Origin of the sequence: Kitasatospora sp. NPDC051170 (assembly GCF_044455705.1) — a bacterium.
GTDB lineage: Bacteria > Actinomycetota > Actinomycetes > Streptomycetales > Streptomycetaceae > Kitasatospora.
Window position 1 is genome coordinate 1 of the sequence record NZ_JBITFA010000013.1, and the last position, 55262, is coordinate 55262.

The window sequence follows — 55262 nt, forward strand, 5'->3', positions numbered from 1 at the left end:
CCCGGGGGCCGCGCCGGGCCCCGGCGGCCCCCCCCCCCCCGGCCCCCGCCCCCCCCCCCCGCCCCCGGGGGGGGGGGCCCCCCCCCCCCGGGGGGGCGCGCCCCCCCGCCCCTCGGGCGTGCCCGCCGACGCCGCCGGGGTGTCCGCGTGCACGTGCCAGGGGCAAGCGCGCCGCTTCGGGGTAGAGGCAGGTAGCAACACTGTTCCGCGCAAGCCGAGTCGCATTACCATCCCGGCGCCCGTGCTGTCCCGCAGAAGTGGTTTTCCGACGATCTGTTCTACCCCGCTCCTGCGAATTCGCGGCACCGGACCGACCGAGGTGTCATGCTGCTCCGAGTCAGGGGGGTAGGTCCCATTGTCCGAAGTGTCCCGAGGGCTGCCGTTCCAACGTTCAGCAGAGGTACGGCCGGAGGTCGACGTGTCCGCGAACATCAACCCCACGGTGCGCCGCCGGCGCCTCGGCTCCGAACTGCGCAGGCTCCGCGAGAACCGGGGCATGACGGCCGAGGAGGTCGCCGGTCGCCTGATGGTCTCCCAGTCGAAGATCAGCCGGCTGGAGAACGGGCGCCGGAGCATCAGCCAGCGGGACGTGCGCGACCTCTGCGACGTGTACGAGGTCACCGACGAGCAGATGCGCACCAGCCTGATGGACATGGCCAAGGAGTCCCGCCAGCGCGGCTGGTGGCACGACTTCAACGACATGCCCACCCCGTACAGCGTCTACATCGGCCTGGAGGCCGAGGCGTCCTCGATCCGCGCGTACGAGTCCTCCTTCGTCCCGGGCCTGCTCCAGACCGAGCAGTACGCCCACGCCGTCGTCGAGGGCACCCAGCCGGACACCGACGCGCTCTCCGTGCAGCGCAGGGTGCAGGTGCGGATGAAGCGCCAGGAGCGCGTCAACGGCGAGAACCAGCTGGGAAGTCTGTGGACGGTCATCGACGAGGCGGTGCTGCGGCGCGTGGTCGGCAGCCACGAGGTGATGGCCCAGCAGCTCAAGCACATGCTGGAGCTGAGCCAGCGGTCGAACATCACCATCCAGGTGATCCCGTTCTCGCACGGCGCCCACCCCGGAATGACCGGGACATTCTCCCTGCTGGAGTTCCCCGAGTCAGCCGATTCGACAGTTGTCTACTTCGAAGGTGTGACGAGCGATCTCTACCTCGAGAAAGAGGCTGACGTGCGTCGTTATACCGGTCTCTACGACTACCTGAGGGCCGCCGCCCTCGGGGTCGCGGAGAGCCGGACGCTGATAGCCCGTATTGGAGAGGATTACCACCGATGAACACCACCCCCGAACACCCGTTGACGTGGCGCAAGAGCTCTTACAGCGGCGGTGCCGGTGCCTGTGTGGAGATGGCCGTCCCGACCTCGGGCGCGGTGGCCGTGCGCGACTCCAAGGACCCGTCCGGTCCGCAGCTGCGCTTCTCCGCCGAAGCCTGGCGGGCGTTCGCGTCGGCGGCGGCCGTGAACGGCTTCGAGGCGGCCTGAGCGGTCCCCCTCCCGGTAGGGGGCTGGGACCGGCCCTCCGGCCGGCTCAGCCCTCCACCGGGTAGCGCCGGGCCCACACCGCGCCCGCCGCCGTGCCCCTGTCGTGCAGTTCGCCGCCGTGCACGAGCTCCAGCACGAAGTCGTCGGCGAGTTCGAGGATCGCCCCGCGCCCCTCCAGCCCGGCCACCAGGCCCGGCGGCAGCGCGGTGTCCCCGTGCAGCACCCCGAGCAGGCCCCCGCAGAGGGCGCCGGTGGAGTCGCTGTCCCCGGAGTGGTTGACGGCGAGCAGCAGCCCCGAGGTCACGTCGTGGGCGACCAGCGCGCAGTACACCGCGATCGCGAGCGCCTCCTCGGCGACCCAGCCCTCCCCCAGCGCCTCCACCCGCTCGGCGGACGGCTCCCCGGCCCGTACGGCGTCCAGCGCGGCCCGCAGGGCGGCCGTGGTCTCCTCGTGCCCCACCCGCTCGGACAGCAGCGCCAGCGCCAGGTGCACGCCCTCCTCCAGGGTGCCGCCGCGCGCCACCGACTGGACGATCACCGCGTAGGCGCCCGCCGCGAGGTAGCCGGTGGGGTGGCCGTGGGTGAGGACGGAGCACTCCACCGCGAGCTGGAACACCAGGTTCGGCTCCCAGGTGGCGAGCAGCCCGAAGGGCGCCGCCCGCACGACCGTGCCGCAGCCCTTGGAGTGCGGGTTCTTGGGCCGCTCGAGCGTTCCGAGCCGCTCGCCGTCCGGGCCGCTGAGGCCCGTCAGGCAGCCCTGGCCGGGGGCGCGCTGGGCGTAGAGCCACTCCTCGCGGCCGAGCCAGCCGAGGTCGGGGCGGCGCTCGTCCGGGCCCCAGTCGCGCTGGGTGTCGGCCCAGCGCCGGTAGGCCAGGTGCAGGTCGGTGGGCGGGTGCCAGGCGCCGGACTCGCGCCGGATGTGGGCCCGTATGAGGCCGTCCACGGTGAAGAGGGTGAGCTGGGTGTCGTCGGTGATCGCGCCGCCCTCGGCGCGCCCGTACGCCGGGAGGTAGCCGGTGACGCCCTGGGGGCCGTGGCGGTCCCGGATCTTGTCCAGCGGCTCGAACTCGACGCCGGCGCCGAGCGCGTCGCCGATGGCTCCGCCGAGCAGACAGCCCCGCACCCTGCTGCGGAAGTCCTGCTGCTGCGCGCGGGACCACAGTGGCATCACGAGGGGGCGCCTTTCGTCGGGGGCGGGGGCGGCGCGCGACGCCTCGTCCGCGGCGCGCGCCCTCGCACTGTACTTCGAGGAGCCGAACGGATCGACGGTTCCCTCGCTGTCCCCTCGCAGTCCCCTCGCAGTCCTCCCGCCCCCGGCGACGCTCAGTCCAGGACGGGCAGCAGCTTGGGCAGGTGCCCGTCCGAGGCCAGCGCGGCGGCCAGCCGCTCGGGCGGCACCTCCCCGTACAGCGTGGTGCGCTGGCGGTGCGGGCGGCCCGCGGCCTCCGCTATCGCCTGGAGGTCGCGCACCGACTTGTAGCTGCCGTAGGAGGAGCCGGCCATCCGCGAGATGGTCTCCTCCATCAACGTGCCGCCCAGGTCGTTGGCGCCCGAGCGCAGCATCTCGGCGGCGCCCTCCGCGCCGAGCTTGACCCAGCTGGTCTGGATGTTGCGGATGTGCGGGTGCAGCAGCAGCCGGGCCATCGCGACCACCGCGCGGTTGTCCCGAGCGGTGGGGCCGGGGCGGGCGATGCCGGCCAGGTAGACCGGGGCGTTGGTGTGGATGAACGGCAGGGTCACGAACTCCGTGAAGCCACCCGTGCGTTGCTGGATCTCGGCGAGCAGGCGCAGGTGGCCGAGCCAGTGCCGCGGGGTGTCCACGTGCCCGTACATCATCGTGGAGGAGGAGCGCAGGCCCAGCTCGTGCGCGGTGCTGACGACCTCGACCCAGGTCGCGGCGGGCAGCTTGCCCTTGGTGAGCACCCAGCGGACGTCGTCGTCGAGGATCTCGGCGGCGGTGCCGGGGATGCTGTCCAGGCCCGCCTCCTTGGCCCGCTGCAGCCACTCGCGGATCGAAAGGCCCGTCCTGGTGGCGCCGTTGACGACCTCCATCGGGGAGAAGGCGTGCACGTGGATGCCGGGCACCCGCTCCTTCACCGCGCGGGCGATGTCGAAGTAGGCGGTGCCGGGCAGGTCCGGGTGGATGCCGCCCTGCATGCACACCTCGGTGGCGCCCACCTCCCACGCCTGCGCGGCCCGGTCGGCGACCTGCTCCAGGGAGAGGGTGTAGGCGTCGGCGTCGGTGCGGCGCTGGGCGAAGGCGCAGAAGCGGCAGCCGGTGTAGCAGACGTTGGTGAAGTTGATGTTCCGGGTGACGCAGTAGGTGACCTCGTCCCCGACCGCGTCGCGGCGCACGTCGTCGGCGATCCGGCACAGGGCGTCCAGGGCCGGGCCGTCGGCGTGGAAGAGGGCCAGCGCGTGGTCGTCGGTGAGCTTCTCCGGGTCGTCGGCGGCCACGGCCAGGGCCTCGCGCAGGTCCCCCGCCAGGCGCTCGGGGGCGCCCTGGGCGAGCACCTGCTCGCGCAGCACCTCCCAGTCCCCGTACACGTCCTCGAAATCGGCCCGGCGGTCGCCGGTGCGGCCCTCGGTGTCGACGGCCGTGTGCAGGTCGGTGCGGCCGTACGACTCGGGCAGGTCCTCGGGCTCCTGCCAGGGCAGTCCCCGCACCACCGCGTCCGGGTTCGCCAGGCCCGTCGCCGGGTCGGCCAGGGCCCGGACGTGCGGCAGCACCCGCGGGTCCAGCCAGGGCTCGCCGCGCAGCACGTACTCGGGGTAGACGGCCAGGCGCTCGCGCAGCTCGAAGCCGGCGGCGGCGGACTGCTCGGCGAGGCGGTCGATCTGGGGCCAGGGACGCTCGGGGTTGACGTGGTCGGGGGTGAGCGGCGAGACGCCGCCCCAGTCGTCGACACCCGCGGCGATCAGCCGCGCGTACTCGCCGTCCACCAGGTTCGGCGGGGCCTGGAGGCAGGCGGCGGGGCCCATCAGGTGCCGGGCGACGGCCACCGTGGCGACCAGCTCGTCCAGTTCGGCGTCCGGCATGCCGCGCATCGCCGTGTCCGGCTTGGCGCGGAAGTTCTGCAGGATCAGCTCCTGCACGCCGTGGTAGGTCCGGGAGACCTTGCGCAGCGCGAACAGCGACTCGGCGCGCTCCTCGTACGTCTCGCCGATGCCGATCAGCAGGCCGCTGGTGAACGGCACCGAGCTGCGGCCCGCGTCCTCCAGCACCCGCAGCCGGACGGCCGGTTCCTTGTCCGGGGAGCCGTAGTGGGGGCCGCCGGGCTCGCTCCACAGGCGGGTGGCGGTGGTCTCCAGCATCATGCCCATCGAGGCGGAGACGGGCTTGAGGCGCTGGAAGTCCGTCCAACCGAGCACCCCGGGGTTGAGGTGCGGCAGCAGCCCGGTCTCCTCCAGGATGCGGATGGACATCGCCCGCACGTACGCGACGGTGTCGTCGTAGCCGTGGGCGTCCAGCCACTCGCGGGCCTCGGGCCAGCGGTCCTCGGGCTTGTCGCCGAGGGTGATCAGGGCTTCCTTGCAGCCGAGTTCGGCCCCGCGCCGGGCCACCTCCAACACCTCGTCCGGGGACATGAACATCCCGTGGCCGGCCCGGCGCAGCTTGCCGGGCACGGTCGCGAAGGTGCAGTAGTGGCACTTGTCGCGGCAGAGCCGGGTGAGCGGGATGAACACGCTCTTGGAGTAGGTGATGACGCCGGGGCGCCCGGCCGCCTCCAGACCGGCGTCGCGCACCCGGGCGGCACTGGCGCACAGGTCGGCCAGGTCCTCGCCCCTGGCCTGGAGCAGCACGGACGCCTCGGTCAGGTCGAGGGCGACACCGTCCCGGGCGCGGCGCAGCGCGCGGCGCATCGCGTTCGCGGTCGGGGGGTTGCCTGCTGCGTCCATGGCGGTTGCGTCCATGGCGTGACCCTACGCCAGGGGTCGTACCCGGGGAGGGCCCAACCCTGAGACGCCTCAGGGTCGCAGTAGCCGAGAGGGCCACGCCGAAGTGGCCCCGTAGGGCGATGACGGACGCCGCGCGGCGGTCTCTAATGGTGTGACAGAGGCAATCGCTGGTTTGCGCAGAGGAGTTGAGGACGCCATGACGAACGAGACGACGGCGGTGGACGTGGACGGGGGCGCCCCGTACCGCTCGCGGCGCCGCACCCTGGTCCGGGCGGCGGTGCCCCTGGCCATCGCCGCGACGATCGCCGCCGGGGTCGGCCTGGTGCCCGCCCTGGCCGCCGACTCCCCGCCCGACCTGCCCTCGCTGACCGCCGAGCAGCTCGTCGCCAAGGTCCTCGGCTCCGACGCCCAGAGCGTCTCCGGCACCGTCAAGGTCTCCACCGACCTCGGCCTGCCCTCGGGCCTGCTGGGCGCCGCGGGCGGCCTCGGCGCGGCCGGCGGCCACGGCTCCGCCAAGGGCGGCGCCGACCCGCAGAGCAAGCTGCTCGGCGTCCTCGGCGGGGACCAGACGCTGCGCGTCGCGGTGGACGGGCCGGAGCACCAGCGGGTCGACCTGCTGGAGAACATGGCCGGCTACACCCTCGTCCACAACGGCGACCAGCACTGGGCCTGGGACAGCTCCACCAACACCGCCGTGCACCGCACCGGCCGGCCCGCCGGCGCCGAGCACCCCAAGGCGCCGCTGACCCAGGTGCCGACCACGCCGCAGGAGGCCGCCAAGCAGTTCCTGACCGCCGGCGCCGGCACCACCGAGGTGAGCGTCACCGGCACCACCAAGGTCGCCGGGCAGAACGCCTACAAGCTGAGCGTCAAGCCCACCCAGGAGGGCTCGACCATCTACGAGGTGCGCATCTCCGTCGCCGCCGAGAACGGCGTGCCGCTGGCGGTGCAGGTCCGCTCCACCGACGGCTCCACCGTGCTGGATGCCCACTTCACCGACGTGTCCTTCGCCAAGCCCGACGCCAAGACCTTCGACTTCACCGTGCCCAAGGGCGCCAAGGTGACGGAGGAGAAGGCAGGGGACAAGGCCGAGCACAAGGCCGAGGCCGCGCACCCGCAGGGCATCCTCGGCCAGGCGGCGGGCAAGCCCGAGGACCTCAACGTGATCGGCGAGGGCTGGACGACGGTCCTCACCGGCAAGCTGCCGGACCTCACCGCCCCCGCGCCCAAGGGCGACGAGGGCAAGGGCAAGGGCAAGCACGACGGCCCGGCCCTGAACCCGAAGGGCCTGATCAAGTCCCTCGGCAAGCCGGTCAAGGGCGGCACCCTGATCAGCACCAAGGTCGTCAACGTCCTGCTCACCGACGACGGCCGGGTCTTCGCCGGCGCCGTCACCTCCTCCGTCCTCCAGCACGCCGCCGGGGTGAACTGAGGCATGACCGAGGCACCCGTAACGGGGGACGTTACGGGCCCGGCCGGGGGTACGGGCGCCGCAGGGCGCCCGGCCCCCGTTCCCGTTCCTGTCACCTCCCCCTCCTCCCCCTCCTCTTCCGACGACGTCATCCGCACCCGGGGCCTGACCAAGCGCTTCCGGGGCGGCCAGCTCGCCGTCGACTCCCTGGACCTGAGCGTCCCGCGCGGCTCCGTCTTCGGCTTCCTCGGCCCCAACGGCTCCGGCAAGACCACCACCATCCGGATGCTGATGGGTCTGATCACCCCCACCTCCGGGGTCGCCACCGTGCTCGGCGCGCCCATGCCGCAGTCCGTCGCCGCCGTACTGCCGCGCGTCGGCGCGCTCATCGAGGGCCCCGCCCTGTACGGCTTCCTCACCGGCCGGGACAACCTCGTCCGCTTCGACGCCGCCGACCCCACCGCCGACCCGCGCACCCGCGCCCGGCGGGTCGAGGCCGCGCTGGAGCGCGTCGGCCTGGGCGCCGCCGCGGGCAAGAAGGCCCGCGCCTACTCGCTGGGCATGAAGCAGCGCCTGGGCCTGGCCTCGGCGCTGCTGCGCCCGCGCGAACTGCTCGTCCTGGACGAGCCCACCAACGGCCTGGACCCGCAGGGCATGCGGGAGATCCGGGCGCTGGTGCGGGAGGTCGCCGCCGAGGGCACCACCGTGTTCCTCTCCTCGCACCTGCTGGACGAGATCGAGCAGGTCTGCACCCACGCCGCCGTGATGTCCCGCGGCCGGCTCCTCGTGCAGGGCACCGTCGCCGAACTCGCCGCCCGGGCCCAGGACCGCCTCGTCGTGCGCACCCCCGACACGGCGCTGGCCGCCGAGGTGCTCACCGCGCACCGGGTCGGCACGCCCGTCCTCGATGACGGGCGCGTCACCGGCGAGGCCGGCGAGCTCGGGGAGGACGCGCTGCCCAAGCTGTGCGCCGCCCTGGTCGAGGCCGGGGTGCGGGTGCACGGATTCGGGCTGGAGCGCGGCACGTTGGAGGACGCCTTCGTGGCGCTGACCGGGGAGGGATTCGATGTCGCTGGCTGAACCGCTGCCGGCCGTGCGCGTGGGCGGTTTCCTCGCGCTGTTCCGCAACGAGCTGCACCTGACCTTCCGGCGGCTGCGCACCCAGGTGCTGCTGGGCATCCTCGCGCTGCTGCCCGTCCTGATCGGGGTGGTCGTCAAGCTCAACACCGACAGCCCCCACGACGGGGGCGGCGGCCCGAGCTTCATCGCCCAGACCACCCAGAACGGGATCTTCCTGATCTTCACCGCCCTCGCGGTGGCCCTGCCCGTCTTCCTGCCGATGACGGTCGGCGTCGTCGCCGGGGACGCCGTGGCCGGGGAGGCCGCCACCGGCACCCTGCGCTACCTGCTCGTCGCCCCCGCCGGGCGGACCAGGCTGCTGGCCGCCAAGTTCACCGCCGGGATGGCGTTCTGCCTGGCCGCGACCGCCGTCGTCACCGCCTCGGCCCTGGCCGCCGGGGCCGCGCTGTTCCCGCTCGGCGAGGTCACCCTGATCTCCGGGGACACCATCGGCCTCGCCGAGGCCCTGCCCCGGGCCCTGCTGGTCGCCGGGGTCGTCGCCCTCTCCCTGTCCGGGCTGGTGGCGATCGGCCTGTTCGTCTCCACCCTCACCGGCAGCGGCATCGCGGCCATGGCCGCCACCGTGAGCCTGGTGATCACCGTCCAGATCCTGGACGCCTTCCCGCAGTTGGACGCCGTGCGGCCGTTCCTCTTCCCGCACTACTGGATGAGCTTCTCGGACCTGCTGCGCGCCCCGATGTACTGGGACGGCGTGCTCAAGGACCTCGGGCTCCAGGCCGCCTACGTCGCCGTGTTCGGCTCGGCGGCCTGGGCGCGGTTCACCAGCCGGGACATCAGCGCGTGACGGCTTCTTCCTGCTGAGTCTGTGCGAGGACGGGCTGCGCCGCCGCCGTTGCTGCTGCGGCGGCCGCGGCCCGTCCGGCGCGGTCCGTGCGCACCTGGCGCAGCGCGTCCCAGGTGAGCGTGGCCAGCGCGAGCCAGACCAGGGCGAACCCGGCCCAGCGCGCCGAGGACATCGACTCGTGGAACACCGCGACGCCGATCAGGAACTGGAACACCGGCGCCAGGTACTGCAGCAGCCCCAGCACCGTCAGCGGCACCCGCACCGCCGCCGCCCCGAAGCACATCAGTGGGATCGCGGTGATCACACCGCTGAGCATCAGCAGCCCCGAGTGCCCCCAGCCGTAGCTGCCCTCCACGGTGTGCCCGAAGGTGCCGCGCCCGGCGACCTCCAGGTAGACCATGTAGGCGAGGGCGAAGGGGAACATGAAGGCGCTCTCCGCCGCGAGGCTCTCCAGCCCGCTCAGCCCGACCTTCTTCTTCAGCAGGCCGTACGTGGCGAAGGAGAACGCCAGCACCAGCGCGATCCAGGGCAGCCGCCCGTACGCCACGCTCAGCACCGCGACGGCGGCCGCGCCGACGCCCACCGCCGTCCACTGCGCGCGGCGCAGCCGCTCCTTGAGCACCAGGACGCCGAAGGCGATGGTGACCAGCGGGTTGATGAAGTACCCGAGACTGGTCTCGACGACGTGGCCGGCGTTGACGGCCCAGATGTAGACGCCCCAGTTGACGGATATCACCGCGGCGGCGCCGGCCAGCATCGCCAGGCGGCGCGGCTGGCGCAGCAGCGGGCGTATCCAGCCCCAGTGCCGCTGCGCCACCAGGAGCAGGACGACGGCGATCAGGGACCAGACCATCCGGTTGGCGAGGATGTCGTCGGCGGCGCCGGGCTCCAGCAGCGGCCAGAACAAGGGGAAGAGCCCCCAGATCCCGTAGGCCGCGATGCCGTACCAGAGGCCCCTGCCGTTGTCCTGGTCCGTCGTCTCTGGCATGGCCGGCCACCCTCCCGCGCGCGTGTGTCCAGGCGACGGTAGCGGGCGGGGAGGGAGGCTGTCACGTCCGTTTTCAGATTTTGGTCATGACATTGCTTGAATACCGGACATGCCTGGGTCCGTACGGATGGGCTCAGGCGCCGACGGCCGCGCGGACGGACTCGGCCAGCGGGACGGTCGGGCGGCCGATGAGCCGGGCCAGGTCGCCCGGGGTGCCCGCCAGCTCGCCGCGCGCGATGCCCGCGTCCACGTCCACCAGCGCGCCGGCGAAGCCCTCCGGCAGGCCCGCGCCGACCAGCGCGGCCAGGTGCTCGGCCGGGGCGACGTCCCGGTGCGCCACCGGGCGGCCGCTCGCCTGCGCCAGCTCGGCGGCCAGCTCGCCCAGGCTCCAGGCGGCGTCGCCGCTCAGCTCGTACGTCTCGTTCGACGCGTCGCCGGTCAGGGCGGCGACGGCCGCCTCCGCGTAGTCCCCGCGCGGGGCGGTGGCCACCCGGCCCTCGCCCGCGCTGCCCAGGACGACCCCGCGCTCCACCGTGCCGGCCACGTCGCCCAGGTAGTTCTCGGTGTACCAGCCGTTGCGCAGGAACACGTACGGGAGGCCGGAGTCGAGGATCATCGCCTCGGTGGCCTTGTGCTCGTCCGCCAGGGCGAAGGTCGCCGCGCCGAGGATGGACGTGTACGCGAGCAGCGCGACCCCGGCCGCCTTCGCCGCGTCCACCACCGCCCGGTGCTGCGGCAGGCGGCGGCCCACCTCGCTGCCCGAGATGAACAGCACCCGGTCACCGGCCGCGAAGGCGCCCGCGAGGGACTCCGGGCGGTCGTAGTCGACGACGCGCACGCTCACGCCGCGCGCGGCCAGGTCGGCCGCCTTCTCCGCCGAACGGACGGTGACGGCCACCTCGGCGGCCGGGACCTTGGCGAGCAGGCTCTCGACGGCGAGACGGCCGAGCTGGCCGGTGGCTCCGGTGACGACGTACATGGGGGTGCTCCTTCTGGATGGCTGTCCTTGTGACCTCGTCACTCACCCTACGGAGGGCACTAACCTTTCGAAAGTACGCACTTCAAAGTAGGGTACTGATATGAAGGTAAGTGAGCTGCCCCCGCCGAACGTCTTCGACCGGCTCTGCCCCTCGCGCGGCGTGCTGGAGCACGTCACCAGTCGCTGGGGCGTCCTCGTGCTCGGCGCGCTCCACGAGCGCGGCTACCGGTTCAGCGAACTGCGGCGCCGGGTCTCCGGCGTCAGCGAGAAGATGCTCGCCCAGACCCTCCAGACCCTGGAGCGCGACGGCTTCGTCCTGCGCGAGGCCCACCCCGTGATCCCGCCGCGCGTCGACTACAGCCTCACCCCGCTGGGGCGGGAGGCCGCCGAACTCGTCGCGGCGCTCGCCCACTGGTCGGAGCGGCGCGTCCCGGCCGTCGAGGCCGCGCGGGAGTCTTACGACGTCCGCACGGCAGGGGCCTCGGCATGACGACCCCCGACCCCCTCCCCGGCACCGACACCCCCGAGGTCCTGCGCCCCCACGTCACCTGCCGCCGCTGCCACCGGCCCCTCCACGACCCCGAGTCGCGCATGCTGCGCCTCGGCCCCGAGTGCCGCGACCCCTCCGACCGCACCCCGCGCTACGACGTCGCCCAGGACCCGCTCTTCCCGTAGAGCCACCAGGCGGACGCGAGATGCAGCACCGCGACGGCCCCCGCACCGAACGCCATCCCGGCGTTGCGCTGCTTGGCGCCGATCGCCGAGTCCCCCACCTGGGCGAACCCGGAGACGACCAGCAGGGGCCAGGCGGCAGCCCGCGGCCCCGCCAGCAGCACCCACGCGGTCACCAGCCCCAGCGGCACGGCGCGGACGGCGTAGGCCCGGGCGTACAGGTCCGTCCCCGCCGTGATCACCTCTCCGGCCGACAGGACCAGCCCCGGACGCAGCACCCCGGCGACGCTGGACCCCGCACTCCCGAGGACGGCCAGCGCGTTGGCGACGAGCAGAGCCTTCATTTCATCTCCCCCTGAATCATTCTCACTTAGAACGATATGCCGAAGCTACCATTCTCCTCGTGAGCGATGTCAAGGAAATCAGGGGAGCCGAAGCGCTCCGCGCAACCGTCGTCTTCAATCTGGGGACACTCGGCGCTCTGGCCGCCGACCACTTCGCGGAACGCGTCGAGGAACTGGGCCTCAAGCCCAAACACGCCGGAGTCCTCGCCTCCCTCGACGCCGGCGCCGCAGCCTCTCAACAGGAACTGGCCACCCGCCTCGGAGTCGCGCCCAGCCTGATCGTCGCCCTCGCCGACCAACTCGAGGAACTGGGCGCCGTCGAACGCGTCCGCGACCCCGAGGACCGCCGCCGCCAAGTCCTCACCCTCACCCCCGAAGGCCGCCGCCTCCTCGACCTCTGCGTCAACGCCGCCGAAGCCGCCGACGCCGACCTGACCGCCGCCCTCGCCGACCCCGAGCGCGCCACCCTCACCCACGCCCTCCACACCCTCGCCAGGCACCGCCTCCCCCACTGAGACCGCTCCTCGCTCCTCGGGGCGCACGAAAGACGCAACCGCCCGTAAACGCCCACCCCGTCCGGGCTGGTGTCCCGACTGCTGGGCGACGCAGGCCGGCCGTGAGGGGCCGATCAGGCAAGGGGCACGGCCCGCGCCCCACGGGGCGGCCGGTGCCCAGGGCAGCCCGCCCTGGGCACCGCCCACAACACCCGGCCCTCACCTGTCACCAGAGGCAGAGCGCGCGGCAGCCGGCCACCCCACCCCTCCGGGAGGCCGGCCGCGGCGCCCACCCCGGACACCACCTCCAACGCCCCGGCTCCCTCGCCGGCGCCGGTCGGCCACCCCGAGGGGCGGCGCAGGCGGGGCGGCGGGGGCGAGGTGGGAGCCAGGCGAAGGCTCGGGCGGCGCCGCGTTGCCGGTGGCGGCCGCAGAGCGTGCGATGGGGGCGGCCGCTCGGAACGCCGGTGTGTGCGCAGGAAGTCGGCTGGGCCGACTTCCTGCGCACGTTCCTGCGCGCGGGCGGTGTCAGGGGCGGCGGAAGAGGCGGCGCAGGAAGCCCGGGCGGGGCTGGGCGGCGGCGGCGGCGGGTGCGGCGGGGGCCGGGCGCAGGAGGGTGTGGGCGAGGGCGCGGTCGGTGGGGGGCAGCCAGGGGGCGGCGAGGGTGAGGGCGGCGAAGGAGCGCTCGATGGTGACCGTGCGGGTGCGGCGGGCGGTGGCGAGGTGGCGGAGGCGGCGGCCGAGGAGCCCGGCGACGTCGGGCCGGGTGTCGGGGTGGGTCCAGCCGATGGCGAGGAGGGCGAAGCCCGCCGCCTCGACGACCCAGTCCTCGGGCCCGAGGAGCAGGTCGCTCAGCAGCCGCCGCCGGTCGGAGTCGGCCCACGGCTGGTCGGTGCGGTGGTGCGCGAGCCCGAGGCAGGCGAAGGTCTGGACGGCGCGGACCCACAGTTCGGGCTGGTGGGAAAGGAGCGCCCGCCCGAGCTCGTCCTCGCGGGGCAGCGGCGGGTGGACGATCGCGCCGAGCAGGTCCTCGACCGGCAGGCCGGCGAGCCGGACCGCATGGTCGTACGCGGCGGGGACGGTCGGCCAGACGATCTCCGCCGTGGCCCGCACCAGTTCGGCGCCGTCCGCGGAGGGCGGCGCGACGGCCGGGCGCGGGTCCGTCCCGTCCCAGGTCCACAGGCTGGTGCCGGGGGCGAGCGGCACCCGGGGGTCCGGTTCGCCGACCGCCTGGTAGGAGACGCTGGAGCGTGGCAGGGCGAGGTGCAACGCCAGTACGGTGCTGGGCGGTTCGAGCGCGGAGGCGCTGCAGTCGAGCGGGGTGTCGCGGGTGGTGGTCTCCTCGGCGAGGACCTGGCGCATGAGGTTGACGGTGGCCTCGGTGGCGCCGGCGACCATGCCGAGCCAGGTCTCGCGGCGGCTGAGGCGCTCGAGCAGCTCGTGGGCGTACTCGTGCTCGGGGTGGGCGCGGTGATGGTCGGCGAGGGCCAGCAGGTGGGCCGGGTCGCCGTCGACGGCGTGCCGCAGGGCGTGCCGGGCGGGGCCGGCCTTGGGGTGGCCGGGTTCGGCGGCGAGCACCCGGTCGAGCCAGGGCAGGCCCTCGGCGGGGCGGCCGAGGGCGCCGTACAGTTCGGCGACGTCGACGGCGAGGTAGCCGCTGGAGTCGTCTCGCTCGGGCGGGGTGCGGCCGAGCTCGGCCTCCCAGACGGCGAGGGCCTGTTCGGGGCGGCCGTCCGCGCGCAGGGCGTTGCCGAGCATGACGGACGGCAGGTAGCCGGGGGCGAGGCGGTGGGCGCGTTCGGCGAGTTCGACGGCGCGGGTGGTGGCGCCGAGGCGGCGGGTGAGGCCGGAGGCCATGGCGAGCAGCAGCGGGTGGTCCGCGTGGCGATCGAGGACGGCCTGCACGAAGGTGTGGAACGGCCGTACGGTGTCGGCGAGTTCGCCGGGCAGGGGGTCCGGCAGCGGCCCGGCCGCGCGGGCGACGGCCTGGGCGACGGCGTCGGGGTCGACGAGGGAGGGCAGGTCCTCGCGGGCGAGCCAGGCGGCGTGGGCCCAGGGCTGGGCGGGCTCGTACTGGATGGCGGAGGCGAGCAGCCCGACGGCACTGTCCCAGTCCCCGGCGGCCGCCTCGACGTGGGCGCGGCAGACGACGGTCCCCAGGTACACCTGCCCCTCGAGCGGGAACAGCTCGCGGGCGGCGGCCGGCCCACCCGCCGCCGCGCACAACTCGGCCAGCGCCTCGTGCAGTTCGGGCAGCTGCGGGTCCGCGACGATGGCGTCCGCGAGGTGGTCGGCAGCGTGCGTCAGATCCCCGGAGTCGATGGCCAGCCGGGCGATGGCCACCTCCCCCTCGGCCGCCAGTCTCGGATCGTCCTCATCCTCGGCATGCCCCATGCTGTGCCCCCGTCCCCGTCGTGTTACGCGCGTCATGCGCGGACGAGGCTATCCCGCGCGGGTTGCCGACAGATGATCACCCTCGCCGCCACGACGGTGGGCGCACCGACGCGGCCCCGGGCCGGGGAGCGGCTGTCCTGCGGGATCTGCCTCCGACCGGCGTGCCCGGGAAGTCGGCCGGACCGACTTCCCGTGCACGGCGTGCCCGGTTCAGCCGCCGAGCGGCGCGGCGCCCGTCGCGGCCTGCGACAGCTCCCAGAGGCGCTCGGCCGAACCGGGGTCGACGGCGTGGGCCCGGACCCCGCCCGCGTCCATCGGGCTGTCGGGGGCGGCCGTGCGCGCGACCTCACAGTCCTCCAGGTAGAGGCCGCCGAGGCCGTCCAGCAGTGGGGAGGTCGCGGCCCACAGGCCCGTGGCGGCGCCCTGGGAGGGGGACTTGAAACCGGCGCCGACGACGTCGCCCCGCTCGTCGATCCACCCCCGGTCGATCTGTTCGGCCCGCGTCATCTCCCGCTGCAGCCCCGTGATGATCTTGCCCGGGTGCAGACTGAACGCCCGGACGCCGTCGGCCCGGCCGAGCGCGTCGAGGTGCACGGCGAACAGCGCGTTCGCCGTCTTCGACTGCCCGTAGGCGAGCCACTTGTCGTACCCCGTGCGGAAGTGCGGGTCCTGCCAGCGGATGCCGGTGAGCATGTGCCCGGCGGAGCTGTACGCGACCACCCGCGCCCCGCCCGAGGCACCGGCGGCCCGCAGCAGCGGGTACAGCTCGCAGGCCAGCAGGTGGTGCCCGAGGTGGTTGGCCGCCAACTGCGCCTCCCAGCCCGGCCCGACGTACCGCCGCGGCGTGGCCATCACCCCGGCGGCGGCGATCAGCAGGTCCACCCGGTCGACGGCCTGCCCGATCCGTGCGGCGGCGGCGCGTACGGAGGCCGGGTCGGTGAGGTCCAGGGGCAGCGTCTCGACGCCGTCGAGCGCGGACGGGGCCGTACGGACGGGCGCGAGGACGCGGGCCCCGGCCTCCACCAGGGCGCGGACGGTCTCCAGCCCGAGGCCGGAGGAGCCGCCGGTCACGACGGCCGTGCGGCCGGAGAGGTCGTGGCCGGCCAGGACGTCCCGGGCGGTGCTGGCGGCGGAGAAGGGCGAGCCGAGAGGGTGCTGAGCGGTAGCGGTCATGCCGGGGAGGCTAGGAGCTGGAGTGCGGTCCAGCTCAAGCGTTTAGCTCGGGCGCTCGACTCAAGCGTTCGGCTCGACGTTCGGCTCAAGCCCCGCCGTACGCTGGCCGCGTGGCGGGAATCGAAATCGGAATCGGAATCGGCGAGGTTGCCCGGAGCACCGGGCTGAGTGTGGACGCGCTGCGCTTCTACGAGCGTGAGGGCCTGCTCGTCGGCCCCGTCGAGCGCGACGCGGCCGGGCGGCGGAGCTACCGGCCGCTCGACGTCGAGTGGCTCGCGATCTGCGTCCGGCTGCGCGAGTCGGGCATGCCGCTGGCCGACCTGCGCCGCTTCGCCGAACTCGTCCGCCAGGGCCCGGGCAACGAGGCCGACCGCCTGCGCCTGCTCGATGACCACCGCCGCCGCGTCGACGAGCAGATCCGCGCGCTGGAGGCGTGCCGCTCGCTGATCGCCTGGAAGACGGCCGTCTACGCCGAACACCTCGACCGCGGCGAGGCCGCCGGACTCTGGGACCCGACGGCCCGCGAGGGCGCACCGGAGCTCTGACGCCCCGCCCGAGGGCGGTGACCCGCCCGCAGCGGCCGTCGCGCATTGAGCGTGGAGCGTGGAGCGAGATGGCCTGTCACCCACGAGGGTGGCGGGCCACGGTCGCCATATGCCCTTCCTCCCCGGCCGGTTCGCTCCGACACGTGCCCCGGCCCCCTCAGCGCCGGGTCGCCGCAAAGGCCGCCCCCGCGAGCACGGCCAGCAGCAGCCACACCGCCGCGAACCCGCCCGTCGCGTCCCGCAACCACCCCAGCGCGGGCGGCGCCAGCACGACGACCACCTGGTTCGCCGCCATCGCCAGTCCCAGCGCCGAGCCCGTCCGCCCCGCCGGCGCCGACTCCGCGACGTGCGCGACCCACGGCCCGTACCAGCCGATCCCCACGAACCCGAGCAGGACGAACAGCGGGCAGGCCGTCACCGGATGCTCCCCGAGCGGCGTGGCGAGGGCCGCCGTGCAGGCCGCGACGCCCGCGAGGCAGGCCCGTACGGTGGTGTGGCGGCCGGAGCGCGCCCGGTCGCTCCACGCCGCCAGGCCGATCCGGCCCGCGATGCCCGCCGCCTGAGCGGCCATCAGCGCCAGCGCGGCGGAGGCGACGCTCAGACCGGCCGCGTCGCGCAGGTGCAGGACGGTGAGCATCAGGACGCCGGTCTGCGCCGCGACCAGCCCGGCGCCGGAGAGCACGATCGGCAGCATCGCGGGCTCGCGCAGCAGCGTGGGCCCGCCCGTCCGGAGAGCGGCCACCGGCTGCCGCTCCCCCGGCGAGCGCCGGTAGAGGCCGACGAAGACCGCCGCCCCCGCCGCCGCGACCAGCGCCCCGCACACCAGCGTCGCCCGCCAGCCGAACTCCCGCGCCAGCCAAGGCTGTACAGCCGCCGCCAGCGCCCCGCCCAGCGGCAGACCGGCCTGCCGGATGCCCATCGCCAGCCCGCGCTGCGAGCCGTCGAACCAGGAGGCCACCGACTTGCTGCCGCCCGGCTGCGCGCTGCTGTACCCGGCGCCGACGACCAGCAGCGCGAGCAGCAGCGCCCCGTACCCCGGCGCGGCGGCGCCCAGGGCCAGCCCGATGGCGACGATCAGCGCGCCGGCGCCGACGATCCAGCGCTCGTCGTAGCGGTCGAGCAGCCGCCCGACCACCAACAGCCCCATCAGCGGCACGAATTGGGCGGCGGAGAGCAGTAGCCCCAGCTGCCCGGTGGAGAGGTCGAGCCCGCTCTGCAGGGCGGGCCCGAGCGAGCCCACGCCCTGGACGAAGAAGCAGCTCGCGGCCTGGGTGAAGGTGGCGATTCCGAGGACGGCCCAGCGGTAGCGCGGGCGGTCGACGACGACGGGCATGGCGAACTCCGCCTCCGTAAGGGGTGATCGGTGGAAGACCACGCTGCTGTAATGCCCTTGTGCACCTCAACCCTTACGGCGCCGACGCCGTCGACCTCGCCGCCTCCCTCGCCAACCACCGACCGACCGATGCCGCCGACCTTGCCGAGCGCTGCCGCACTGCGGGGCTTCTACTCGAACACCCGGTGCTCGATGGGGACTTGGTGAAGGTGCTGGCGGTCCTCGACGCCTGGGAGGGGGTGGTGGACGCCCCGGACGAGGCCATCCGCGCCGCCCGCCTCAATGCGATGCTCGCCGCCTCCACCGCGCACCCGCGCCTGACCGACCACGGCGGCGACGGCTGGCACCTGCACTACCGGGAGGAGGGGACGGCCGTGGGGCTGATGCTCTCCGCGCTGATCGCCACCGGCACGGCGCTGCACCTGGTCGGGCGCGGCATGCACCGGCTCGGGCGCTGCGCGGTCGCCGAGTGCCGTACGGCCTTCGCCGACACCAGCCGTACGGGGCGGCAGCGTTACTGCTCGCAGCGGTGCGCGAACCGGGACGCCGTGCGGCGTCACCGGCAACGGACGGGGGCGTCCTGAGGTTCAGTCGGTCGGCATTTGACCAAAACATGACAGTGGTCTTTGCTCGAACTGCCTACGTAGTGTCAGGCTCTGCGTACTGTCCGTACGAACCACTGGGAGAACCCCATGAGGATCCGTACCGCCCTGCCCGTCGCCCTGCTCGCCGTCGCCGGCCTGTTCGCCGGCCTCGCCGGTGCCACCGCCGCCACGGCGGCCGGCTACCCCGGCTACCAGTGCTTCAAGACCGCCGACCGCGACCAGTACTGCAGCGACTCCAAGGTCAAGAACCACGCCGCGGGCGACGCCTGGATCAAGACCTGTCCCTCCGACGTCCAGGCCCACATCTCCGGCAAGCCGTACATCCTGGCGAGCCGCCCCTCCTCCGCGCACAGCTGCTGAGGTGAGTGGAGCAGGAAGTCGGCCCGTCCGACTTCCTGCTCCACGGGGGGGGGAGGTCAGGCGGTGGGAATGCGGTGGGGCATCTTCCAGCCCTCGGCGAGCCGGGACGGGTGCACGTTCTCCGCGCCGCCGAAGAACTCGCAGAACTTCATGATCAGCGGGTCCCAGCCGAGCGGGTCCACGTAGTGCGTGCCCGGGATGACGAGCGACTCCTCCACGTGCGCCCGGAGGACTTCCACCTCGAAGGCGGTGGCGTGCCGCTTGGGGCCGCCGAAGGGATGCGCCTCCACGAGCCGGCACTCCAGCTGCACCGGGCACTCCGCCGCCCTGGGGGGCTTCACCAGGTCGCTCGGCTGCTCGGTCAGACCGGCGGCTCCGAACTTGTCCGGCTCGTAGCGGTAGCCCTGCTCCACCTTGTATTCCACCAGTGTCGGCTTCCCCGTGGTCAGCGCGATCCGGTCCACGGCGTCGACCATCTCCGACGAGGGCAGGTTGAGCACGCACTCGCCCTCGCGCAGCAGGTTCGCCGTCGTCTGCGCGTTGTTGCCCAGCCCGATCATGCAGTGCTGGCCCAGCCACCAGGCTGAGGAGATCGGCGCGAGGTTCGGGGTGCCGTCCTCGTTGAGGGTGCTGACCAGCACCACCGGGGTTCCGAAGTACAGGACCTTGAGCCCGGGGACGACGTGCATGAGCTGAACCTTTCGCGGGAGGGGAGGGAGGATCTTCGTCGACTCTCGCTGAGCGGGGTCCGGCGGGCTGGCGGAAAACCGACATCGCGTTCGACGGTGTACGACCACGGTCCGACCTCGGGTGGCGAGGCCATCGTTGGCGCGTGATCTCCTCCCCGAACACCTTCCCCGGGCGCTGGGTGGCCGGCGTCTCTCCTCACCTGGACATAACCCGCCAACCTCCCGTCTGGCCGCTCCCACTCGTTCCACACCACCCCAGGTAGGGCCTTGTGGCTGCGCGAGGCGAAGCCACGCCAACCGCCACCCCTCACATGGCAGGGACCGGCCGACCTTCCGTCCGACCGCTCCCGCCCATTTCACAGCGCCCTACCCCGGCAAGGGCTTTGCGGCTGCGCGGGGCGAAGCCACGCGCAGCCGCGCCTCCAACCCCAACTCACGCCAACCGCCGCCCCTCACCTACATGGCAAGGGCCAGCCAACTCCCCGCGCGGCCACTCCCCCAGAGCCACCCACGCCGCAGCGCCCCCGGGCAGGGCCTTGCGACTGCGCAGGGCGAAGCCTCGCGCAGCCGCGCCCACACCCGCACGGCAAGGACCAGCCAACTCCCCGTACGGCCGCCCCCACCCAGGCCACCACACCGCACCCCGGCACGGGCTTTGCGGCTGCGCGGGGCGAAGCCACGCGCAGCCGCGCCTCCAACCCCAACTCACGCCAACCGCCGCCTTCTTTACTACGCAGGGGGTCACCACTGGCGACGCTGCTGGCGAAGTCGTCGAGCCGACTTCCCGTGCGAGGCGATACTTGCGGCATGGGGTGGTTCGAGCAGGCCGAGGAAGCGGAGCAGGCCCAGGATTGGGATACGGCCATCGCGCTGGTGAGTGCTCGGGCCGAGTGCTTCTCCGTTGATCACTACGCCCACGACCACCATCTCCGGCACATGAGTCTGCTCGCTCGGGCGGGACGGTTCGTGGAGCTCGCGGAACTCGGGCGCACGGATGTGCATGCGCGGCGGAAGCTCAACGCCGAGCTTCGTGCGCGGGGGATGGACGCGGCGCTGCGCACGCGTGCTGAGGATGGCGACCGCAGCGCCCAGCTCAACCTTCTCCGGCTGCTACGCGAAACAGGCCGGGCTCAGGAGGCTGATCAGTTCTTGGCCGAGCACGGGGCCGAGGAGTAGGAAGTCGGCCGGGCCGACTTCCTACTCCTCGGGGGTCTCGCGCGGGTTGAGGCGGGTGGGGAGCCAGGGGGAGTTGCGGCCGGCGCCCTCGCGGTAGGCGATGCGGTGGACGGCGAAGAGCAGGCGGTAGAGGTGCTGGGCGGCGTCGGATTCGTCGGCGACGAAGCCCAGGTGGTGGACGAGGGTGTCGAGTTCGGGCCAGTCGAAGTCGTCGGGGACGACGGGCATCGCGGCAAGCGGGAAAACGGTGTTGATGGAGGCCGCGATGGCGTAGTGCGTGGCGGCGATCGCGTTGGCGAAGGGATCGGGGGCGATCACGGCTCGGGCTTCTCCTCGTCGGACTTTGCAACGTTGAGTGCGGTGATGACGCCGAGGGCGACGGTCGCGAAGGCGAGCGCGAGGAGGACGAGGAAGGCGGTCGCGATCAGGAATCGCACGGGTGCTCGCGGTCGACGTCGAGGAGGAGGGTGAGGAGGTTGAGGAGGGTCGAGACGGGGGCGGAGTTGAAGCAGACGAGCACGCGACCCTCGATCGTGCGATCGGTGGTGGAGGAGGGGAAGATCAGGCCGAACTTGCGTCCGCGTTCGTGCAGTTCGGCGAGAAGCGTGCGGATGTGGTCCTCGGAGTAGCCGTTGATCCGGGGATCGTTCGGTTTCATCGGGTAGCGGCGTTTCATGCTGCGGCCATCTCCAGTTCAAACCAGACGGCCTTGCCCTGCTTGCGCAGGTCAGCGCCGAAGCGGTGGGTGAGGGAGCGAACGAGGTGCAGGCCCCGCCCGGAGAGCGAGAACGGGTCCGAGGGGATTCGGGGCTCGGCGGGGAGGACCGGGCTGTCGTCGCAGACCGAGACGCGGAGGCGGTGATCGCGGAGGGAGACGATCACGAGCGGAGCCAGGCTCCCGGCGTGGCGCCAGGCATTGACGAAGAGCTCGTGAAGGGCGAGTTCGGCATCAGAGATGGCGGAGGGCGGCCACCCGGCAGAGGTGAGGAGTTCGCAGAGCTCGGCACGAGCCGGAGACCAGTCAGGAGGAGAGGGAAAGGCACACATGAGCAACCCCAGGGGAGACAGGAGGGGGCACTGACGAGCCGTCATGTGATCGGCGCAACACTGAGAGTAGGCTCACGAGTGTCACGCGTGCAACCAGAACGTGCGAGCGGCTCCCCGGTCTTGGCTAAGCTCACCCGTGTGGGTGGCGACTGGCCCGAAACGGAAGGAACCTCGCCTTGGCGCTCAGGACTCAAATCAGCGAACGACAGCGGCGATTCGGCGCCGAGCTGAGGCGTCTGCGCGAGGAGGCCGGCTTGGCCGTGAAGGATGCTGGCGCACTCATCGGCATGCTCGGCCCTCAACTCAGCCATATCGAAGCGGCTCGAACGAGCCTCGATTCGGAGCGTCTCTCGATCCTGCTCGACGGCTATGGGTGCACGGATAGCACCTATACCGCGCTTCTACAGCAGCTCGGCGCCAGCAACGGCAAGGGCTGGTGGAGCAAGTACAAGGGGAAGGTCCATGTGCTCGCACTGGACTTGGCGGAGGCAGAGGAAAGGACGGAGACCTTCTCCACCTTCGAATCTCTATACGTCCCCGGGATGTTGCAAGTCCCCGGTTACGTTGAGGCCATCTATAGGGATCTCAACAAGGATCGCCGCTGGGACATCGAGTTTCGCCTTCAGCGGCAGCGTATTCTGACCGACGAGAAGCGGCGACAGTTCCGGTTCGTCATCCATGAAGCGGCACTACGAATGCAGTTTGCCGGAAAATCAGTGATGCGGGAGCAACTCCTCCACCTCATCGACATGGCAGAGCTTCCAAACGTGACCATCCAAATTCTGCCGTTCGATACCGAGGAGGCGCACTACCCAGGTTCATTCATGATCTGCGATCCGGGGTGCGCTGCTCTCTCCACCATCATTTTGGACGGGCCACACCGTGCCATTCACCTTGGCGAGCCAGCGGACGTGACCGCGTACCATCTGATGTTCCAGGAGGCCGCGGGTTTTGCACTCCCTGCAGTCGATTCCATCAAGCCCCGCCATGACGCGCACTCCCGTGACTCCTGGGGGCTTCTTCAACACCTCCTCTACAAGCTCCAGGGATGAAAGGCGCGGCTAAGTGTTCCACCTAACCTGGCAGCGGTCATCGTTTACCAAGGCGAACGGAGGAAACACCTGCATTGAGCTGGCGGCTGACACAGAAGAGCTGCGTCACCTGCGGGAATCCGATGACCCATCGGCCGTTCTCACGATCACGGCCACCCAGCTCCGCAGCTTCCTCCTGAGTGCCAAGGCCGGCGACTTCGACCACCACGCCTAACCAAGGCCACGCCCCGCCCGCTCGCCGAATCGGCGAGCGGGCGGGAGACCAGGGTGCCGGAAAACGAAGTCCGTACTGTCCGCCCGCTGATCCACAGCCCGGGTCGCTCACCGTCTCCATCAGAGCCCGGGCGAGATCAAGGCCAGGAACGAAAGCGGCGGCAGATGTGTCCATGGCGTCCACTGTGCCCGCCCCCGCTCGGAGAAGGAACTGGGAAATGGCCCCGGTGACGGCAACGCGCCTGAGGGCAGGTAGGCGGGATGATGGGCATTCCCCTGCCCCGGCACGACTGGAGGACCCCATGAGCGGCACGATCCCGCCCGAGCGGCAGGGCAAGTGGCGCGCCCAGCGCCGACCCGCGTCGCGTGGGCCGAACCGGGTGCCCGCGCATCCGCCGATGCCGGTGCCGGACGAAGAACCGGAGCCCGAGTCCCGGTGGTCAGCCCCTGACGACGGTGTGGGTGATCAACGGACGTCCCCACAGGGCGAGTAGCTCGTTGGCCAGCTCCACGACCTCTACCGGGTGCTCGTGGCCGCGTACCTCGACGTTCGCAGCCAGCAGGCCCCGAGGCACTGCCCCGGCGTCGAGGAGGATGCGCCACTCGTCCAGGCCGATTGCCAGGTACTCCAGACCGCTCATGCCCGCGATCTCCAGCGGGTCGGCGAGCGTGCCGGGGTGCGCGACCAGGGTGCGCACGCGGGGCAGCCCAACTATGGGGGCGAGGCTGACCGGTGGCGTACCGCCGCGTCCGAAGATCCGCACGACCTCCAGGGCGGGATGGGCGGCGGACTCGAGATCGACCATGCCGCCGATCCGGGCCGCAACCGGCGGCCCCCACGCCTCGCCGCCGGCGGCCCGCTTCCTCCACTCGAAGCCGTTCAGGACCAGTTCCGTCAGCGATTCGCCGTACAGCTCCGCCCCGATGCTCTCCTCATGACTGATGAGGATGACCTGCCCGAGGTGCCCGCCCGGGCCGGGCGTCATGTCGACGGCGAAGAGGTCACCGCCGTTGCTGCCGAAGGCGATCCAGCCCGGCGAGCCGACGAGGTCCAGAACGGCGGCATCGTCCGAGGCGACCACCGCCTCCGTCTCCGTGCTCCGCCGCGAGTCGAGGCGAGTGGCCGCAGTGGCAGCGAACAGCCCGTCCAGGCCGAAGAGTTCGCAGCCGACCGCAAACGCGGCGGCCTCCCCCTCGGCGTAGTCGGCCTCCCAATCCCCTGATCCGTCCGCCTCCGGCGGGTACACCCTGGTCACGCGGAAGAGCGCCTTGAGCTCCTCGGAGAGGGCGACGCCGAGCTGCTCCTCCGCAGCGGCGATCTCCTCCTCCGTCGCGCCGACGGCGTCGGGGAGCCTCTCGCGCAGCGTCCGTTCCAGCAGGGCCGGGTCCGCGGACGGCGCCGGCACCACCCCGGACACGGGGCGGGGCAGGCGGCGCCAGAGTCCGGCGGCCGCGCCGTCGGCCAGGACGAGCGTGCCCGGGTTGGGGCCTGGGTAGCCGAACGCGGGCTCCACGGCGGGGCCGACCTCGAACAGGTGCAGCGTCGTCGGCTCGTCCGCCGCGAACATCACCTCCCGCACGCCCGCCTCCGCGAGCGCACGCCGCACAGGCGCGGCGGCCCTCGGATCACTGAGGGACACACCCCACCCCGTCGAGGAGAACCATCCCGACACACCGGGCTTACCCCGCAGCAGTGTCAGCATCTGCTCCCAGGTGGCGAACGCATAGAGCGCGGTCAACGGAATCCCTCCGAACAGGTAGGCGGCCCCACGGACCGTACCGGCCGCCGCCGACAGCCCTACACCACCGCCGCTTCCCGCAGGGAGGCCGAGAGGGCGCGGGCCTCGTGCTCCGTCATCCGGGGGGTCTCGTACGGCACGGCGTTGACCCAGCGCTGCGCCAGTCGGGCGATGCGCTCGCCGTAGCGCTCCGCCGTGATCAGGTCGCCGCGGGAGCCCGCCTGGTCGGCGTCGAGGTCGGCGTGGCTCTGGCTCATCAGGCCGAGCCACGATCCGAGCCGGTTGACGTCGTCGCGGCTGCCGCCGCTCCAGTTGTTGCCGGGCATGTCGCCCACGCCGATCCACTGCATGCCCATCTGCGCCCCGAAGACGGCGAGTTGCTCCAGCACCGTCAGCTTGTCGCCGCTCTGCGAGGCGGACATGGTGAAGGCGCCGGCCAGCTTGTCCTTCCAGCCCTGCTCGATGAACGGCGTGAACGCGGCCTCCATGAACGCCTTGAACACCGCCGACACGCTGCCCATCAGCGTCGGGCTGCCGAACACGATCGCGTCCGACCTGCCGAGCAGCGCCATCGTCTGCTCGTCGTGCCAGCGGCCCGCGTTGACGTCCTCGGCACGGATCTCGGCGAGGTGCACCTCCGCCCCCGGCACGCCCCGCGCGCCTGCCGCGAGGTGCTCGGCGAGGACCCGGGTGTGGCCGTGCACCGAGTGGTAGACCACCGTCACGGTGACGGTGGGGGCGTGCTCAACGTTCTTGACCGACATCTGTCTTCACTGCTTCCGATCGGGAGGGCTTCCTGCCCACCCATCCCATCCCTCCCGCCGCCCGCCATCAACGCCGAACTTCGACGCGCAGCGATCGGCCGCACCGATCGATCGCGCTAGCCTGACTCCCATGGACAGGATGGAACTGGAGGCGTTCGTCGCCGTGGCCGAGGAGCTGCACTTCGGCCGCGCCGCCGCCCGACTCCACCGGGGGCAGCCCACCGTCAGCGAAGCCGTACGGCGCCTCGAAGGCAGCCTCGGCGGGCGGCTGTTCCACCGCACCAGCCGCCGGGTGTCGCTCACCGGACTCGGCGAGGCGCTGCTGCCCGACGCCCACGCCGCCCTCACCCAGCTGCGCCGCTTCGAGCAGCGCGGACGCGCCCTCGCCGCCGGCGAGGACCACCTCACCACGCTCGTCGTCGCCCACGCCGAGTACACCAGCTACCACCTGCTGCTGCGCTGCCTGCCCCGGCTGCGCGAGCGCTTCCCCGAGGTGACGATCGTGCCCGAGCCGATGCCGACCACCGCCCAACTCACCGCCGTACGGGCGGAGACGATCGGTCTTGGCATCGGCTGGGCGACGGACGGAGTCACCGGCGTACGGACGCGGGTGCTGTCCACGGAACGGTTCATGGCGCTCGTCCCGGAGGCCCACCCCCTCGCCGGGCGTGAGGAGTTGAGCGCGGCCGAGCTGTCCACCACGGACCTGCTCACCTGGCCGCACCAGATCAACAGCGGCCTCTGCGACCGGCTGCTCTCCGCCTTCCGGATCGGCGGCGCGGACCTGCGGATCATCCGTACGGCCGACAGCGTCCACGGCATCGCCGCCCACGTCGCCGCGGGCGCGGGCATCGGCATCACCGTCGAGTCCGCCCTCGACCACCAGCCGCCCGGCCTGCGCATCATCCCGCTCACCGGCCCCTCCACCACCGCCGACCAGGTCATCCTCACCCCGCCCGACCCCTCCGAGACCGCCACCGCCCTACGCGACCTCCTCCTCGCCGCCTCCGCGGAGTAGCCCGGGCCCGGGCCCGGGGCCGTAGACGGCGCGGAGGTGCTCCAGGTAGCCGGCGCCGCCGCCGTACGCCCGGTCCTGTGCCCCGGCGCGGTGCAGGTCGAGCCGCCCGTCCGGGTGCAGGCGCAGCGTGGTGGTCGCGGCCCGGGCTGCGGCGCCACCGACCCCCGTCCCGGGCAGGGAGCCCGGCCCGAGCACGGGCACGCCCAGCGCCTCCGCCTCGGCGGCCGTCGCCGCCGGTGCCCGGCCGGTGCGGTTGGCGCTGCTCACGTACAGGACGGGGTGGCCCGCGAGGACGGGCAGCAGCGGGGACCAGCGGGCGCCGAAGAGCAGCGTCCAGCCGTCGCGCGTGGCCGGGGCCAGCCAGGCGGGCGGGTCGGCGTCGGGGCGCAGCGGGAGGAGGAGGGTCACCAGTTCCTCGGTGAGCAGCCTCCGGGCGAGGGCGGCGAGGCCCGCGCCCAGGCCGAGGACGGTGTCGAGCTCGGCGAGGACGCCCGGGTCGTGGGCCCACAGGGCGACGGCCTGGTCCGCGGGGCGGCCCTTAGCCGTGTTGACGGCCCTCGGGTCGGTTCCCGCGACGACGAAGGTCAGCGGCGCCGGGTTCGGGAGCACCGCCGCCCCTTCGCCCAGGGCGGTGCGGGCGCCGTCCGCGTCGACCGTTCCGAGGTCGGCGTCCGGGGCCCCGTCGAGGAAGGCCGCGAACGCCGCGTCCTCGACGACCGCCCGGCCCGTACGGAAGGCGCGGGACTTCACCCAGGCCAGTGCGGCCGCCGTCCGCTCCCCGTCCGGGTCGTGCTCCAGGTCGTGGCCGAGCCGGGAGGCGATCGCCCGGACGACCCGGGCGCTGGCCAGCTGGGTGAGCACCACGCGCGGGGCGGTCCCCAGGACGGCCTGCGGGTCGTAGGGCTGGAACAGCCGCGGATGGACGAACGGCGTGCCGGTGGAGATGCTGCCCACCCCGGTGCCGACGACCGGGGTGGTGACGCCCAGCGGCACGCCCGTCGCCTCGGAGACCAGCCCGGCGAGGCGGGGCAGCGCGGTGAGGTCCGGGGCCGTCCACCAGAGGCGGTCGGCGTCGGGGCCGAGCAGCCGGGCGGCGCGCGCGCCGTCCTCGGCGAGCAGCAGGAGCAGCTGCTCGGTGGCGGCCATGCCGCTGCGCTCGGCGATGCCCAGCCAGGACGTGGCCGCGACCCGCACGCCAGCGCGCAGGGCCTCCAGGGTGTTGGCGAGGCCGAGGCCGAGGTCGTTGTGCAGGTGGGAGGCGAGCACCGTCCCGGGGCCGGCGCCGGCCGCGACCTCGGCGAACATCTCCGCGGTGTCGGAGGGGAGTTGGAGCCCGACGGTGTCGGCGAGCACCACGACACCCGCCCCGGCCCCGGTGAACGCGCCCGCGGCGGCGGCCATCAGGCCGTGGTCGGCGCGGGAGGCGTCGGCGAGGCAGAGGTCGACGGCGACCCGGTCGTCCACGGCCCGGGCCTCCCCGATCAGCGCGACCGCCGCCTCCAGGGCTTCGCGGGCCGTCCGGTGCGCCATCGTCGAGGCCATCGCCTCGGAGGCGGGCACCACCACCATGACGCGGGCGTGCTCCGCGCGCCGGACGGCGGCCACGGCCTGCCGCACGTCCGCCGCGCGGCCCCGGCACACGGCGGCGACGGACACCGCGCCCTCCGCCTCGACGGCGACGCGCCGCACCGCTTCGAACTCCTCCGCGCACACGGCCGGGAACCCCGCCGCGAACACCACGTGCCGGGGCCCGTCCGCCCCGAACACCCGGCCCTGCTCCCGCGCCAGCCGCACCCGCACGGCCGCCGGCATCAGCGTCTTGGCCTGCGCACCGTCCCGCGCCGACTCCTCCCACACCACCAGCCGCCCCGCCCGCGCGGACTCCCGCACCACATCCCGCCCCATCACGCCCCCGATCCCACCGGGCCCCACCACCGGAGGCCAGCCGAGCCGCACTCTGGCACCCGGCGGCACACCCCACCCGGCAATCCCCGGATCCCCCGCCCCGCAGCACCGGTTCGCCGATAATGCCGCCCACCCGGGAGGCGCCCCCTCAGCAGCCATCGGCAGCACGGTCCGCGCGACGAACGCTGCGCAGGAAGTCGGCCGGGCCGACTTCCTGCGCAGCAACCCCGCCCGTACACGGCGCTGGGGCCGGGCGTTGGTGTTCCGGCCGGGGGCATCTGTCCGGCGGGGCATGGCGTCGCGGGCTGCGGCGCGTGCGCAGCAGGTCGGCCGAGCGGGCTCGATGTCTCTACGGGGACGAGCGCCCTCCGGCACCGGCGTGCCGGCCAAAGCTTCCGCGGGAGCCCGCCGCGGGACTCACGCGGCCAGCCGAGGCACTGGAGGCCCGCTGCCGGACGCTGCCGGACAGAGCCCGTGCGCGGGAAGTCGGCCGGGCCGACTTCCCGCGCACGGGCATCAGCGGCCGAGGCGCACGAGCAGCGGCGTCAGTCGGCCAGTTGGGCTCGGAAGACGGCGCTGTTGAAGTACGCCCTGGCCTCGCGGATGAGGCCCGTCTCCTCGTCGAGTTCGTAGAGGTTGATGCCGGACCAGTTGACGGGACGGCCGTCCAGCGCGACCGCCGCTCCGCGCCAGGAGACGGCGACGTGGTGGCCGACGGTGTGCGCCTCGACGGGGGTGAGGCCGAGGAAGGGGTGGAAGTTCGGGAGGACGGAGGCGATGAAGTCGTGGATCGCGGGGCGGCCGGTCAGCGGGGGCGTGCCGATGGGGTCGTGGAAGACGCCGTCCTCGGTGAAGGAGGCGGCCCAGGTGGCGGCGTCGCCCTCCTGGGAGGCGCGGAAGAACTGCAGGACGGCGGCGGGCATGGCGGGGAAGGTCATCGGGAGTACTCCTCGGGAAGGGTGGTCGGGTTCGTGCGCAGGAGGTGGGCGGTGAGCGCGCCGGTGGCGGCGAGGGCGACGAGGGCGCAGACGCCGGGCCAGCCGAGCAGGGCGTACGCGCGCACGCCGAGCCAGGAGCCGGCGCTGCCGCCGAGGAACGAGCAGGTCATGTAGGCGGTGTTGAGCCGGCTGCGGGCTTCGGGGCGCAGGGCGAAGATGCGGGCCTGGTTGGCGACCTGGCTGCACTGGACGGCGACGTCCAGCAGCAGGAGTCCCGCCGCGAGGGCGGCCAGGCCGAGCGGGCCGCCTGCCGTACCGCCCGCGAGGACGGCGGCGGCGAGGAGCACCGCGACCGTGCACCGGGTGGTGACGCGGTCGGGGCCGTCGCGGTCGACGCGGCGGCCCGCGGCGGGGGCGCCGAGCATGCTGGCGGCGCCGATGAGGGCGAGGACGCCGACGGCCTGGGCGTCCATCCGGTAGTGGGGGCCGGTGAGGAGGAGGGCGAGGGCCGTCCAGGCGGCGCTGAATCCGGCGAAGAGGGTGGCCTGGTAGAGGGCGGAGCGGCGCAGGGCCGGTTCGGTGCGCAGCAGGCGCAGGGTGTCGGCGAGCAGGGCGGGGTACCGCTCACGGGTGACGGGCGCGACGGTGGGCAGGGCGAGGCCGAGGACGAGGGCGAGCAGGCCCGTGAGGGCGGCGGCGACCAGGTAGGGGGCGCGCCAGCCGAGGTGTTCGCCGAGGACGCCGCCGAAGGTGCGGGCGAGCAGGATGCCGCCGATGAGGCCGCCCTGGAGGGTGCCGATGACGGAGCCGCGCCGTTCGGGGGCGACCAGGCCGGCGGCGAGGGGCAGCAGCAGTTGCGGGACGACGGTGGCGAGGCCGACCACGGCCGCCGCGGCGGCGAGGGCGGCGGTGGCGGGGGCGAGTCCGGCGGCCAGCAGGGCGCAGGCCGTGACGGCGAGCAGGGTGGCGGCGAGCGGGCGGCGGGGCAGCCGGTCGCCGAGCGGGACGAGGAGGAAGATCCCCGCGGCGTAGCCGAGTTGGGTGAGGGTGGCGACGCCGGCGGCGGTGTCGGGGCTGATGGCGAAGGCGTCGGCGACGAGCGGGGTGAGGGCCTGCGGGAAGTAGACGTTGGCCACACCGACCCCGCAGGCGAGGGCCATGAGCAGCGGCAGCTTCGAGCCGTGGCGAAGGAAGTCGGGTCCGGACATCAGGAGACTCCAACCGAACGATCCGAACGATCCGAATCGAACGAACTAGATGGTTCGGAATGACGGGACCGAGACTGGCAGACCGCTGCCCCCGCGTCAAACGAACCGGTTCGTTCCCACCCCCGCTACCATCACCCCATGGCGTACGACTCCACAGCGACCAAAGAGCGCATCCTCACCGCGGCGGCCGCCGAATTCGCCGCCCACGGCGTCGCCGGCGCCCGCGTGGACCGCATCGCCGCCTCCGCCCAGGCCAACAAGCGGGCCATCTACGACTACTTCGGCGACAAGGACGGCCTCTTCGCCGCCGTCCTCGAACGCCTCATGGCCGACCTCGCCGAAGCCGTCCCGCCCGGGGACGACGACCTCGCCTCCTACGCCGGGCGCCTGTTCGACCACCACCGCGCCCACCCCGAGGCGCTGCGCCTGCTGCTGTGGGAGGCCCTCGAGATGGGCGACCGGCCCGTCCCCGGCGAGGACGCCCGCCGGCGCCACTACGAGGACAAGCTCCGGGCGGCGGACAGCGGCCAGGGCGACGAACGCACCCGCCTCTTCCTCGCCCTCGGCCTGGTCGGCTGGAGCCTCGCCATGCCCCAGGTGCGCCGCATGATCCTCGGACCCGAGGAGGACCTCGACCGGCTGCGCGGCGACATCTCCCGCGCCGTCAGCGCCCTCCCCCTTTCCGGCCGGACCTGACAGAAGCCGCCGTCACACCGTCCGGACGATCGCCCCGCGCCACTCGCGCCGGCGCCCCTCCGACGGCGCCCCGCCGGCGCACTCGCACGTCGCCGTACCCGGCCCCGGTGGACGAGCGGGCGGGCGATAGTACGTCTACAAGCCGCTGACCTGGCAGATCACGACTCGGCATCCCTTGTCACGATCGTGCGAGGGAGTCGTCACGACCGGGTCAAAACGGGACCGCCGAGGTGCGCCGGGTGGCCCGACTGCGCTAAGAACGTACGTCGGGGGCCGCGATCGCGCGGTCCCACGAGACGGGGGACGTCACTTGAAGCTCATCTCCACGCACCGCCGCACCCTGGCGATCGCCGCCCTGGCGGCCGTCAGCGCGCTCAGCCTGACCGCCTGCAACGACGACGCGGCCAACGGCGACACCGCCGCCACCACCGCGCCGGCCGCGCCCACCCAGGCGGCGCCGACCTCGGCGCCCACCACCCCGGCGGCCCCGGCCACCTCCGCCGCGCCGGCCACCGGCGGCGCCACGGGCGGCTCGACCGGCGGGGCGACCGGCGGCGGCGCGGCCCCGGCGGCCGGCACCACGGCCAAGATCGGCCAGCCGATCCAGTTCCCGTACAAGTACGGCAAGGCGACCGGCGACATCTCGCTCACCGTCACCGACATCACCAAGGGCGACCCGGCCGACCTGGCCCCGCTCAACCTCGGCGACAAGGTGAAGGGCCAGGTGCCCTACTACATCAACTACAAGGTCACCAACGTCGGTTCCACCGACATGTCCTTCTCCAGCCTGACCCAGATCAAGGGCCTGCTCGCGGACGGCAGCGAGGCGACCGAGGTGTCGATCATCGGCAAGTTCGCCAAGTGCCCGAACAACTCCTTCCCGAGCGGCTTCACCAACGGCAAGTCGGTGACCTCCTGCGTGCTGGCGCTGGCGCCGGAAGCCTCCAAGGTCGCGGGCGCCGAGTACTGGGGCGACCCGTACACCCTGGGCAAGGGCCTGAACTGGAAGTGACGCGGCCCGGCCGAGAAGGCTGAGAAGCCTGAAAAGGCCGAAAAGGGGCGGGGAGGAAGGGCGCACGCCCTCCCTCCCCGCCCCGCCGCACGTCAGAGCGCCGCCACCACCGCGGCGCCCGCGCCGTGCAGGCGCCAGAAGGCGTCCGTCCCGTCCGCGACGATCCGCTCGACCTCCTCGCCCGGCACCGCCAGCGCGCCCCGGAAGGAGCGCTCGGCCACGCCCTGGTACGTGAGCAGGGTGAAGCGCTCGGCGGCCAGTTCCGGGTCGTCCGCCGCGATCAGCCCCCGGCGCGCCCAGACGGCGAAGCGGGCCGCGAGGGCGCGGCGCTCCGCGTCGGGGCCGGCATCGAGCCAGGCGTCCAGGACGTCCCCGGGGATGTTCACCACCTCGGCGCGGATCGCCCGCGCGACGGCGCCGTGCTCGCCCGAGCGGAGCAGGGCGCGGGCCCGCTCCACCGCGAAGGCGGCCAGCGCCTCCCGGACGGAACCCCCTTCGTCCGTCTCGTCCAGGTGCGCGGCCGCCAGCCGCTCCAGCCGCAGGGTCAGCTCCGCGGCGCTCTGCAGCGCCACCGTCAGGAAGAGCGTCTCCTTGTCGGCGAAGTGGTTGTAGACCGTGCGCTTGCTCACCGCGGCCTCGGCCGCGATGGCGTCCATGCTGGCCCGCGCGAACCCCTCCCGCCCGAAGACCCGCGTCGCGGCCTCCGTGATGGCCCGGCGCTTCTCCGGCCGTCTTGCCCCGTCCCTCGCGATCACCGAGATCTCCTTCATTGCTCGACCCGTCCCGTCCCGTCCTCGCCGCCCGGCCGACCGCCTCCCGACCACCCGCCGACCGCCCGCCGGACGGCCGGTGAACCGGCCGGTGTACCTTGGCCGTGCCCCAGACTGGCGGGGCTTGTCACCGAACAGCTGTGCTCTATGCTGCGTGTGATCTCTACACCCGTGTAGAGGAAAACCGAAAACGGGCCTGCCCCCGATCGGCGGCGGGAAACCGCGGCCGGGAACCGGCCGGCCGACAACAGCGTCCAGAACTGGCAGCGCCGCAACCGTAGTTCGCACGGCTCCCGGCGACCGCGCCGACACGGCGCGTGATGACGCGGGACCTTCCGGGGGTGAGTACGTGGCGGGGCAGCGAGGACGGACGGCCGAGCAGGGAGCACGGCGACGGGCGGCGGGCAGACCCGCCGAGCCGGCCGCGCCCACACCCGCACCCGCGCGCGCCCTGCCCGGAGGGCCCGCGATCCCCGCCGTCCTGGCCGTCGGACTGCCGCTGATCGGCGCGGCGGTCGACGAGGCCTCCGGCCCCGGCATGGGCGCGGCCTTCCTGATCTGCTCGGTGCTCGGCACCGCCCTGGCGGCCGGCCTGAGCACCCGCAACGGCTGGTGGTGGGTGCTGACGGGATCGCCGCTGGTGGTCCTGGGCGTCGAGGCCGGCGTCGAACTGCTGGTGAACCCCGACAAGTACGAGGGAAGCCACCTGGCCACCGGCTCGGCGAAGTGGCTGGTGCAGGGCTTCCCCGTGATGGCTCTGGCCGCGACGGCGGCCGTCCTGGTGATCGCGGTCCGGATGATCCGAGGCCGCAGGAGGCAGCATGACTGAGCACGCCGACAGCAGCGAGAGCAACGGCACCGAGGGCAACGGCGCCGGCGAGAACCCCGGCCGGCCGGAGGGCCGCCGCGCCTCCCGCCGCGCACCGCAGCCCCCCGCGCCCCGCCGCTCACCGCTGCTGATCGCCGGGCGGACGATCGCCTGCACCGCCGGGTTCGCGGTGTTCGTCGCCGCCGGGGTCACCTGGTACGGGGTCAACGAGCTCACCAAGGGCATGGTGACCTCCAAGGCCCTGGAGGAGACCAAGAAGGACGCGCCCAAGCACCTCGACAACTCGGTCAACCTGCTGCTGATCGGCCTGGACAGCCGCAAGGCCATGGACGGCTCCGACCTGCCCGGACAGTTCATCCAGGACGAACTGCACGCGGGCCACAGCTCCGACGTCGGCGGCTACAACACCAACTCGCTGATCCTGCTGCACATACCCGCCAACGGCGGCAAGGTGCAGGCCGTGTCCATCCCCCGCGACGACTACGTCATGACGTACAAGGGCGACGGCACCCAGATGGGCATGGCCAAGATCAAGGAGGCGTACGGCAACGCCAAGGACAAGGCGGACGCGGGCCTGCGGGCCAAGGGCCTCAAGGGCGCCGACCTGGAGAAGGCCGGGCGCGACATCGGCCGCGCGGCCACCATCCGCACCGTCCAGACCTTCGTCAACCAGCCGATCGACCACGTGGCCGAGGTCAACCTCATGGGGTTCTACGACATCGCCAAGGCCGTCGAGCCGATCGAGGTGTGCCTCACCCACGACACCAAGGACCCGGCCATGGAGGGCCAGGGCTCCGGCGCGGACTTCAAGAAGGGCGTCAACAAGCTCAACGCCTCCCAGGCGCTGGCCTTCGTCCGCCAGCGCCACAACCTGGACGACGGCAAGGGCAACACCGGCGACTTCGCCCGCACCCACCGCCAGCAGGCGTTCATCTCCTCCGTCGTCCACAAGCTCAAGCAGGACGGCGTGGTCAGCGACCTCGGCAAGCTCAGGCAGCTGTTCGGCGTCGTCCAGAAGGACCTCGTCATCGACAACGAGTGGAACATCCTCGACTTCGCCGAGCAGGCCCCGGCCCTGACCGGCGGCAACGTCGAGTTCAACACCCTGACCTTCGACAAGTTCGACACCCGCAACGGCCAGGACGTCAACATCGTCACCCCGGCCAAGATCCAGACGGTCGTCAAGCAGCTCTTCGGCTACGCGGACGCCTCCGCCCCGGTCGCCGCCCCCGCGGACGGCGCCACCACGGCGCCCACCGCACCCGCCGCCCCCACCACGACCGCGCCGCCCAAGGCCGCGAGCCCCGCCACGGTGGACGTGTACAACGCCTCCTCCGCCGCCGGGGTCTCCTCCAGCGCCGAGTCCAAGGCCCTGGCCGCGATGGGCTTCAAGGAGGGGAAGACCGGCTCGGCCGCCACCCACCCGAAGACCACCACCGTCGTCTACGGCAAGGGCGGCAAGGACGCGGCCGACCAGATCGCCGCCCGCTACGGCGTGAGCGCCACCGAGTCCGCCTCGACGGCCGCCGACCACGTGGTCGTCACCCTCGGCACCTCCTTCACCGGGGTCGCCGCCGACAAGACCGCCGCTCCGACGCCCGGGGGCCCCGCCAACCAGGCCCCGAACGTGGCCGTCCAGGGGCCGGCGGTCGACGCCCAGTCCGACGGCGGGATCCCCTGCGTCTTCTGACCGGCGCCCGAACGCGCCTCGGCGCCCCCTTCCACGTGCGAACTTCCACGTGCGAAGGGGGCGCCGAAGCACATCTCGGGCAGAGGGTCAGTCCACCGTCCAGGTGTCACCGCCGGCCAGCAGCTTCGCCAGGTCGCCGCGGCCGCGGGCGGCCTCGGCCTCCTCCAGCTGGCCCGCCATCAGCTCGTCGTACACCGGCCGGCTCACGTCCCGCAGCACCCCGATCGGGGTGTGGTGCAGGGTGTCCGCGTCGGCGATCCGCGAGAGGGCGAACGCCCTGGCGGGGCTGGGGGCGTGGGCGTCGTGCACCAGGACGTCCGCCTCGTTGGCGGCGGTGACCGGCGCCGTGAACAGCTCGCCGTCCGCGCCCCGGAAGACGCCGCCGGCGCCGTCCGCGCCGAAGCGCACCGGCTGCCCGTGCTCCAGGCGGATCAGCGCCTCGTCCCGGGTGCCGGGCTCCTTGAGGACCTCGAAGGCGCCGTCGTTGAAGATGTTGCAGTTCTGGTAGATCTCCACCAGCGCCGTGCCCTCGTGCTCGGCGGCCGCGCGCAGCACCGACTGCAGGTGCTTGCGGTCCGAGTCGATGGTGCGCGCCACGAAGGACGCCTCCGCGCCGAGCGCCAGCGACAGCGGGTTGAAGGGCGCGTCCAGGGAGCCCATCGGCGTGGACTTGGTGATCTTGCCGACCTCGCTGGTGGGCGAGTACTGGCCCTTGGTCAGTCCGTAGATACGGTTGTTGAACAGCAGGATCTTCAGATTGACGTTGCGTCGCAGCGCGTGGATCAGATGGTTGCCGCCGATGGACAGCGCGTCGCCGTCACCCGTCACCACCCACACGCTCAGGTCCCGGCGGGAGGTCGCCAGACCCGTCGCGATCGCCGGGGCGCGCCCGTGGATGGAGTGCACCCCGTAGGTGTTCATGTAGTACGGAAAGCGCGAGGAGCAGCCGATGCCGGAGACGAACACCGTGTTCTCGCGCTTGACGCCCAGCTCCGGCATGAAGGACTGCACCGCCGCGAGGATCGCGTAGTCCCCGCAGCCGGGGCACCAGCGCACCTCCTGGTCGGTCTTGAAGTCCCGTGCGCTCTGCGGGGATTCGGCCTTGGGCACCAGCTTCAGCGACGGGAAACGACGCCCCTCGGAAACATCGCCGCTCATCGGTGGTCCTCCTCGTCCAGGGTGCCGATCGCCGCCCACAGCACGTCCGCCAGCTGCGCCGCCTTGAACGGCAGCCCGCGCACCTGGTTGTAGGACTCCGCGTCCACCAGGTACCGGGCGCGCAGCAGCAGCGCCAGCTGGCCCAGGTTCATCTCGGGCACGATGACCTTCTCGTAACTGCGCAGCACCGCACCGAGGTTGGCCGGGAACGGGTTGAGGTTGCGCAGGTGCGCCTGGGCGATCTCGCCGCCGTCCGCGCGCACCCGGCGCACGGCCGCGGTGATCGGCCCGTACGTCGAGCCCCAGCCCAGCACCAGCACCCGGGCCTCGCCGCTGGGGTCGTCCACCTCGACGGGCCTGACCGCGACACCGTCCACCTTGGCCTGGCGGGTGCGGACCATGAAGTCGTGGTTGGCCGGATCGTAGGAGATGTTGCCGGTGCCGTCCTGCTTCTCGATGCCGCCGATGCGGTGCTCCAGGCCCGGGGTGCCGGGCAGCGCCCAGGGCCGGGCCAGGGTGGCCGCGTCGCGCAGGTACGGCCAGAAGGAGCCGTCCTCGCGATTGGGGCCGGTCGCGAAGTCCGGGTCGATGGAGGGGAGTTCGCCCACCTCGGGGATGCGCCAGGGCTCGGAGCCGTTGGCCAGGTACCCGTCGGAGAGCAGGAACACCGGGGTGCGGTAGGTAACGGCGATGCGGGCCGCCTCCAGGGCCGCGTCGAAGCACTCGGCGGGGGTGGCCGGGGCGACGATCGGCACCGGCGCCTCGCCGTTGCGCCCGAACATCGCCTGCAGCAGGTCCGCCTGCTCGGTCTTGGTCGGCAGGCCCGTGGAGGGGCCGCCGCGCTGGATGTCCACGACCAGCAGCGGCAGTTCGAGCGAGACGGCCAGGCCGATCGTCTCGGACTTGAGCGCCACACCCGGGCCCGAGGTGGTGGTCACGCCCAGCGCCCCGCCGAAGGCCGCGCCCAGGGCGGCGCCGATCCCGGCGATCTCGTCCTCGGCCTGGAAGGTGCGCACCCCGAAGTCCTTGTGCCGGGAGAGCTCGTGCAGGATGTCGGAGGCCGGGGTGATCGGGTACGAGCCCAGGTAGAGCGGCAGTCCGGCGCGCTCGGCGGCGGCGATCAGGCCGTAGGACAGGGCCAGGTTGCCGGAGATGTTGCGGTAGCGGCCGGCGGGCAGGCGGGCCGGCGGCACCTCGTAGGAGACGGCGAAGGTCTCGGTGGTCTCACCGAAGTTCCAGCCGGCCCGGAAGGCGCTGACGTTGGCCTCGGCGATCTGCGGCTTCTTGGCGAACTTGGAGCGCAGGAACCTCTCGGTGCCGTGGGTGGGCCGGTGGTACATCCAGGACAGCATCCCCAGGGCGAACATGTTCTTCGCCCGCTCGGCGTCCTTGCGGGCCAGGCCGCTGTCCTTGAGCGCCTCGACGGTGAGCGTGGTGAGCGGCACCTTGTGCAGGTGGTAGCCGTCCAGCGAGCCGTCGCCGAGCGGGTCGGCCTCGTAACCGACCTTCGCCAGGGCGCGTTTGGTGAACTCGTCGGTGTTGACGATGATCTCCGCACCGCGCGGCAGGTCCGCCAGGTTCGCCTTCAGCGCCGCCGGGTTCATCGCCACCAGCACGTTGGGGGCGTCCCCGGGGGTGAGGATGTCGTGGTCGGCGAAGTGCAGCTGGAAGGACGAGACGCCGGGCAGGGTGCCGGCGGGCGCGCGGATCTCGGCGGGGAAGTTCGGCAGCGTGGAGAGGTCGTTGCCGAAGGACGCCGTCTCGGAGGTGAAGCGGTCACCGGTGAGCTGCATGCCGTCACCCGAGTCGCCGGCGAACCTGATGATCACCCGGTCGAGTCTGCGAATGGGCTTGCCGCGCGGTGGCCCGCCCGGGGCGGGAGGGCCGGCGGGCACGGTCGCACCGGGGCGGTCCTCACCGCTGCCGGCACGGCCTTCGCCGCCGTCCGAGCCGTCCACTGCTTCTGACTGATCGACCTGACTGGTCACTGCCGCGGACCTCCTCGTGGGTGCACCCCCGCGGGCGCGGCCCCGTGCCCCGTCCGCTTGGTGCACCTCTCGCATCCTATGCGCGTGAGGTCGACCCGGACTGGAACTCCCGCGTGCGGCGGAAAATCGCCGCAGCACGCGGCTGCCGCGCACCCAGGACAACGCCCGGGCGGCGGCGGCCATTCCTGGGGTGTGCCCTGTCGGCTAGGAGTTGAGGTAGGTGAGCACGGCGAGCACCCGGCGGTGGTCCTGCTGGCTCTGGGCGAGGCCGAGCTTGAGGAAGATGTTGCTGACGTGCTTCTCCACGGCGCCGTCCGAGACGACCAGTTGCCTGGCCACGGCCGCGTTGGTGCGTCCTTCGGCCATCAGACCCAGCACCTCGCGCTCGCGCGGGGTCAGGCCCGCCAGGACGTCGCCCTTGCGGCTGCGGCTGAGCAGCTGCTGCACCACCTCCGGGTCCAGGGCGGTGCCGCCCTCGGCCACCCGTACCACCGCGTCGGCGAACTCGCGCACCTCGGCGACGCGGTCCTTGAGCAGGTAGCCGACGCCCCGGGTGGATCCGGCGAGCAGCTCGGAGGCGTAACGTTCCTCCACGAACTGCGACAGCACCAGCACGCCCAGCTGCGGAAAGCGGCCGCGCAGCTCCACACAGGCGCGAAGGCCCTCGTCGGTGTGGCTGGGCGGCATCCGCACGTCGGAGACCACCACGTCCGGCAGCGCGTCGGCGGCCGCCAGCTCGTCCACCGTGCGCAGCAGCGCCTCACCGTCCCCGACGCCCGCGACCACCTCCAGGCCCCGGTCGGTGAGCAGTCTGGTCAGACCCTCCCGCAGCAGTACGGAGTCCTCGGCGATGACGACGCGGAGCATGGCGACCTTCCCGGCTGGGGGCGAGCGGACGACAGCCAGTCTCCCCCATGGCGGACGCCGCCCACGGCCCGGGCCACGGGCCACGGAAGGGCCCAGGTCACGGGCCCGCGAGGGGCCGGGTCACGGCCCCGGCCCGGGTCCCACACGGCGAGGGCCTCACAAGGTGCGGGCCCCACAAGGTGCGGGCCTCACATGGTGCGGATGGCCACCGAGTCGCACAGCGCCTCCAACGCCGCCTTCGCCGGGCAGTCCGGCAGCGGGGCCAGCAGTGCCCGGGCCTCCTCGGCCTGGCGCAGCGTCTCGCGGCGGGCCCGCTCCAGCGCCGGGTGGCGGCGCAGCAGGCGCAGCGCCTCCGCGTGCAGGGCGTCGTCCGAGAGGTCCTGGTCGAGCAGTTCGCGCAGCCGGGTGTCGGCCGGGTCGGCCGGGTCGGCCGGCATCTGGCGCAGCAGCAGGGTCGGCAGGGTGGGCACACCCTCGCGCAGGTCGGTGCCGGGGGTCTTGCCGGACTCGTCGCCGTCGCTGGCGATGTCCAGCACGTCGTCGGCCAGCTGGAAGGCGATGCCGATCCGCTCGCCGAAGTCCCCGAGGGTCTCGACCACCCACGGCTCGGCGCCGGCGGCCTGTGCTCCTATCCGGCAGGAGACCGCGATCAGCGAGCCGGTCTTGCCGGCCAGCACGTCCAGGTAGTGCAACAGCGGGTCGACGTCCGGGCCGGGGCCGCGGGTCTCCAGGATCTGGCCGGTGACCAGGCGCTCGAACGCCTCGGCCTGCATCCGCACGGCCTCGGGGCCGAGGTCGGCGAGGACCTGGGAGGCGCGGGAGAACAGGAAGTCACCGGTGAGGATGGCCACCGAGTTGTCCCAGCGGGAGTTGGCGCTGGGGCCGCCGCGGCGCACCGGCGCCTCGTCCATGACGTCGTCGTGGTAGAGCGTGGCCAGGTGGGTCAGTTCGACGACGACGGCCGCCGGCACCACGCCGGGCGCCCCCGGGTCGCCGAACCGGGCGGCCAGCAGCAGGAGCAGCGGACGGAAGCGCTTGCCGCCGGCCTCGATGAGGTGGCTGGCGGTGACGGTGATGAACGGGACGTCGCTCTTGACGGACTCGGCGAGCGCCGCCTCCACCGCGTCCAGTCCGGCCTGGACGTCCCGGGTCAGGTCGCGGTCCTGCACGCTGAGCCCGAAGGGTCCCACGACGGTCACGAAGACCACTCCTCTGTCCCTGGTCGATCTAGCGGCCTGGTCCCTGAGTGCCGCCGCTGGCCATACAGGCAGGGTATCCGGTCGTGAGTGGATCACTGCACGGGCGTGCTGGTCCTGTCATGGCCGGGCCCGAAGCCCAGGTCAGGCGGGCTGTGCGGGGGCCGCGGCGGTGGGGGCGGATCCGGCCGGGGATAAAGGTCCCCGGCCGGCGCCCGGACGCCGGCCCGGGCCGGCCCGGGGATCCGGACCGGCCCGCGGCCGACGGCGGCGAACACCGTCAGTAGGCGAACAGCGAAGCCTTCGACGCGAGGTCCAGGAAGTACTGCGGCAGCAGCCCCAGCCCCAGCGTCACCAGCACCCCGACCCCGATCGCCGTCGCCGTGAACGCGCTGGGGATCGCCACCGTCGGGCCGTTCGGCTGCGGGTCGGAGAAGAACATCAGCACGATCACCCGGATGTAGAAGAACGCGGCCACCGCCGAACTCAGCACACCCACGACCACCAGCGGCGTCGCCCCGCCGGCCGCCGCCGCCTGGAACACCGCGAACTTCCCGGTGAACCCCGAGGTCAGCGGGATGCCCGCGAAGGCCAGCAGGAACAGCGCGAACACCGCCGCCAGCAGCGGCGAACGCCGCCCCAGGCCCGCCCAGGAGGACAGGTGCGTCGCCTCGCCCTTGGCGTCGCGCACCAGCGTCACCACGGCGAACGCGCCCAGCGTCACGAAGGAGTACGCCGCCAGGTAGAACAGCACCGAGGAGACGCCCTGCCGGTCGAGGGCGATCACCCCGGTCAGGATGAAGCCGGCGTGCGCGATCGAGGAGTACGCCAGCAGGCGCTTGACGTCCTGCTGCGTCACCGCCAGCACCGCGCCGACCACCATCGTCAGGATCGCCACGCCCCACATCACCGGCCGCCAGTCCAGCTTCAGACCGGGGAAGGCCACGTAGAACAGCCGCAGGAACGCCCCGAAGGCCGCGACCTTCGTCGCCGAGGCCATGAAGCCCGTCACCGGCGTCGGCGCGCCCTGGTACACGTCCGGCGTCCAGGCGTGGAAGGGCACCGCGCCGACCTTGAACAGCAGGCCCACCGACAGCATCGCCAGGCCGATCAGCAGCAGCGCGTCGCTCTGCGTCGAGCTCAGCTGCGCCGCAGTGGCCATCGACTTGCCGGCGATCACGTCGGAGATGTCGACGAGCTTCACGCTGCCCGCGTACCCGTACAGCAGCGCCGTGCCGAACAGGAAGAACGCCGAGGCGAACGCCCCGAGCAGGAAGTACTTGACCGCCGCCTCCTGCGACAGCAGCCTCCGGCGCCGGGCCAGCGCGCACAGCAGGTACAGCGGCAGGGAGAAGACCTCCAGCGCCACGAACATCGTCAGCAGGTCGTTGGCGGCGGGGAACAGCAGCATGCCGCCGACGGCGAACAGCGTCAGCGGGAAGACCTCGGTGGTCGTCCAGCCGGCCCGGTTCGCGGCCCGCTCCTGCTCGCCGCCCGGCGTGGTGGAGGCCTGCGCGGCGAACGCGTCCGCGGGCAGGCCCCCGGCCTTGGGCTCCAGGCGGCGCTCCGCGTAGGTGAGCACCGCGACCACGGCGACCAGCAGGATCACGCCCTGCAGGAACAGCGCCGGGCCGTCCATGGCGACGGCCTCCATCGCCAGCAGGTTCAGGTGCGGCCCGCCGTGGCCCTGGGCGGCCAGCACCACCACGGCGACGAAGGAGCCGATCAGCGCGGCCAGGGAGAGGCCGACCTGCGTCCAGTAGCGGTGGCGGCGGGGCACGAAGGCCTCCACCAGGATGCCGGCCACGGCCGCGCCGAAGACCACCAGCATCGGGGAGAGCTGGCCGTACTCGATGTGCGGCGCCGGGATGCTGGGCGTGTTGCCGCCTGCGGCGAGGAGCACTGCGGGGGCGCTCACTTCTGCTCACCTCCGGAGCTGGCGGTCACCGGGTGGGCCGGCGCCGGGTCGGTGCGGTGGACCTGCGAGAGCGTCGCGTCCACCGAGGGGTTCACCAGGTCGGTGAGCGGCTTGGGGTAGACGCCGAGCAGGATCGTCAGCGCCACCAGCGGGGCCACCACGGCCAGTTCGCGCACCTTGAGGTCCGGGATGGAGCGCACGCCCTCCTTCACCGGGCCGGTCATGGTGCGCTGGTACAGCAGCAGCGCGTACAGCGCGGCCAGCACGATGCCGAAGGTCGCGACGATCCCGATCGCCGGGTAGCGGGTGAACGTGCCCACCAGCACCAGGAACTCGGAGACGAACGGCGCCAGGCCCGGCAGCGACAGCGTCGCCAGACCGCCGATCAGGAACGTCCCCGCCAGCACCGGGGCCACCTTCTGCACGCCGCCGTAGTCGGCGATCAGCCGCGAGCCGCGACGCGAGATCAGGAAGCCGGCCACCAGCATCCACGCGGCGGTGGAGATGCCGTGGTTGACCATGTAGAGCGTCGCGCCGCTCTGGCCCTGGCTCGTCATCGCGAAGATCCCCATGATGATGAAGCCGAAGTGGGAGATCGACGCGTACGCCACCAGGCGCTTGATGTCCTTCTGGCCGATCGCCAGCAGCGCCCCGTAGACGATCCCGACCAGGGACAGCACCAGGATCGCCGGGGCGAAGGTCTTCGAGGCGTCCGGGAACAGACCCAGGCAGAAGCGCAGCATCGCGAAGGTGCCGACCTTGTCCACCACGGCGGTGATCAGCACCGCCGTCCCGGCCGTCGACTCGCCCATCGCGTTGGGCAGCCAGGTGTGCAGCGGCCATAGCGGGGCCTTCACCGCGAAGGCGAAGAAGAAGCCGAGGAACAGCGCCTTCTCCGCGGTGCCGCCCAGCTGCAGCCGGCCGTCCGCGATCGCGGAGGTCAGCGTCTGCAGGTCGAAGGTGCCCACGCCCTGGTCCTGCGCGGCCACGTACAGGCCGATCACCGCGGCCAGCATCACCAGGCCGCCGAGCAGGTTGTAGAGGAGGAACTTCACCGCCGCGTACGAGCGCTGACGCGCCGAGTCGGGGCCGCCCGCGCGGTCCCCGAAGCCGCCGATCAGGAAGTACATCGGGATCAGCATGGCTTCGAAGAACACGTAGAACACGAACACGTCGGTGGCGTAGAAGGAGACGAGGACCATCGCCTCCACGGCCAGGATCAGGGCGAAGAAGCCCTGGGTGCGGCGCCGGTTCTCGAACGTCGCCGGCTCGGAGGTGGCCGTATCGGAGGTGGCCGTATCGGAGGCGGTGGCGGGCGCCGGGTCGGCGTCGTGCCAGGAGGCGAGCATCACCACCGGCACCAGGACGGCCGTCAGCAGCGCGAGGACGGCGCCGATGCCGTCCACGCCCAGGGAGAATGTGATGCCGAAGGAGCGGATCCAGCTGTACGACTCCGTCAGCTGGTAGCGCGCGCCGTGCGGATCGAAGCGGGCCGCCGCCACGGCGGCCAGCACCAGCGCCACCGCCGAGACGCCCAGCGCCACCGCCTTGGTGGCCCGGCGCCGCCCCTCGGTGGAACCGGCGGGCAGGGCGGCGGTCAGCACCGCGCCCGCCGCCGGAACGGCGCAGGTCACGGACAGGAGTGCACTCATGCGCCCACCTCGCTTCGCTCGGCAGGGGCATTCGCCCATGCACCGCGTTCAATGGTTCGCTCGCTTCGCTCGCTCACGGCTTGCCTCCCCTGCGAGTCGTGGATCGGGTATCCATCAGAAGGACCTCATCAGGAGGGTGGAGGCGACCAGCACCAGCGTGCCGCCGAACATGGAGAGCGCGTAGCTGCGCACGAAACCGTTCTGCACCCGGCGCAGCCGGCTCGACAGGCCGCCGATCGTGGCCGCCAGGCCGTTGACGAAGCCGTCCAGGCCGCGGCTGTCGAAGAACACCAGCGTCGCGGTGAGCGCCGAGCCCGGGCGCACCAGCAGGGCGTGGTTGAGCTCGTCCTGCAGCAGGTCCCGGCGGGCGGCCCTGGTCAGCGGGGAGCCGACCGGCGGCGTCACCGGCACCGGCGAGCGCCCGTACATCACGTAGGACAGTCCGACGCCCGCGAGCATGCAGGTGACGGTCAGGCCCGTGATCGCCCAGGTGGCCAGCGGCGCATCGCCCTCCGCGTGGCCGACGACCGGCTCCAGCCAGTTCACGAAGGCGTGGCGGAAGTCGAACAGCCAGCCCGCGAACACCGAGCCGAAGGCCAGCAGCACCATCGGGATCACCATCGTGCGCGGCGACTCGTGCGGGTGCGGCAGGTCTCCCTTGTCGTCCGCCTGCCAGCGCTTCTCGCCGAAGAAGGTCAGCAGCACCACCCGGGTCATGTAGAAGGCGGTGACCGCCGCGCCGACCAGGGTGCACAGGCCCAGGATCCAGCCCTCGGTGCCGCCCTTGGCGAAGGCGGCCTCGATGATCTTGTCCTTGGAGAAGAACCCCGACAGGCCCGGGAAGCCGATGATCGCCAGGTAGCCGAGGAAGAACGTCCCGAACGTCCAGGGCATGTACCTGCGCAGGCCGCCGTAGTGACGCATGTTCACCTCGTCGTTCATGCCGTGCATGACCGACCCGGCGCCCAGGAACAGCCCCGCCTTGAAGAAGCCGTGCGTCACCAGGTGCATGATCGCGAAGACGTAGCCGATCGGGCCCAGGCCCGCCGCCAGCACCATGTAGCCGATCTGCGACATCGTCGAACCGGCCAGCGCCTTCTTGATGTCGTCCTTGGCGCACCCGACGATCGCACCGTAGAGCAGCGTCACCGCGCCGACCACCACCACGGCGGTGCGGGCGTCCGGCGCCAGGTCGAAGATCGCCGAGGAACGGGTGATCAGGTACACCCCGGCCGTCACCATCGTCGCCGCGTGGATCAGCGCCGACACCGGAGTCGGGCCCTCCATCGCATCCCCGAGCCAGGACTGCAGCGGCACCTGCGCCGACTTGCCGCAGGCCGCCAGCAGCAGCATCAGGCCGATCGCCGTCAGCTTGCCCTCGCTCGCCTGCCGCGCGTTGTCGAAGACCGGCCCGAAGGCGAAGGAGCCGAACTCCGCGAACATCAGCATGATCGCGATCGACAGGCCCATGTCGCCGACCCGGTTGACGATGAACGCCTTCTTCGCCGCCGTCGCCGCACTCGGCTTGTGCTGCCAGAAGCCGATCAGCAGGTACGAGGCCAGGCCCACGCCCTCCCAGCCGAAGTACAGCAGCAGGTAGTTGTCGGCGACGACCAGCAGCAGCATCGCCGCCAGGAACAGGTTCAGGTACGCGAAGAAGCGGCGCCGGCGCTCGTCGTGCGCCATGTAGCCCACCGAGTACAGGTGGATCAGCGTGCCGACCCCGGTGATCAGCAGCACGAAGGTCATGGACAACTGGTCGAGCCGGAACGTGAAGTCGGCCTGGAAGCCGTTCACCGGGACCCAGCTGAACAGGTGCCTGGTCACCGCCCGGTGCTCGGCCCCACGGCCCAGCATGTCCGAGAACAGCGCCAGGCCGAAGCCGAACGAGAGCGCGGCGAGCGCCGTGGCCAGCCAGTGGCCGAAGCGGTCCAGGGCCCGGCCGCCGAGCAGCAGCAGGGCTGCGCCGGCCAGCGGGGCCGCCACCAGCAGCGGAATGAGAGAGTTCACCGAAGGCCCTCCGCCTACAGCTTCATCAGATTGCTGTCGTCGACCGAAGCGGAGTGCCTGGTCCGGAAGATGGACACGATGATGGCCAGACCGACGACGACCTCCGCCGCCGCGACCACCATCGTGAAGAAGGCGATGATCTGACCGTCCAGCGTCCCGTGCATCCGGGAGAAGGTCACCAGCGCCAGGTTCGAGGCGTTCAGCATCAGCTCCACGCACATGAACAGCACGATCGCGTTGCGGCGGATCAGCACCCCGGAGGCGCCGATGGTGAACAACAGGGCCGACAGGTACAGGTAGTTGACCGGATTCACTCCGCGCCCTCCTCGTGGTTCGGGACGGGCTCCAGGGACTTGCGCGGGCCCGCCACCGCCGGGCGCTCCGACGGCGGGCGGCCCAGCCAGTCCGCCGTGGAGTTCTCCAGCTCCGCCATCCGGCGCAGCATGTCCCCGCTGACGTCCCGCACCTGGCCGCGCTCGCGCAGCGTCGCCATCACCGAGTCCTCGGAGATGGTGCCGTCCGGCAGCAGCGCCGGCACGTCCACCGCGTTGTGCCGCGCGTACACGCCCGGCGCCGGCAGCGGCGGCAGCTGCAGGTTGTCGCGCACCCGCTGCGCCGCCAGCTCCCGCTGCGTCTTCGGCGCCCGCACGTGCTCGCGGTGCGTCAGCACCATCGCGCCGATCGCCGCCGTGATCAGCAGCGCGCCCGTCACCTCGAACGCCCACACGTACCGGGTGAAGATCAGCCGCGCCAGACCCGGCACATTGCCCTCGGCGTTCGCCTCCGACAGGCCCGTGAAGTGCCCCAGCTTCGCGTGGGCGATCCCCGCGATCAGCAGCGCCCCGAAGCCCAGCCCGCACAGCGCCGCGGCGACCCGCTGGCCCTTCAGCTGCTCCTTGAGCGAGTCCTCGCTCGTCACGCCGACCAGCATCACCACGAACAGGAACAGCATCATGATCGCGCCGGTGTACACCACGATCTGCACCACGCCCAGGAACACCGCGCCCTGCGCCATGTAACAGACCGCCAGCGCCAGCATGGTCGCCGCCAGGCACAGCGCGCTGTGCACCGCCTTGCGCATCAGCACCGTGCCCAGCGCGCCGCCCACCGCGAGCACCGCGAGCACCCAGAACTGGACGGCCTCACCCGTGGAGGTCGTCCCGGCCGCCGCCGCGAGATGCGTCATCACTGCCGCGCCTCCTTCTCCCGGTCGGTGTGCTCCTGCTGAACCGTCCCCGGCGCCGCCGCCGTGATCTCGCCCCGGTAGTACGCGCCCTCGTCGGCGCCCGGGAAGATCGCGTGCGGGGAGTCGACCATGCCCTCGGACAGGCCCACCAGCAGCTGCTCCTTGGTGAAGATCAGATCCTTGCGGGAGGAGTCCGCGAGCTCGTACTCGTTGGTCATCGTCAGCGCCCGCGTCGGGCACGCCTCGATGCAGAGCCCGCACAGGATGCAGCGGGCGTAGTTGATCTGGTACACCGCGCCGTAGCGCTCACCGGGCGAGTAGCGCTCCTCGTCCCGGTTGTCCGCGCCCTCCACGTAGATCGCGTCCGCCGGGCACGCCCAGGCGCACAACTCGCAGCCGACGCACTTCTCCAGGCCGTCCGGATGCCGGTTCAGCTGGTGGCGGCCGTGGAAGCGCGGAGCGGTCGGCTTCTTCTGCTCCGGGTACTGCTCGGTCAGCCGCTTCTTGAACATGGCCTTGAAGGTCACGCCGAAGCCGGCGGCCGGGCCGAGGATCGACGGGCGATCGCCCCGCTCGGGGCGGTCCGCACGATCGGACTGGTCGGACATCTCGGTTCAGCTCCCCTCGGAATGGTCGGCCCCGTTGAGGGCGTCCTGCAGTTGCTTCGGCGCGCGCGAGGGCCTGCGCGGCACCGGTGGCAGCACCTGGCCGGGCAGCGGCGGCACCGGGTAGCCGCCGGCCATCGGGTCGAACTCGCCCTGATCGAGGGCCGGTTCGGGCTCCGGCTGCTTGCGGAGGAAGTCCCGCAGCAGCGCCAGCAGCAGGACCACGCCCACCGGCGCGCCCACGTACAGCACCACCTCGCCGAAGCCGTACCCCTCGTTGCGCAGCGCCCGCACACTGGCGATCAGCACCAGCCACACCAGCGAGACCGGGATCAGCACCTTCCAGCCCAGCTTCATGAACTGGTCGTAGCGCAGCCGCGGCAGCGTGCCGCGCAGCCAGATGAAGAAGAACAGCAGCAGCTGGATCTTCAGCGTGATCCACAGCATCGGCCACCAGCCGTGGTTCGCGCCCTCCCAGAACGTCGACACCGGCCACGGCGCCCGCCAGCCGCCCAGGAACAGCGTCGACGCCACCGCCGAGACCGTCACCATGTTCACGTACTCGGCCAGCATGAACATCGCGAACTTCAGCGAGGAGTACTCGGTGTTGAAACCGCCCACCAGCTCGCCCTCCGCCTCCGGAAGGTCGAACGGCGCCCGGTTCGTCTCACCCACCATCGCGATGATGTACACGATGAACGACACCGGCAGCAGCGCCGCGAACCACGTCGGCTGCTGGTGCGAGACGATCTCCGAGGTCGACATCGACCCCGAGTAGATGAACACCGCCGCGAAGGACAGACCCATCGCGATCTCGTAGCTGACCATCTGCGCCGCCGACCGCAGCCCGCCCAGCAGCGGGTACGTCGAACCGGAGGACCAGCCCGCCAGCACGATCCCGTAGATCCCCACCGAGGCCGTCGCCAGGACGTACAGCAGCGCCACCGGGAAGTCCGTCAGCTGCAACGGCGTGCGCGTGCCGAAGATCGACACCTCGTCGCCCGCCGGGCCGAAGGGGATCACCGCGAAGGCCATGAACGCCGGGATCGCGCAGACGATCGGCGCCAGGACGTAGACCACCTTGTCCGCGCCCGTGACCACCAGGTCTTCCTTCAACGCCAGCTTCACGCCGTCCGCCAGCGACTGCAGCAGCCCCCACGGGCCGTGCCGGTTCGGCCCGATGCGCAACTGCATCCAGGCCACCACCTTGCGCTCCCACACGATCGCGACCAGCACCGTCCCGACCAGGAACGCGAAGCAGAACACCGCCTTCAGCAGCACCAGCCACCACGGGTCCTGCCCGAAGAAGTGCAACGTCTCGTACGGCTGCGGAGTCATCACGCCTCCCCTTCCGCTCCGGCGCCCTCGGCCCGCACGGGCCCGGCCGCGGCGATCGTCACCAGATGGCCGACCGTCGTGCCGAGGGCGCGCTGCGCGCCGCCCGGCGTCGAGTTCAGCGGCACCCACACCGTCCGCTCCGGCAGCGAGGCGGTCACCTCCAGCGGCAGGGTCACCGAACCCGCCGGGCCCGTCAGCCGCAGCCCCTCACCGTCCACCGCGCCGACCTCCAGCGCCGTCGCCGGCGAAAGCCGCGCCACCGCCGGGTGCCGGGTGCCCGCCAGATGCGGATCGCCCTCCTGCAGCGACCCCTCGTCCAGCAGCAGCCGCCAACCCGCCAGCACCGCCTGACCGGTGGCCGGGCGCGGCAGCACCGCCCGGTGCGCCGAGGGCCCGGCCGGGCGGTCGCCCTCCCACGGGGCGAAGGCGTCCAGCTCCAGCCGCGCCGCCCGCACGTCCGGCAGGCCCAGCCGGTGGCCCAGCGCGTCCGCCAGCATGTCCAGCACCCGCAGGTCCGAGGGCAGATGGCGCGTCACCTGCTGGTCCGGCTTCAGCGCGGCCTTGAACATCCGCACCCGGCCCTCCCAGTCCAGGAACGTGCCCGCCTTCTCCGCCACCGCCGCCACCGGCAGCACCACGTCCGCGTGCGCCGTCACCGCCGAAGGCCGCAGCTCCAGCGACACCACGAACGGCACCGCCGCCAGCGCCTCCTCCGCCAGCGCCACGTCCGGCAGGTCCTCCACACCGACCCCGCCGACCAGCAGCGCGTCCAGATCGCCCTCGGCCGCCGCCGTCAGCAGATGGCCCGTGTCCCGGCCCGGCCGCGACGGCAGCTCCGCCACGCCCCACACCCGCGCCGCCTCGGCCCGCGCCGCCTGCGAGGCCACCGGGCGCCCGCCCGGCAGCAGCGAGGGCAGCGCCCCCGCCTCCACCGCGCCGCGCTCCCCCGCCCGGCGCGGCACCCACGCCGTCCGCGCCCCCGACGCGTGCGCCAGCCGCAGCACCGCCGTCAGCGCACCCGGCACCGCCGCCAGCCGCTCGCCCACCAGGATCACCGCGCCCGGGCGGCGCAGCAGCTCCGCCGCCCGGCCCGCGTCGTCGTTCAGCGGCTCCTCCGAGGCCAGCGCCGAGAACCACTCCGGCTCCGTCCCCGGCGCCGCCGGCAGCAGCGCGCCGCGCAGCTTCACCAGGCCCCGCGAGGCGAACGCCGCCACCGAGAACACCCGCTGGTTCCTGGTCCGCGTGGCCTTGCGCAACCGCAGGAAGACGATCGGCGACTCCTCCTCCGGCTCCAGACCCGCCAGCAGCACCGCCGGCGCCTGCTCCAGCTCCTCGTACGAGAGGCCGCCGCCGTCCACGTCCACCCCGCGGCCGGCCACCGCCGCCGCCAGGAAGTCCGCCTCCTCGCCGCTGTGCGGGCGGGCCCGGAAGTCCACGTCGTTGGTGCCCAGCACCACCCGCGCGAACTTCCCGTACGCGTACGCGTCCTCGACCGTCACCCGGCCGCCCGCCAGCACACCCGCACGGGCACCGCGCAGGCCCTGCGCCGCGCGCGCCAGCGCCTCCGGCCAGGAGGCCGGGACCAGTTCGCCCTCGGCATCGCGCACCAGCGGGGTCGACAGGCGGCTGCGCTGCTGCGCGTACCGGAAGGCGAAACGGCCCTTGTCGCAGTTCCACTCCTCGTTCACCGCCGGGTCCTCGCCCGCCAGCCGGCGCAGCACCTTGCCCCGGCGGTGGTCCGTGCGCTGCGCGCACCCCGAGGAGCAGTGCTCGCACACGCTCGGGGAGGACACCAGGTCGAACGGGCGGGAACGGAACCGGTAGGCCGCCGAGGTCAGGGCGCCCACCGGGCAGATCTGGATCGTGTTCCCGGAGAAGTACGACTCGAAGTCGTCGCCCTCGCCGGTGCCGACCTGCTGCAGCGCCCCGCGCTCCACCAGGTCGATGAACGGGTCCCCCGCGATCTGCTGCGAGAAGCGGGTGCAGCGCGCGCACAGCACGCAGCGCTCCCGGTCCAGCAGCACCTGGCTGCTGATCGGCAGCGGCTTCGCGTAGGTGCGCTTCATCCCCTCGAAGCGGGAGTCCGCGGCGCCGCTGGACATCGCCTGGTTCTGCAGCGGGCACTCGCCGCCCTTGTCGCAGACCGGGCAGTCCAGGGGGTGGTTGATCAGCAGCAGCTCCATCACGCCGCGCTGCGCCTTCTCGGCCACCGGCGAACTCAGCTGGGTGCGCACCACCATGCCCTCGGCGACCGGGATGGTGCAGGAGGCGACCGGCTTGCGCTGGCCCTCGATCTCGACGATGCACTGCCGGCACGCACCGGCGGGATCCAGCAGCGGGTGGTCGCAGAAGCGCGGGATCTGGGTGCCGATCGTCTCGGCGGCCCGGATCACCAACGTCCCCTTGGGGACCTGAACTTCGACGCCGTCGATGGTGAGCGTGACCAGTTCGACCGCGGTCTCGGAGGCGGTCGGCTCGGTGATCGTCACGCGTGCACCTCCCTTTCGGTGGCGGACGGGTGTCCGGGGCGGGGGCCGTCGGCCCAGACGGTGGAGGCGGCCGGGTCGAACGGGCAGCGGCGCTCGGCCAGGTGCTGCTCGTACTCGGCCCGGAAGTGCTGGAGCGAGGAGACGATCGGGCTCGCCGCGCCGTCGCCCAGGGCGCAGAAGGACTTGCCGTTGATGTTGTCGGCGATGTCGAGGAGCTTCTCCAGGTCCCCGTCGACGCCCTGGCCCGCCTCGATCCGCTTCAGCAGCTGGACCAGCCAGTAGGTGCCCTCGCGGCAGGGGGTGCACTTGCCGCAGGACTCGTGGGCGTAGAACTCCGTCCAGCGGGTGACGGCCCGCACCACGCAGGTGGTCTCGTCGAAGACCTGCAACGCCTTGGTGCCGAGCATCGAGCCGGCCGCGCCGACGCCCTCGTAGTCCAGCGGGACGTCGAGGTGCTCCTCGGTGAACATCGGGGTGGAGGAGCCGCCCGGCGTCCAGAACTTCAGCCGGTGGCCGGAGCGGACGCCGCCGCTCAGCTCCAGCAGCTGGCGCAGGGTGATGCCCAGCGGCGCCTCGTACTGGCCGGGGTTGGTGACGTGACCGGAGAGCGAGTACAGCGTGAAGCCGGGGGACTTCTCGGTGCCCAGGCCCTTGAACCACTCCTTGCCGCGGGCCAGGATCGGCGGCACCGAGGCGATGGACTCCACGTTGTTGACCACGGTCGGGCAGGCGTAGAGGCCCGCGATCGCCGGGAACGGGGGCCGCAGCCTCGGCTGGCCGCGGCGGCCCTCCAGGGAGTCCAGCAGCGCCGTCTCCTCGCCGCAGATGTAGGCGCCGGCGCCCGCGTGCACGGTGATGTCGAGGTTCACGCCGGAGCCGAGGATGTCCCGGCCCAGCAGCCCCGCCTCGTACGCCTCGGCGACGGCCGCGTGCAGGCGGCGCAGCACCGGGACGACCTCGCCGCGCAGGTAGATGAAGGCGTGGTCGCAGCGGATCGCGTAGGAGGCGATGACCATGCCCTCGATCAGGACGTGCGGGTTGGCGAACAGCAGCGGGATGTCCTTGCAGGTGCCCGGCTCGGACTCGTCGGCGTTGACCACCAGGTAGTGGGGCTTGCCGTCGTTCTGCGGGATGAACTGCCACTTCATCCCGGTGGGGAAGCCCGCGCCGCCTCGGCCGCGCAGGCCCGCGTCCTTGACCAGGGCGATCACGTCGTCCGGGGGCATGGCCAGGGCCGCCTTGAGGCCCTCGTAGCCCTGGTGGCGGCGGTAGGTGGCGAGCGTCCAGGGGCGGGTGTCGTCCCAGGAGGCGGACAGGACGGGGGTGAGCAGCTTCTCGGCCGGCTCGGCGGAGGTCATCACGCTTCGGTCCCTTCGCTGGTGCCGCCGGTCTCGGGGCGCGGGGAGACGATGCGGGCGCCGGGGGTGCCGGGCAGCGCCTCGCCCCGGGCGAGGCGCAGGCCCGCGAGCGAGGGGTCGCCGCCGGCGCCGGACTCGTCGTTGGCGCCGGGGCGCTCGTCGGGGAAGCCGGCCAGGATGCGGGCGGTCTCCTTGAAGCCGCACAGCCGCGCGCCCCGGGTGGGCCGCACCTCGCGGCCGGCCCGCAGGTCGTCCACCAGCTGCTTGGCGCTCTGCGGGGTCTGGTCGTCGAAGAACTCCCAGTTGACCATCACCACGGGCGCGTAGTCGCAGGCGGCGTTGCACTCGATGTGCTCGATCGAGATCGCGCCGTCCTCGGTGGTCTCGTTGTTGCCGATGCCCAGGTGCTGCTGGAGCTCGGCGAAGATCTGGTCGCCGCCGAGCACCGCGCACAGGGTGTTGGTGCAGACCCCGACGTGGTACGTGCCGGCCGGGCGGCGCCGGTACATCGTGTAGAAGGTCGCCACGGCGGTGACCTCGGCCGTGGTGAGGTCCAACTGCTCGGCGCAGAAGCGGATTCCGGTCGCGCTGACGAAGCCCTCCTCCGCCTGCACCAGGTGCAGCAGCGGCAGCAGCGCCGAGCGGGGCTGCGGGTAGCGGCCGATCAGTTCGGCGGCGTCGGCGGCCAGGCGGGCGTGCACCTCCTCGGGGTACGGCTTGGCCGGCAGTGCCGGCAGTCCGAGTTCGACGTTGGTCACCGGTCCACGCCTCCCATCACCGGGTCGATCCCGGCCACCGCGACGATCACGTCGGCCACCTGGCCGCCCTCGCACATCGCCGCCATCGACTGCAGATTGGTGAACGACGGATCCCGGAAGTGCACCCGGTAGGGGCGCGTCCCGCCGTCGCTGACCACGTGCACGCCCAGCTCGCCCTTGGGGGACTCGACCGCGGCGTAGGCCTGGCCGACCGGGACGCGGAAGCCCTCGGTGACCAGCTTGAAGTGGTGGATCAGGGCCTCCATCGAGGTGCCCATGATCTTGCGGATGTGGTCGAGGGAGTTGCCCATCCCGTCCGGGCCGACCGCGAGCTGGGCCGGCCAGGCGATCTTCTTGTCGGCCACCATCACCGGGCCCGGGCGCAGCCGGTCCAGGCACTGCTCGACGATGTGCAGCGACTGGCGCATCTCCTCCAGGCGGATCAGGAAGCGTCCGTAGGAGTCGGCGGTGTCGGTGGTGGCGACCTCGAAGTCGTAGTCCTCGTAGCCGCAGTAGGGGTCGGACTTGCGCAGGTCCTGGGGCAGGCCCGTGGCGCGCAGGATCGGGCCCGTCGCGCCCAGGGCCAGGCAGCCGGCCAGGTCCAGGTGGCCGACGTCGACCAGGCGGGCCTTGAACACCGGGTTGCCGGTGGCGAGTTTGTCGTACTCGTGCATCCGGGAGCGGATGGTGCGCACGGCCTCGCGGATCTGGTCCACCGCGCCGGGCGGCAGGTCCTGCGCCAGGCCGCCGGGGCGGACGTACGCGTGGTTCATCCGCAGGCCCGTGACCAACTCGAAGGCGTCCAGGATGAGTTCGCGGTCCCGGAAGCCGTAGATCATCAGGGTGGTGGAGCCGATCTCCATGCCACCGGTGGCCAGGCAGACCAGGTGGGAGGAGATCCGGTTGAGCTCCATCATCATCACGCGGATCACGCTGGCGCGGTCCGGGACGTCGTCGGTGATGCCGAGCAGCTTCTCGACGGCCAGGCAGTAGGCGGTCTCGTTGAACAGCGGGGTGAGGTAGTCCATGCGGGTCACGAAGGTGGTGCCCTGGACCCAGCTGCGGAACTCCATGTTCTTCTCGATACCGGTGTGCAGGTAGCCGATGCCGCAGCGGGCCTCCTTCACCGTCTCGCCGTCGATCTCCAGGATCAGCCTCAACACGCCGTGGGTGGACGGGTGTTGGGGGCCCATGTTGACGATGATGCGCTCGTCGTCGGCGCGGCCGAGGGCCTCGACCACCTCGCCCCAGTCGCCTCCGGTGACGGTGAAGACCCGGCCCTCGGTGGTGTCGCGGGCCTGCGCTTCCTGCGCTTCCTGTGCTTCCCGCGCCTCGTGCGCTTGTTCGTGATGCACGGTGCTCATCAGCTGTACGACCTCCGCT

The 55262-nt window shown here is 72.6% G+C and carries 54 protein-coding genes (1 of these 54 running past the window's edge); 19 read left to right on the forward strand and 35 right to left on the reverse strand.

Going from position 1 to position 55262, the window contains the following annotated elements; translation table 11 throughout:
• Positions 1–418: 418 nt before the first annotated feature.
• Both ACIBCA_RS25350 and ACIBCA_RS25355 read left to right on the forward strand, forming a co-directional pair.
• Complete coding sequence (locus ACIBCA_RS25350) at positions 419–1282, forward strand: helix-turn-helix domain-containing protein (RefSeq protein WP_396285287.1); 864 nt, start codon at positions 419–421, stop codon at positions 1280–1282.
• Entirely contained in the window at positions 1279–1488 is a 210-nt protein-coding gene (locus ACIBCA_RS25355) for a DUF397 domain-containing protein (protein ID WP_396285288.1), read from the forward strand. The genes ACIBCA_RS25350 and ACIBCA_RS25355 overlap by 4 nt, the downstream gene beginning before the upstream one ends.
• Before the next feature lie 46 nt (positions 1489–1534).
• On the opposite strand, the gene ACIBCA_RS25360 is transcribed toward ACIBCA_RS25355, so the two are convergent.
• The gene (locus ACIBCA_RS25360; RefSeq protein ID WP_396285525.1) at positions 1535–2656 is read right to left on the reverse strand and encodes an ADP-ribosylglycohydrolase family protein; all 1122 of its coding nucleotides are present in this window, start codon (positions 2654–2656) and stop codon (positions 1535–1537) included.
• Positions 2657–2811: 155 nt separating this feature from the next.
• On the reverse strand, positions 2812–5403 hold the full coding sequence (locus ACIBCA_RS25365; RefSeq protein ID WP_396285289.1) for a bifunctional FO biosynthesis protein CofGH: 2592 nt from the start codon (positions 5401–5403) through the stop codon (positions 2812–2814).
• 181 nt (positions 5404–5584) lie between these two features.
• Here ACIBCA_RS25365 and ACIBCA_RS25370 point away from each other — a divergent pair, with 181 nt between their 5' ends.
• From ACIBCA_RS25370 to ACIBCA_RS25380, 3 genes are read left to right on the forward strand one after another with little or no spacing between them, the layout of a single operon-like run.
• Positions 5585–6820 (forward strand): outer membrane lipoprotein carrier protein LolA, encoded by a 1236-nt coding sequence (locus tag ACIBCA_RS25370; RefSeq protein ID WP_396285290.1) that lies wholly within the window; start codon positions 5585–5587, stop codon positions 6818–6820.
• A 3-nt stretch (positions 6821–6823) separates the two neighbouring features.
• Positions 6824–7879 carry an ABC transporter ATP-binding protein gene (locus ACIBCA_RS25375; RefSeq protein ID WP_396285291.1) on the forward strand — a complete coding sequence of 352 codons (1056 nt, stop codon included), beginning with the start codon at positions 6824–6826 and terminating at the stop codon, positions 7877–7879.
• Positions 7866–8723 carry an ABC transporter permease gene (locus tag ACIBCA_RS25380; protein WP_396285292.1) on the forward strand — a complete coding sequence of 286 codons (858 nt, stop codon included), beginning with the start codon at positions 7866–7868 and terminating at the stop codon, positions 8721–8723. The genes ACIBCA_RS25375 and ACIBCA_RS25380 overlap by 14 nt, the downstream gene beginning before the upstream one ends.
• On the opposite strand, the gene rarD is transcribed toward ACIBCA_RS25380, so the two are convergent.
• Positions 8713–9711, reverse strand: a complete 999-nt coding sequence (gene rarD / locus ACIBCA_RS25385) for an EamA family transporter RarD (protein WP_396285293.1) — start codon at positions 9709–9711, stop codon at positions 8713–8715. The two genes, ACIBCA_RS25380 and rarD, sit on opposite strands and share 11 nt — an antisense overlap.
• Before the next feature lie 133 nt (positions 9712–9844).
• Positions 9845–10690, reverse strand: a complete 846-nt coding sequence (locus ACIBCA_RS25390; protein WP_396285294.1) for an SDR family oxidoreductase — start codon at positions 10688–10690, stop codon at positions 9845–9847.
• 100 nt (positions 10691–10790) lie between these two features.
• Between ACIBCA_RS25390 and ACIBCA_RS25395 the strand changes: the two genes are divergently transcribed.
• Together ACIBCA_RS25395 and ACIBCA_RS25400 are read left to right on the forward strand one after the other, a co-directional pair.
• Complete coding sequence (locus ACIBCA_RS25395; RefSeq protein ID WP_396285295.1) at positions 10791–11180, forward strand: winged helix-turn-helix transcriptional regulator; 390 nt, start codon at positions 10791–10793, stop codon at positions 11178–11180.
• On the forward strand, positions 11177–11365 hold the full coding sequence (locus tag ACIBCA_RS25400) for a DUF6011 domain-containing protein (RefSeq protein ID WP_396285296.1): 189 nt from the start codon (positions 11177–11179) through the stop codon (positions 11363–11365). Before ACIBCA_RS25395 ends, ACIBCA_RS25400 begins: the two co-directional genes overlap by 4 nt.
• On the opposite strand, the gene ACIBCA_RS25405 is transcribed toward ACIBCA_RS25400, so the two are convergent.
• Positions 11332–11706, reverse strand: coding sequence for a hypothetical protein (locus ACIBCA_RS25405; protein WP_396285297.1), 375 nt, complete (start codon positions 11704–11706; stop codon positions 11332–11334). The genes ACIBCA_RS25400 and ACIBCA_RS25405 overlap by 34 nt on opposite strands.
• Before the next feature lie 59 nt (positions 11707–11765).
• Between ACIBCA_RS25405 and ACIBCA_RS25410 the strand changes: the two genes are divergently transcribed.
• A complete protein-coding gene (locus tag ACIBCA_RS25410) occupies positions 11766–12221 on the forward strand; it encodes a MarR family winged helix-turn-helix transcriptional regulator (RefSeq protein WP_396285298.1) in 456 nt (151 codons plus the stop codon).
• Between the two features lie 507 nt (positions 12222–12728).
• On the opposite strand, the gene ACIBCA_RS25415 is transcribed toward ACIBCA_RS25410, so the two are convergent.
• Both ACIBCA_RS25415 and ACIBCA_RS25420 read right to left on the reverse strand, forming a co-directional pair.
• Positions 12729–14594: a tetratricopeptide repeat protein gene (locus tag ACIBCA_RS25415; RefSeq protein WP_396285299.1), complete on the reverse strand. Its 1866-nt coding sequence runs from the start codon at positions 14592–14594 to the stop codon at positions 12729–12731.
• 210 nt (positions 14595–14804) lie between these two features.
• Positions 14805–15767 (reverse strand): oxidoreductase, encoded by a 963-nt coding sequence (locus ACIBCA_RS25420; protein WP_396285300.1) that lies wholly within the window; start codon positions 15765–15767, stop codon positions 14805–14807.
• Between the two features lie 110 nt (positions 15768–15877).
• Here ACIBCA_RS25420 and ACIBCA_RS25425 point away from each other — a divergent pair, with 110 nt between their 5' ends.
• Complete coding sequence (locus tag ACIBCA_RS25425; RefSeq protein ID WP_396285301.1) at positions 15878–16312, forward strand: MerR family transcriptional regulator; 435 nt, start codon at positions 15878–15880, stop codon at positions 16310–16312.
• Between the two features lie 157 nt (positions 16313–16469).
• Here ACIBCA_RS25425 and ACIBCA_RS25430 read toward each other — a convergent pair whose 3' ends face one another.
• Entirely contained in the window at positions 16470–17645 is a 1176-nt protein-coding gene (locus tag ACIBCA_RS25430; protein ID WP_396285302.1) for an MFS transporter, read from the reverse strand.
• A 59-nt stretch (positions 17646–17704) separates the two neighbouring features.
• Here ACIBCA_RS25430 and ACIBCA_RS25435 point away from each other — a divergent pair, with 59 nt between their 5' ends.
• On the forward strand, positions 17705–18229 hold the full coding sequence (locus ACIBCA_RS25435; protein ID WP_396285303.1) for a CGNR zinc finger domain-containing protein: 525 nt from the start codon (positions 17705–17707) through the stop codon (positions 18227–18229).
• 108 nt (positions 18230–18337) lie between these two features.
• The gene (locus ACIBCA_RS25440; protein ID WP_396285304.1) at positions 18338–18610 is read left to right on the forward strand and encodes a hypothetical protein; all 273 of its coding nucleotides are present in this window, start codon (positions 18338–18340) and stop codon (positions 18608–18610) included.
• A gap of 56 nt (positions 18611–18666) precedes the next feature.
• Here ACIBCA_RS25440 and ACIBCA_RS25445 read toward each other — a convergent pair whose 3' ends face one another.
• Positions 18667–19299 (reverse strand): flavin reductase family protein, encoded by a 633-nt coding sequence (locus ACIBCA_RS25445; protein ID WP_396285305.1) that lies wholly within the window; start codon positions 19297–19299, stop codon positions 18667–18669.
• Between the two features lie 807 nt (positions 19300–20106).
• On the opposite strand from ACIBCA_RS25445, the gene ACIBCA_RS25450 reads away from it, so the two are divergent.
• Positions 20107–20475 (forward strand): hypothetical protein, encoded by a 369-nt coding sequence (locus ACIBCA_RS25450; RefSeq protein ID WP_396285306.1) that lies wholly within the window; start codon positions 20107–20109, stop codon positions 20473–20475.
• Positions 20476–20496: 21 nt separating this feature from the next.
• Here the strand turns inward: ACIBCA_RS25450 and ACIBCA_RS25455 are convergent, their stop codons facing one another.
• From ACIBCA_RS25455 to ACIBCA_RS25470, 4 genes are read right to left on the reverse strand one after another with little or no spacing between them, the layout of a single operon-like run.
• The gene (locus ACIBCA_RS25455) at positions 20497–20793 is read right to left on the reverse strand and encodes a hypothetical protein (protein WP_396285307.1); all 297 of its coding nucleotides are present in this window, start codon (positions 20791–20793) and stop codon (positions 20497–20499) included.
• A complete protein-coding gene (locus ACIBCA_RS25460) occupies positions 20790–20912 on the reverse strand; it encodes a hypothetical protein (protein WP_396285308.1) in 123 nt (40 codons plus the stop codon). Before ACIBCA_RS25460 ends, ACIBCA_RS25455 begins: the two co-directional genes overlap by 4 nt.
• Positions 20900–21133, reverse strand: a complete 234-nt coding sequence (locus ACIBCA_RS25465; protein ID WP_396285309.1) for a hypothetical protein — start codon at positions 21131–21133, stop codon at positions 20900–20902. Before ACIBCA_RS25465 ends, ACIBCA_RS25460 begins: the two co-directional genes overlap by 13 nt.
• Before the next feature lie 14 nt (positions 21134–21147).
• Complete coding sequence (locus tag ACIBCA_RS25470) at positions 21148–21567, reverse strand: ATP-binding protein (protein ID WP_396285310.1); 420 nt, start codon at positions 21565–21567, stop codon at positions 21148–21150.
• Positions 21568–21698: 131 nt separating this feature from the next.
• Here ACIBCA_RS25470 and ACIBCA_RS25475 point away from each other — a divergent pair, with 131 nt between their 5' ends.
• Positions 21699–22574, forward strand: a complete 876-nt coding sequence (locus tag ACIBCA_RS25475) for a helix-turn-helix domain-containing protein (protein WP_396285311.1) — start codon at positions 21699–21701, stop codon at positions 22572–22574.
• A gap of 13 nt (positions 22575–22587) precedes the next feature.
• Positions 22588–22788: a DUF397 domain-containing protein gene (locus tag ACIBCA_RS25480; protein WP_396285312.1), complete on the forward strand. Its 201-nt coding sequence runs from the start codon at positions 22588–22590 to the stop codon at positions 22786–22788.
• Positions 22789–23227: 439 nt separating this feature from the next.
• On the opposite strand, the gene ACIBCA_RS25485 is transcribed toward ACIBCA_RS25480, so the two are convergent.
• Together ACIBCA_RS25485 and ACIBCA_RS25490 are read right to left on the reverse strand one after the other, a co-directional pair.
• Positions 23228–24526 (reverse strand): SMI1/KNR4 family protein, encoded by a 1299-nt coding sequence (locus ACIBCA_RS25485; RefSeq protein ID WP_396285313.1) that lies wholly within the window; start codon positions 24524–24526, stop codon positions 23228–23230.
• A 59-nt stretch (positions 24527–24585) separates the two neighbouring features.
• A complete protein-coding gene (locus ACIBCA_RS25490) occupies positions 24586–25290 on the reverse strand; it encodes a flavodoxin family protein (RefSeq protein WP_396285314.1) in 705 nt (234 codons plus the stop codon).
• A 130-nt stretch (positions 25291–25420) separates the two neighbouring features.
• Between ACIBCA_RS25490 and ACIBCA_RS25495 the strand changes: the two genes are divergently transcribed.
• Positions 25421–26308 (forward strand): LysR family transcriptional regulator, encoded by an 888-nt coding sequence (locus ACIBCA_RS25495; protein WP_396285315.1) that lies wholly within the window; start codon positions 25421–25423, stop codon positions 26306–26308.
• On the opposite strand, the gene ACIBCA_RS25500 is transcribed toward ACIBCA_RS25495, so the two are convergent.
• The 3 genes from ACIBCA_RS25500 to ACIBCA_RS25510 all read right to left on the reverse strand — a co-directional run bounded on the left by ACIBCA_RS25500 (position 26273) and on the right by ACIBCA_RS25510 (position 30359).
• Positions 26273–28213: a hypothetical protein gene (locus tag ACIBCA_RS25500; protein ID WP_396285526.1), complete on the reverse strand. Its 1941-nt coding sequence runs from the start codon at positions 28211–28213 to the stop codon at positions 26273–26275. The two genes, ACIBCA_RS25495 and ACIBCA_RS25500, sit on opposite strands and share 36 nt — an antisense overlap.
• A gap of 545 nt (positions 28214–28758) precedes the next feature.
• On the reverse strand, positions 28759–29151 hold the full coding sequence (locus ACIBCA_RS25505; protein ID WP_396285316.1) for a nuclear transport factor 2 family protein: 393 nt from the start codon (positions 29149–29151) through the stop codon (positions 28759–28761).
• A complete protein-coding gene (locus ACIBCA_RS25510) occupies positions 29148–30359 on the reverse strand; it encodes an MFS transporter (RefSeq protein ID WP_396285317.1) in 1212 nt (403 codons plus the stop codon). The genes ACIBCA_RS25505 and ACIBCA_RS25510 overlap by 4 nt, the downstream gene beginning before the upstream one ends.
• 138 nt (positions 30360–30497) lie before the next feature.
• Between ACIBCA_RS25510 and ACIBCA_RS25515 the strand changes: the two genes are divergently transcribed.
• Both ACIBCA_RS25515 and ACIBCA_RS25520 read left to right on the forward strand, forming a co-directional pair.
• On the forward strand, positions 30498–31055 hold the full coding sequence (locus ACIBCA_RS25515; protein ID WP_396285318.1) for a TetR family transcriptional regulator: 558 nt from the start codon (positions 30498–30500) through the stop codon (positions 31053–31055).
• Between the two features lie 310 nt (positions 31056–31365).
• Positions 31366–32067 (forward strand): hypothetical protein, encoded by a 702-nt coding sequence (locus ACIBCA_RS25520; protein ID WP_396285319.1) that lies wholly within the window; start codon positions 31366–31368, stop codon positions 32065–32067.
• A gap of 92 nt (positions 32068–32159) precedes the next feature.
• On the opposite strand, the gene ACIBCA_RS25525 is transcribed toward ACIBCA_RS25520, so the two are convergent.
• Positions 32160–32822, reverse strand: coding sequence for a TetR/AcrR family transcriptional regulator (locus ACIBCA_RS25525; protein WP_396285320.1), 663 nt, complete (start codon positions 32820–32822; stop codon positions 32160–32162).
• A 364-nt stretch (positions 32823–33186) separates the two neighbouring features.
• On the opposite strand from ACIBCA_RS25525, the gene ACIBCA_RS25530 reads away from it, so the two are divergent.
• On the forward strand, positions 33187–33666 hold the full coding sequence (locus ACIBCA_RS25530) for a DUF6542 domain-containing protein (protein WP_396285321.1): 480 nt from the start codon (positions 33187–33189) through the stop codon (positions 33664–33666).
• Complete coding sequence (locus ACIBCA_RS25535) at positions 33659–35356, forward strand: LCP family protein (protein WP_396285322.1); 1698 nt, start codon at positions 33659–33661, stop codon at positions 35354–35356. The genes ACIBCA_RS25530 and ACIBCA_RS25535 overlap by 8 nt, the downstream gene beginning before the upstream one ends.
• Before the next feature lie 87 nt (positions 35357–35443).
• Here ACIBCA_RS25535 and ACIBCA_RS25540 read toward each other — a convergent pair whose 3' ends face one another.
• From ACIBCA_RS25540 to ACIBCA_RS25615, 16 genes are all read right to left on the reverse strand, one after another.
• Positions 35444–36514 carry a thiamine pyrophosphate-dependent enzyme gene (locus tag ACIBCA_RS25540; protein WP_396285323.1) on the reverse strand — a complete coding sequence of 357 codons (1071 nt, stop codon included), beginning with the start codon at positions 36512–36514 and terminating at the stop codon, positions 35444–35446.
• Positions 36511–38502, reverse strand: a complete 1992-nt coding sequence (locus ACIBCA_RS25545; protein ID WP_396285324.1) for a 2-oxoacid:acceptor oxidoreductase subunit alpha — start codon at positions 38500–38502, stop codon at positions 36511–36513. The genes ACIBCA_RS25540 and ACIBCA_RS25545 overlap by 4 nt, the downstream gene beginning before the upstream one ends.
• 204 nt (positions 38503–38706) lie before the next feature.
• On the reverse strand, positions 38707–39369 hold the full coding sequence (locus ACIBCA_RS25550; RefSeq protein ID WP_396285325.1) for a response regulator: 663 nt from the start codon (positions 39367–39369) through the stop codon (positions 38707–38709).
• A gap of 188 nt (positions 39370–39557) precedes the next feature.
• Positions 39558–40568: a polyprenyl synthetase family protein gene (locus ACIBCA_RS25555; protein ID WP_396285326.1), complete on the reverse strand. Its 1011-nt coding sequence runs from the start codon at positions 40566–40568 to the stop codon at positions 39558–39560.
• 277 nt (positions 40569–40845) lie between these two features.
• A complete protein-coding gene (gene nuoN / locus ACIBCA_RS25560) occupies positions 40846–42483 on the reverse strand; it encodes an NADH-quinone oxidoreductase subunit NuoN (protein ID WP_396285327.1) in 1638 nt (545 codons plus the stop codon).
• Positions 42480–44135 carry an NADH-quinone oxidoreductase subunit M gene (locus ACIBCA_RS25565; RefSeq protein WP_396285328.1) on the reverse strand — a complete coding sequence of 552 codons (1656 nt, stop codon included), beginning with the start codon at positions 44133–44135 and terminating at the stop codon, positions 42480–42482. The genes nuoN and ACIBCA_RS25565 overlap by 4 nt, the downstream gene beginning before the upstream one ends.
• A gap of 114 nt (positions 44136–44249) precedes the next feature.
• Positions 44250–46145 carry an NADH-quinone oxidoreductase subunit L gene (gene nuoL, locus ACIBCA_RS25570; protein WP_396285329.1) on the reverse strand — a complete coding sequence of 632 codons (1896 nt, stop codon included), beginning with the start codon at positions 46143–46145 and terminating at the stop codon, positions 44250–44252.
• A 14-nt stretch (positions 46146–46159) separates the two neighbouring features.
• Positions 46160–46459 (reverse strand): NADH-quinone oxidoreductase subunit NuoK, encoded by a 300-nt coding sequence (gene nuoK / locus ACIBCA_RS25575; protein WP_030235394.1) that lies wholly within the window; start codon positions 46457–46459, stop codon positions 46160–46162.
• The gene (locus ACIBCA_RS25580) at positions 46456–47331 is read right to left on the reverse strand and encodes an NADH-quinone oxidoreductase subunit J (RefSeq protein WP_396285330.1); all 876 of its coding nucleotides are present in this window, start codon (positions 47329–47331) and stop codon (positions 46456–46458) included. Before ACIBCA_RS25580 ends, nuoK begins: the two co-directional genes overlap by 4 nt.
• Positions 47331–47939 carry an NADH-quinone oxidoreductase subunit NuoI gene (nuoI, locus tag ACIBCA_RS25585; RefSeq protein WP_396285331.1) on the reverse strand — a complete coding sequence of 203 codons (609 nt, stop codon included), beginning with the start codon at positions 47937–47939 and terminating at the stop codon, positions 47331–47333. Before nuoI ends, ACIBCA_RS25580 begins: the two co-directional genes overlap by 1 nt.
• A 6-nt stretch (positions 47940–47945) precedes the next feature.
• Positions 47946–49274, reverse strand: a complete 1329-nt coding sequence (gene nuoH, locus ACIBCA_RS25590) for an NADH-quinone oxidoreductase subunit NuoH (RefSeq protein ID WP_396285332.1) — start codon at positions 49272–49274, stop codon at positions 47946–47948.
• The gene (locus ACIBCA_RS25595) at positions 49274–51763 is read right to left on the reverse strand and encodes an NADH-quinone oxidoreductase subunit G (RefSeq protein WP_396285333.1); all 2490 of its coding nucleotides are present in this window, start codon (positions 51761–51763) and stop codon (positions 49274–49276) included. Before ACIBCA_RS25595 ends, nuoH begins: the two co-directional genes overlap by 1 nt.
• The gene (nuoF, locus tag ACIBCA_RS25600) at positions 51760–53121 is read right to left on the reverse strand and encodes an NADH-quinone oxidoreductase subunit NuoF (protein WP_396285334.1); all 1362 of its coding nucleotides are present in this window, start codon (positions 53119–53121) and stop codon (positions 51760–51762) included. The genes ACIBCA_RS25595 and nuoF overlap by 4 nt, the downstream gene beginning before the upstream one ends.
• Positions 53121–53879 (reverse strand): NADH-quinone oxidoreductase subunit NuoE, encoded by a 759-nt coding sequence (nuoE, locus tag ACIBCA_RS25605; protein ID WP_396285335.1) that lies wholly within the window; start codon positions 53877–53879, stop codon positions 53121–53123. The genes nuoF and nuoE overlap by 1 nt, the downstream gene beginning before the upstream one ends.
• Positions 53876–55243 (reverse strand): NADH-quinone oxidoreductase subunit D, encoded by a 1368-nt coding sequence (locus ACIBCA_RS25610; RefSeq protein ID WP_396285336.1) that lies wholly within the window; start codon positions 55241–55243, stop codon positions 53876–53878. Before ACIBCA_RS25610 ends, nuoE begins: the two co-directional genes overlap by 4 nt.
• Positions 55243–55262, reverse strand: the end of a protein-coding gene (locus tag ACIBCA_RS25615; protein WP_396285337.1) for an NADH-quinone oxidoreductase subunit C. 694 nt of this gene lie beyond the right edge of the window; the window shows 20 of its 714 coding nt (coding positions 695–714); the start codon falls outside the window, past its right edge; its stop codon occupies positions 55243–55245. Before ACIBCA_RS25615 ends, ACIBCA_RS25610 begins: the two co-directional genes overlap by 1 nt.

Bases quoted from the DNA above. Each gene is read 5' to 3' on its own strand.
- ACIBCA_RS25355 (WP_396285288.1), top strand. From the start codon at position 1,279: ATGAACACCACCCCCGAACACCCGTTGACGTGGCGCAAGAGCTCTTAC.
- ACIBCA_RS25360 (WP_396285525.1), bottom strand. From the start codon at position 2,656: ATGCCACTGTGGTCCCGCGCGCAGCAGCAGGACTTCCGCAGCAGGGTG.
- ACIBCA_RS25365 (WP_396285289.1), bottom strand. From the start codon at position 5,403: ATGGACGCAACCGCCATGGACGCAGCAGGCAACCCCCCGACCGCGAAC.
- ACIBCA_RS25370 (WP_396285290.1), top strand. From the start codon at position 5,585: ATGACGAACGAGACGACGGCGGTGGACGTGGACGGGGGCGCCCCGTAC.
- ACIBCA_RS25375 (WP_396285291.1), top strand. From the start codon at position 6,824: ATGACCGAGGCACCCGTAACGGGGGACGTTACGGGCCCGGCCGGGGGT.
- ACIBCA_RS25380 (WP_396285292.1), top strand. From the start codon at position 7,866: ATGTCGCTGGCTGAACCGCTGCCGGCCGTGCGCGTGGGCGGTTTCCTC.
- rarD (WP_396285293.1), bottom strand. From the start codon at position 9,711: ATGCCAGAGACGACGGACCAGGACAACGGCAGGGGCCTCTGGTACGGC.
- ACIBCA_RS25390 (WP_396285294.1), bottom strand. From the start codon at position 10,690: ATGTACGTCGTCACCGGAGCCACCGGCCAGCTCGGCCGTCTCGCCGTC.
- ACIBCA_RS25395 (WP_396285295.1), top strand. From the start codon at position 10,791: ATGAAGGTAAGTGAGCTGCCCCCGCCGAACGTCTTCGACCGGCTCTGC.
- ACIBCA_RS25400 (WP_396285296.1), top strand. From the start codon at position 11,177: ATGACGACCCCCGACCCCCTCCCCGGCACCGACACCCCCGAGGTCCTG.
- ACIBCA_RS25405 (WP_396285297.1), bottom strand. From the start codon at position 11,706: ATGAAGGCTCTGCTCGTCGCCAACGCGCTGGCCGTCCTCGGGAGTGCG.
- ACIBCA_RS25415 (WP_396285299.1), bottom strand. From the start codon at position 14,594: ATGGGGCATGCCGAGGATGAGGACGATCCGAGACTGGCGGCCGAGGGG.
- ACIBCA_RS25420 (WP_396285300.1), bottom strand. From the start codon at position 15,767: ATGACCGCTACCGCTCAGCACCCTCTCGGCTCGCCCTTCTCCGCCGCC.
- ACIBCA_RS25430 (WP_396285302.1), bottom strand. From the start codon at position 17,645: ATGCCCGTCGTCGTCGACCGCCCGCGCTACCGCTGGGCCGTCCTCGGA.
- ACIBCA_RS25440 (WP_396285304.1), top strand. From the start codon at position 18,338: ATGAGGATCCGTACCGCCCTGCCCGTCGCCCTGCTCGCCGTCGCCGGC.
- ACIBCA_RS25445 (WP_396285305.1), bottom strand. From the start codon at position 19,299: ATGCACGTCGTCCCCGGGCTCAAGGTCCTGTACTTCGGAACCCCGGTG.
- ACIBCA_RS25450 (WP_396285306.1), top strand. From the start codon at position 20,107: ATGGGGTGGTTCGAGCAGGCCGAGGAAGCGGAGCAGGCCCAGGATTGG.
- ACIBCA_RS25465 (WP_396285309.1), bottom strand. From the start codon at position 21,133: ATGAAACCGAACGATCCCCGGATCAACGGCTACTCCGAGGACCACATC.
- ACIBCA_RS25470 (WP_396285310.1), bottom strand. From the start codon at position 21,567: ATGACGGCTCGTCAGTGCCCCCTCCTGTCTCCCCTGGGGTTGCTCATG.
- ACIBCA_RS25490 (WP_396285314.1), bottom strand. From the start codon at position 25,290: ATGTCGGTCAAGAACGTTGAGCACGCCCCCACCGTCACCGTGACGGTG.
- ACIBCA_RS25495 (WP_396285315.1), top strand. From the start codon at position 25,421: ATGGACAGGATGGAACTGGAGGCGTTCGTCGCCGTGGCCGAGGAGCTG.
- ACIBCA_RS25500 (WP_396285526.1), bottom strand. From the start codon at position 28,213: ATGGGGCGGGATGTGGTGCGGGAGTCCGCGCGGGCGGGGCGGCTGGTG.
- ACIBCA_RS25505 (WP_396285316.1), bottom strand. From the start codon at position 29,151: ATGACCTTCCCCGCCATGCCCGCCGCCGTCCTGCAGTTCTTCCGCGCC.
- ACIBCA_RS25510 (WP_396285317.1), bottom strand. From the start codon at position 30,359: ATGTCCGGACCCGACTTCCTTCGCCACGGCTCGAAGCTGCCGCTGCTC.
- ACIBCA_RS25515 (WP_396285318.1), top strand. From the start codon at position 30,498: ATGGCGTACGACTCCACAGCGACCAAAGAGCGCATCCTCACCGCGGCG.
- ACIBCA_RS25535 (WP_396285322.1), top strand. From the start codon at position 33,659: ATGACTGAGCACGCCGACAGCAGCGAGAGCAACGGCACCGAGGGCAAC.
- ACIBCA_RS25540 (WP_396285323.1), bottom strand. From the start codon at position 36,514: ATGAGCGGCGATGTTTCCGAGGGGCGTCGTTTCCCGTCGCTGAAGCTG.
- ACIBCA_RS25550 (WP_396285325.1), bottom strand. From the start codon at position 39,369: ATGCTCCGCGTCGTCATCGCCGAGGACTCCGTACTGCTGCGGGAGGGT.
- ACIBCA_RS25565 (WP_396285328.1), bottom strand. From the start codon at position 44,135: ATGAGTGCACTCCTGTCCGTGACCTGCGCCGTTCCGGCGGCGGGCGCG.
- ACIBCA_RS25580 (WP_396285330.1), bottom strand. From the start codon at position 47,331: ATGACGCATCTCGCGGCGGCGGCCGGGACGACCTCCACGGGTGAGGCC.
- nuoI (WP_396285331.1), bottom strand. From the start codon at position 47,939: ATGTCCGACCAGTCCGATCGTGCGGACCGCCCCGAGCGGGGCGATCGC.
- nuoH (WP_396285332.1), bottom strand. From the start codon at position 49,274: ATGACTCCGCAGCCGTACGAGACGTTGCACTTCTTCGGGCAGGACCCG.
- nuoF (WP_396285334.1), bottom strand. From the start codon at position 53,121: ATGACCTCCGCCGAGCCGGCCGAGAAGCTGCTCACCCCCGTCCTGTCC.
- ACIBCA_RS25610 (WP_396285336.1), bottom strand. From the start codon at position 55,243: ATGAGCACCGTGCATCACGAACAAGCGCACGAGGCGCGGGAAGCACAG.